A 55,862-nucleotide genomic window follows, 5' to 3' on the forward strand; every position below is an offset into this window, starting at 1 on the left:
CGACCGGGGCACACCCAACTGGGTAAGTTGGCACTTGAGCAAAGCCTGGCTTGGTAGCGCTTCACGCCAGGATAATTTTGCGCCCGACAATACTCTGCCCACCGGCTGGTTTCGGGCTACCAGCGCCAGCTACACCGGCTCGGGCTTCGACCGGGGCCACAACTGCCCCTCCGCCGACCGCACCGGCTCGGTAGCCGATAACGCAGCTACTTTCCTGATGACCAACATTATACCGCAGGCGCCTAATAACAACCAGCGTACCTGGGCCGACCTCGAAAACTACTGCCGCACCTTGGTAAACGGGGGCAATGAGCTTTACATCATCTGTGGAAGCTACGGCAGGGGAGGTACTGGCTCTGAAGGCCAGGCGAATACCATAGCAGACGGTAAAATAACGGTGCCCAACCGCATATGGAAGGTAATCGTGGTACTGCCCGCTGGCACCAACGATGTAAGCCGCGTCACGGCTGATACGCGCGTTATTTCTGTGAATACGCCTAATACCAGCAGTCTGAACCCTGAGTGGGCTACCTATCGCACCTCCGTAGATGCTATTGAAAAAGCAACCGGCTACGACCTGCTATCGGCCGTGCCCGCATCAGTGCAGAGCGCCGTGGAAGCCAGGGTGGACGATGGTCCGGTAAACTGAAGCACTGCCCTCAGTAGCAGCCGAGAGCAGCTAAGAATACTGTTCCTAGTAATGAAGTCAAGCTAAATAAATATTGGAATTATTATATAATAAATTAAGGCACTACTTTTGTGCTGAGTGTCCCGAGTGAGTATGGAAGGGAATAGAAAGCCGCGCTGCAACGCGGCTTTCTGCATTTTACAGCCAAGCTATAATGAGCTGATAAATGGAAATGCAGGAGCTGATAAAAGCCCCCTGATCTGGGAGCAGTCTAACTTTGGCTGGTAACAGCAATTGAGTTTACGAACCCGCTTTTGCCGCGGCACTAACGGTTGAAAGCACCTCTATGCCAGGTATGCGCTTTAGGTGGCTGCCGCTTGGCTAGCTTTTTTACTGGGGGGCTTTCTAGGCTTTTAACAACAGCTTTACCTGCTACTCCTCACCATCAGTGGGTAAGCCCACTTCCCCGTCTTTTACTACCGGCTGGCTGTTCATGTAAGAGCGGAAGGCCGACGCTACGTCGCTGGCAACGGCATTGGCCTGGGCCGTTACGCGTCGGTCGTTGCGCGTGCGTGCATTGGTGCGCTCCTCGCTGAGCTGCTTTATGTAGTCCTCAAGAGGCACCGTAACGGCGGGCTCCTTCTCGTCCGGAACCACGCGAAAAGTGCCTACAGTATAGCTATAGCCCTGCTCGGTGATGCCAAACCGGAAGTTGAAGTGCAGAATTCGTGCCTGCTCAGGACCCGAGGCTTTGGCCGCTGCCATCTTTATTTTGCTCGTGCCCGTCAAGCTGATTTCCTTCGCTTCCGGGTTCGCCTGGACATTGCTTTTAGGATTATATGGAAACTTCTCTTGGGTCCACGATAACGCGTGCTGATACAGGGTAACCGAGTTGCTATCCTCTACGTGTACCTTCTCGCTGTATTCTATGGGGGCCGTTGGAGCAATGCCCTGTGCCTGCGTAGCTGAGGAAAATAAGCTTAAGCCACTCACAAGCAGGGCCACGATTATTTTTTTCATACTCAAAGAATAAAAATAGGGAAGGTCAGGTGACTGAAGCGCAAATATAGGTCCCAACTGATTGCACATTGCTGAGAGTATTTGCAATATGTAATGATATGGGTTCTGCGCTCCGCCCGTACCAATTGGATGAATAACAGTTCAGGTGGTAGATGGCAACTCAGCTTTTTGCGCCTTATACCGTATAAGCAATGCAAGAAGTAACGGTTAAATATAGAAATTTGTACTATATTCATAAGATGTCTATTCGCTATAAGCAACGCCTTAATAACAAAAGGGAGTAAAGAGCTAAAGACAGAGGGTGATCAATATTCCTAAAATTAAATGCTACTGTGTGATAAAATTTTATTTTTCAGGCAGTTAACTAATCGTATTGCCAAAAAGGGAATGATCCCCGAAAGTGGAGTAAGGCTGGTTTGTAACATTGCGGTAACATTAAATTAATTCCCCTTCTCTTGGAGGTATGGAAAGTATTAGTACTTTTGCGACGTGCTTCACCCAAAGACCAAACATCTAATGAAGCGCAGAACGCCCAATAGCGTTGTTCTGCGAGAAGACCGGAAGGCCTTTTCCCCCGTTGGTTTTTCCGTCTTTCCTGTTTTTTTCCGTTCGCCGCTCCGGTCTCCGAAGCGGTTTTTTTATGTTCGGCTGAGTCGGTGGGCAGCGATCATGCTTCGTATTCAACCCTCCACTCATACCTATTTCAAGCTTCACGTCAACATGCAAGACAACCTCGTCCCTCAAGCCGCGGCCTTCGTTGCCACCCGCAACGTGAAGCTAAATGCCGGTGCTGGTGCAGGTATGGCCCGCATAGCCCGGTTCATCCTCGGCCAGAAGGACATCCGCAACTGCGTACCCTTCTTGATGAACCGCGACAACGTAATCTAACTAGTTGACCAACAAAGCGCCCGGTGATGAACCGGGCGCTTTGCTTTTGGGGTTATTATAGTTGAGGCTTCAATAAGAGTCAATAGTTTAAAGCAAAATCAATCATGCAGTTAGGCGCAGTTACACTTCAAAATCCTATCTGCCTGGCCGCGGCCTCTTGGCATCTGGATGGGCCGGGCTACGAGCGACTGGGGGCCATTTTTACCCGCACCGTTACCATGGAGCCCAAACCAGGGCTGTATGAGCAGGGTATCTGGCAGGTAGCCGATCAAACACTGCTCAACGCCACCAACATGCGCACTGAAAACGCGGAGATTCTGGTGCAGGAGCATCTGCCGAATCTGTTGCGCTACGGGGTGCCGGTATTGGTAAGTATCACGGCCCCAGGCATTCCGGGCTTCCGTAAAATTGCCCGCTTCCTTAAGCGCGAAGCTGGGGGGCAAATTGCGGGCGTCGAGGTCTACATCACCTGCACTGATACCGCTAAGGGCGCCGAAATTACGCCCAAGTTTGTGCGCGACGCTACCGAGGCCGTGCGCAATGAACTGGGTCCTGAGGCCATCATCGTAGTGAAGCTGCCCCCGTGGCCCGACTTCATTCGGGGCCTGGCGCTGGGCGCGCAAGAAGGTGGCGCTTCGGCACTAGCTGCGTGTAACACACTTAAAGGCTTGCACTTACCCGATGATGCCAGCGCCGCGCCGCTCATTGGCGGGTTGTCGGGCGAGGCGTTGCGGCCGGTGGCTTTGCGCTGCGTGTATGAGCTGGCCCAGGATGCCCGCATCAAGCTGCCGATTTTCGGTACGGGGGGCATTTTTACCAGCAACCACGTCACCGATTATTTGCGAGTAGGCGCCAACGCCGTGCAAATTGCCAGCGGCGAGTGGCTGGAGCCGGGCTTAACAGCTCGTCTGGCCGAAGAATGTGCAAATGACTCTCAAAATGCAGCGCGGGAGTTGTCCCGTGCTAACTTGGTCAGTCGTCGATAGTAAGCAAGAAGCCTTTTCCACCCATTATAACACCTTACCGCAGGCCTCATGAACAAACTCACCACCCGCGTTCAACAAGCCAATTCCTTACTCTGCGTCGGCCTCGACCCCACCGGCGACGACGCTTTCGTAGCAGCGCGCTTGCGCGAAGTCATAGCACAGACCGCTGAGTTTGCTGCCGCCTTCAAGCCGAACCTGGCCTTCTTTCTCTCCCGCGAAAACGGCGTAGCGCTCCTGCGCGATACTGTGGCACTGATTCCCAAGGATATTCCCGTCATCCTCGACGGCAAGTTTGGCGACATCGCCAATACCGCTGAGCACTACGCCCAATTCGCCTACGACCGCATCGGCGCCGACGCCGTGACGGTAAATCCTTACATGGGCGACGACGCCATCGTGCCCTTCGCCCGCCCTGATAAAATGGTGTTTGTGTTGGCCAAAACGTCAAATAAACCCGCTCACTCCCTGCAAGATGTCGCCCTGACTCGTGGTGGCTACGTGAGTGACTTGGCCGCTCGCGTATCGTGCGAGCTAGATGAGCATCACCATAATATCGGTTTGGTAGTCGGCGCGACTGATGCCGCTGCCATAGCCCGCGTGCGTGAAAGCTGCCCGACGCAATGGTTTCTGGTACCAGGCATCGGCGCCCAAGGCGGCGACTTAGCTGCCACGCTTCATGCTGGCCTACGCGTCGATGGCCTCGGGTTACTTATTAATACCTCCCGCGCCATCTGGCAAGCGGCTGATGCCGGCATTGCTGCCCGCACATTGTTCCAACAAATAAATGACCTCCGTCCCGTTGCCGCTCATGCCTGACTCTACTGCTGAAATGACTTCTGAAACCCGTTTTGACGCCCCGCTTCTTGAGCAGCAACTGATGCAGGAAGATGCCTTGCTCAGGGGGCATTTTCGCCTCTCCTCGGGCTTGCATTCCGATACGTATGTGCAGTGCGCCCGCTTTTTGCGCCGCCCGGAGCTGGCTGCTCCGGCCATGGCCGAGCTGGCCCAGCGCATTCGCGAAGCGGGTTTACAGCCCGATGTAATAGTTGGTCCGGCCATGGGCGGTGTGGTGGTGAGCTACGAACTAGGCCGACAGCTCGGCGTGCCTGCCATCTTCACCGAACGCGACGATACGGGTCAAATGACCTTGCGCCGTGGCTTCACCTTGCAGCCCGGCGAGCGAATTATTATTGCCGAAGATGTGGTGACTACGGGCAAGAGTACCAAAGAAGTAGCGCGGATTTTGGAAGGGCTGGGGGGCAAAATTTTGGGTGTCGCAAGTTTAATTGACCGCACGGGTGGCAAAGCAGAGCTTTCTTTTCCGACCTTTGCACTGCTGCCGGTCACGGCGGCTACCCACGCACCCGATGATTGCCCGCTGTGTCGGGCAGGTATTCCGGTAGTAAAACCTGGCAGTCGGCCGGAGAAAGCGTTTTCTTAAACCTACCTGCTGGCTTCGGCCCGTAGGCAAGGCATTTTCGGTGTCCCGATTGTCGGGGCGCTTTTCCATGGCCGGTGGTCGGCAGTGGGAAGTCGAAAAATAGCAAACCTACCCTGTTCCTTTTGGAAACTCATCTTTATTCCATTCAGCTGCTGCCCAAGCCCGGCATTCACGACGGCGACGGGCAGCGCGTAGCGGAAGCCGCGCAGCGCCACCTCGGCCTGCGCACGGGCCGGGTGCAAAGCACGGCCGTTTACTCGGTGCGCTACCCGCTCACCGCCCAGCAACTCCAAGATTTCGCCGAGCAGTGCCTCCAGGATCCGGTATTGCATGAGGTAGCCCTGAACGAGTTTCGCCGCGACCCGCAATTCCAGTCGTATATATTGGTGGCCAAAGGCCCCGGCGTAACCGACGACGAAGGCACCTCCGCCCAAAACGCCCTCGGCGACTTCCTCAACCAGCCGCTCGACACGCGCACCCAGCATATTTTCAGCAAGCGCCTGTTTCTGCTGGAAGAAAATTTGCCCCCCACCGACCTGCGTCGCCTGGCCGAAGAGTTGCTCGGCAACAAGCTCATCAGCCGCTTCGAAGTAGGCCCCGCCGATCAGATCCGCGACTTCACGCCCCGCCCCGGCACCTCCGTTGATAACACCACGCACACCATCGACTTAAATGTGTCGGATGAGGCATTGGTACAGCTATCTAAGGACAATCTTTATGCCCTGAACCTGGCCGAAATGCAGGCCGTGCGAGCGTATTATCAGTTGCCCGAAACTCAGCAGGAGCGCCAGGCCAGTGGCTTACCCGCTGAGCCAACCGACTGCGAGCTGGAAATCATTGCCCAAACCTGGTCGGAGCACTGCAAGCACAAGGAATTCAGTGCCTTAATCAACTACCGCGACGCCGAAACGGGCGAGGAGTATCAGGTTGATTCCCTGTTCAAAACCTACATCAAAGACGCCACCGCCGAGGTAGACCGCCAACTGCGCGCCAACGGCAACGACTGGCTCATTAAGGTATTCTCCGACAACGCCGGCGCCGTGCGCATCAACGACGAGTCGCTGTTTGTCTGGAAGGTAGAAACCCATAATTCGCCCTCGGCCATCGACCCTTACGGCGGCGCTATTACCGGCATTTTGGGCAACAACCGCGACCCGCTGGCCACTGGCATCGGTGGGGCTCGCTTGCTATTCAATACCAACGTGTTGTGCTTCGGTAACCCCGACTACGACGGTCCTCTGCTGACCAACCAGCTGCACCCGCGCCGCATATTTGAAGGCGTGCGCAAAGGCATTGAAGATGGCGGCAACAAGTCAGGTGTGCCCACGGTAAACGGGAGCATCGTTTTCGATGACCGCTACGCTGGCAAGCCGCTAGTGTACTGCGGCACCGGCGCCGTGATGCCTATGCAGCTCGCCGGCCTCGATTCCTGGGAAAAGAAGATCGACGATGGCGACCGTATCATCATGGCCGGTGGCCGCGTGGGTAAAGACGGGATCCACGGCGCTACCTTCAGCAGCATTGAGCTCGATGAATCGTCGCCGGCCACGGCCGTGCAGATTGGCTCGCCCATCACCCAGAAGCTGGCCATGGATTTTCTCATCCTCGCCACCCGCCGCGGCCTCATCAAGTGCAGCACCGACAACGGCGCTGGGGGGCTTTCTTCGTCAGTTGGCGAGCTGGCTGGCATCAGCGGCGGTGCCGTTGTGGACCTGGAAAAAGTGCCGCTGAAGTATCCTGGCTTGCGCCCTTGGGAGATTTTCGTAAGTGAATCGCAGGAGCGGTTTACGCTGGTAGTGGAGCCCGGCAAGCTGGCGGAAGTGCTGGCCTTGGGTCAGGAAATGGAAGTGGAGCTAACCGACATCGGCTACTTTACCGCCGATGGCTACCTTGATGTGCGCTTCGCTGGCGCCCCAGTAGCGCAGCTAAATATGCATTTCCTGCACGAAGGCGTGCCGCGCAAAATCATGGAGGCCGAGTGGCAGAAGCCTGCGGCTCAGGAGCCCAAAGTCGAAATCCGTCAGAATGGTGTAGAGACACATATTTGTGTCTCCCCATCGAACGACCCGGCTGCTAATCGTTCAGCGACATCGTTCGATGAGGAGACACAAATATGTGTCTCTACAACTGACGTGTTGTTTCGGCTACTCGGCTCGCTCAATATCTGCTCGCGTGAGTCCGTCATTCGTCAGTACGACCATGAGGTGAAGGGCCGCACTATTATTAAGCCGCTGATGGGCGCCACCGGCCAGGCTCCGCAGGATGCCGCCGTGGTGCGCTTCAACTTCGAGAGTTGGGAAGGCGTGGCCGTGAGCAACGGCATCCAGCCCCGCTTTGGCGACTTGGACGCCTATCATATGTCGGCCGGTGCCTTCGATGAGGCCGTGCGCCAGATTATCGCCGTGGGAGGCAAATTGCCCAACCTCACGCCTGGCGATAATATCTTCTGGTCTGTGAACGACAACTTCTGCGTGCCAGACTCCGATTTTCACCCCGTCACGAACCCCGACGGCAAGCAGAAGCTGGCCAAACTCGTGCACATGTGCCAGGCCCTGCGCGACGCCACCGCGGCTTACTGCATCCCGCTCACCAGCGGCAAGGACAGCATGAAAAACGATTTCAAGGCCGACGGCGTGAAGATTTCGGTGCCGCCGACGGTTTTGTATTCGATGACGGCCAAAATCGAGGACGTGCGCCGCACTGTCACCAGCGACTTCAAGCAGGCCGGCGACGTGGTGTACCTGCTGGGCCGCACCTACGACGAGCTCGGCGGCTCTGAGTTTTACCAGCTATATAAGGAGTTGGGCGCCAATGTGCCGCAGGTACGCTTCGCGGAAGCCAAAGAACTCTACACCCTCATCGGCCAAGCCAACGATCAGCAGCTCATCCAGTCCTGCCACGACCTGAGCGACGGCGGCTTGGCTGTAGCGCTGGCCGAGGCAACTTTCGGCGATGGGCTAGGGGCCAAAATTGAGCTGACCGGCGAACTGCCGCTGTCCGCCCAGCTGTTCTCCGAATCGCACTCCCGCTTCGTGGCCACGGTGGCGCCGGAAGACGTAGTGGCGTTTGAGCAGATTCTGGGCGATAAAGCCACCCGTTTAGGTGTTGTTACCAACGACAACTTCTTGCTAGTAGGCCACCAAGGCCAGCTCGTGATAGAAGCCGATACGGAAGAGTTGCGTCAGATCTGGACCAACGGACCAGTGAATCAGACCATCGGTTTTGGCGAACACGTAATGGGGGAGGGGAAATGAAAGAGAACATGAATCAGTCCGCTGCTGTCCAGGCGCTTATCCTGACGGGTTTCGGGATTAATTGCGAAGAGGAAATGGCCGCCGCCTACCGCTTGGCCGGCGCCGAAGCCACCATCGTCCACCTCAACCAAGTGCTGCACGGCCAGGTCAGCATTCACGACTACGACATCCTGAACTTTCCGGGGGGCTTTTCCTTCGGCGATGATCTGGGCTCGGGCGTGGTGCTGGCAAAAAAGCTGCGCTACCGCCAAACGCCCGGCGGCTTCACCCTGCTCGACGATCTGCGCGAGTTCATTTCCCGGGGCAAGTTCGTGCTGGGTATCTGCAACGGCTTCCAGGTATTAGTAAAGCTGGGCCTGCTGCCCAATCTGGGGGGCAATTTTGAGCCGGAAGTAACCCTGACGCATAACGTCTCGGGCCGCTACGAAGATCGTTGGGTACGACTGAAAGTAAATGCGAATAATCGGAGCCCTTTCTTACAAGGTCTTGATTCCTTTGAAGTACCCGTGCGCCACGGCGAAGGCCGCCTGCTTATCCCTGATGAAGCTACGCGCCAGCGCATCCTCGACCAAAACCTGAACTGCCTGACCTACTGCGACGCCACGGGCTGCGAGGTAACGCAGTACCCGCATAACCCTAACGGCGCCGACCTAAACTGCGCCGGCCTGACCGATACTACCGGCCAAGTTTTCGGGCTGATGCCTCACCCGGAAGCCTTCTTGTCGCTCTACAATCACCCCGATTGGGCGCGCCGCAAGCGCGTGAATAAGGAGTTGAGTGAGGAAGGCGATGGGTTGAAGCTGTTCCGAAACATTGTAAAGCATGTCGCCTCGTTGCCGCACCGCTCAGCTTCTTCAGCTTCACTAGAATCTGTAGAAACACCACTTCGCTAATCCGCCCTTTCCACACCAAAACATTAGCCAGCAGAACGGCTTTCTGACCCTGGAATGAACACTCTGAACCACTTCGACACGCCCCAACTCGAGCTCCTGCACCGCGGTAAAGTCCGCGATTCATACCGCGCTCCTTCCGGCGAGCGGCTCATTGTGGTTACTGACCGTTTGTCGGCGTTCGACTCGGTGTTGGAGACGCCCGTGGCCCACAAAGGCGCGGTGCTGAACGGGTTGGCGGCTTTCTGGTTTGAGAAAACCCAGCACATCATTCCTAACCACGTCATTGCCCTGCTCGACCCCAACGTGACGCTGGCTAAGGAAGCCGAGCCGATTCGGGTGGAAATGGTGGTGCGCAACTATCTCACCGGTTCTATGTTGCGTGGCTATCAGCAAGGGCAGCGTACCTTCTCGGGCGTGACGGTACCTGATGGCCTGACCAAGCACCAGCAGTTTCCTGGGCCCATCGTGACGCCGACCACCAAGGAAGAGTCGGACCGCGAAATCACGCCGGAGAACCTAGTGTCGGAAGGCTGGGTTTCGCCTGAGCTGTACGAGCGGATGCGGGTGAAGTCGTTGGAGCTGTTTAATTTTGCCTCCCAGTGGATGGCCGAGCGGGGCATCATCCTGGTAGATACCAAGTATGAGTTTGGCTTGCTGAATGGCGAGCTGATTCTGATTGACGAAATACACACGCCCGATTCGTCGCGGTTTTGGAGCGCCGAGGATTACGCCCGGAACCCGGAAACGGCCGAGCAGATGGACAAGGAGTACGTGCGTCAGTGGCTCATCGCCAACAAAGTAGATGGACAGTACCCCCGCGCCCTCACCCCCGAAGTTTCCGCCGAAGCTACCCGCCGCTACCTTGATATCTACGAGCGCATCACCGGCAGTCCGCTGCCCATCGGCAACGAAACCACTCCCGGCGGCGACGTACAAGCTCGTCTCGTGGGCAACCTGGTGCGCGCTGGCATCATTCAAGAAGCCTGAGTTCGTCGGTGATTATGTCTTTAGCTACCATCAAACGAAATGCAAGCCTCCGATCCTAAACACCTCGTGCAAGCTTATATCGAAGCGTACAACCGCTTTGATGTAGACGGGATGGTGCGCCATCTGCACAAGGATGTGGTGTTCAGAAACGTTGCCAACGGCGAGGTCAATCTGACCACAAACGGTAAGGAGAGCTTCCGTCAACAGGCAGCGCAAGCCAAGCAATACTTCTCTCAACGGGAACAGCGCGTTACGGAGTGGCAAGTAGCTGACAACCGCGTGGAAGTGCTGATTAACTACACTGCAATAACCGCCATGGAATTTCCTAACGGATTGAAGCCGGGCGATACGCTACAACTACAGGGTAAGTCGGTGTTTCAGATTGCTGACGGCCAGATAGTTTCCATTGAAGATATCAGCTAGAAGCGATGGAGGAATTACTAGCGACATATGCTCTGAGCGATGGGAAAATTCGCTCTCTGCAACTAGGGCTTGAATATACTTCAGCTAGCAATTCTCCGCTTCGGCAAGCTTCAATTGCTCTACAGGTTCGCAAGAAAACAGCAAACGGAAAGCTGAAACCTTGCTTATTACAGCTTAAACTGATTGGCATTCGAAAACTAGTTTTCAATGAAGAGTTTGATTCCTGCTATTACTCTGATGTGATCTTCAAAAAGTTAGAAAATGGCCTATGGTATCTTTCATTAGATCCATCTGGAAATTCTGGAGAGCCTGATGAAGAAGACAACATGGTAGTAGTGGCCGAATCGGTAGAGGTGGAAGAAGGAGCACAGGATAAATTCTTAAGTATACACGACCTTGACAACTCCTAAATCCATAGTACTTCTCGGCGGCGGGGCCCGTGAACACGCTATGGCGTGGAAGCTGACCCTCGATGGCGCTACCGTGCACGTGCTACCTGGCAACGGCGGTATCCCGAATAGTCACCCCGAAATTAGCCCCCTAGACTTCCCAGCAGTAGAGAATTTCTGCCGGGAACATGATATCAAGCTTATCGTGGTGGGCCCCGAGGCTCCGCTGGCGGCGGGCGTAACAGACTACTTCGCCAAAACCGATATTCGGGTGTTTGGGCCAACGCGGCAGGGAGCAGTACTGGAGAGCTCTAAGGTGTGGAGCAAAAAATTCATGCGCCGCCACGGCGTAGCAACGGGCTTATCCTGGACGTTTCGCAGCGACGAGATGCAGGCCGCCCGCGCCAAAGCGGCCGAGCTGGGGGCAATTTGGTAATCAAATACGACGGCCTGGCTGCTGGCAAAGGCGTGTATGTATGTAGCTCTGTGGAGGAAGCCAACGAAGCCCTGACCGAACTGCAAGCCCAACACCCCGAATGGTTTTCGTTTCTGCTGGAAGAAAAACTGAGCGGCCCCGAAATCAGCATTATCGGCATCACCGATGGCAACCGCATCCGGCTGCTGGCTCCGTCGCAGGATCATAAGCAGCTGTTGGCCGGCGACAAAGGCCCCAACACGGGCGGCATGGGCGCTTACTGCCCGGTGCCTTTCGCCGATGACAACATTCTGGCCGCCATTCGCCGCGACATCGTGGACCCGACCATGCGCGGTCTGCAAGCCGAACCGTTTGAGTTTAAGGGTTTCATCTACTTCGGCATCATGCTCACCCCGCAAGGTCCGAAGCTGCTGGAATACAACGCCCGCCTCGGCGACCCTGAGGCTCAGGTGCTACTGCCGGCTCTGAAAAGCAGCTTGTTGGAACTCATAGAAGCAACGCTCGACGGCAACCTGGCCCAGACGACAGTGTGGCAGCGCAATGGCACCTTTATAGGGGTGGTGCTGGCCTCGGGTGGCTACCCGGCCGCCACTTTTCCAACTGGTTTTCCCATCACTGGCTTGGACGACAAAGCCAATTTTGCCCCCCAGACCCTGATTTTCCACGGGGCTACGCGCCGCCAACCCGACGGGCAGCTCACTACAAGCGGCGGCCGGGTCCTGACGGTGGTTTCGCGGGGCCACGATTTGGAAGAGGCTGTGCAACAGGTGTATGCCGAGTGCAAAAAGGTTACCTTTGAGGACGCTTACTATCGCTCCGATATCGGCCAGCGTCCTGTTCCGGAGCTGACAGCCGCTAAATTTTAGTCCCTTACTAAAATGAGCCACTCCTCTTCCCCCAGCGAAAACCAGCCGCCGTCTTTCCTCCCCGAGGGAGCGCGCGCTCAGCAGGTGCGGAGCTCCGGGAAAGAAGGCGAGCGAACCACCACGAAACGCAAGCAGCGGCTGGCCATTTTGCTATCCGGTCGCGGCTCCAACATGGTGGCGCTGGTAGATTCTGTACAAATGGGGGCCCTGAGCGAACTTGCGGAGGTAGCAGTGGTGTTCAGCAACCATCCGGACGCGCCGGGCTTAGCTACGGCCGCCGCGCTGGGCTGCCAAACGGCTAGCCTGGGTTCGGTGGGCTACAAGCGGGCCGATTATGATGCAGCCGTGGTGCAGGTACTACGCGAGTATGAGCCTGACTATCTGGTGCTAGCCGGCTATATGCGTATCCTTTCGCCGGTATTGGTGCGCGCCTATGCCGGACGCATTCTCAACATTCACCCCGCCGATACTCACCTCCACCAGGGCCTGCACGCTTACGAGTGGGCCTTTGAAAACAAGCTTCCCGAAACAAAAATCACCGTCCACCTCGTGGATGAGGGCCTCGACACCGGCCCCGTCCTGGCGCAGCGCCCCGTCGATCTGCGGGGGCAAATACGCTGTCGGAGGTAGAGCGCCGCGGCTTGCTCGTAGAGCATGAGCTGTACGCCGACACGCTGGTACGCTTGTTTCGAGGCCAGATTTCCCCTTCCACCCCGCCAGCTGCCCGGCTACCCCGCCTGACAACCGGCAACTGACAACAGAGAATTGATATGTGCGGAATAGTTGGTTTTTATGGTCCGGAGCCAGTAGCGGCGGACATTGTAGTTGGCCTGACAGCCCTACAACACCGCGGCCAGGACGCGGCCGGCATCGTCACCTTCGACGATAATTTCCATCTCTGCAAGGGCAACGGTCTCGTCAATGACGTGTTCAAGCCCAAGCACGTGAAGAAGCTAAAAGGCAACATCGGCATCGGCCATGTGCGCTACACCACCCAGGGCTCCAACGATTCGGAGCTGGCCCAACCGTTCACCACCAGCTACCCTTTCGGCTTGGGCATGGTGCACAATGGCAACGTGATCAACTTTCGGGAAGTCGCTCAGCGCCTGCACGATAAATACCACGTGCTGCCCAAAACCAGCAACGACTTGGAACTGATCATGTACACCTTCGCCTCGGAGCTGCGCATCAAAGACCTAGACCGCCTCTCAGTAGTGGATATTTTCGACGCCGTTGAGACCACGCAGGAGTTGGTCAAGGGCGCTTATGCTACCATCACCGTTATTGCCGGTCACGGCCTGCTGGCCTTCAACGACCCATTGGGTATTCGCCCTTTGGTGCTCGGCTGCCGCCAAACGCCCGAGGGCCCGGTGTATGCCTTTGCTTCTGAGAGCACCTGCTTCGATTATCTGGGCTTTGACTTCGTGAAAAACGTAGGGCCAGGGCAGGCGGTGTTCATTGATAAAAACCTCAAGATTCATTACAAGAACCCCTACAATGTGCCCAAAGCGTTCTGCGTATTTGAGCACATTTACTTCGCCCGTGAAGACTCCGTTATTCATGGCCGTCTGGTAGCGCGGGAGCGTGTACGCTTAGGTAAGATACTGGCCCGCAAGGTGATGGCAGCCGGGATTGAGCCTGATATGGTAATCGATGTGCCCTCGTCGGGCTACTTTGCTGCTTCCGGCTTGGCCGAAGCCATTGGCGTGCCCTACCGGCGCGGACTGGTGAAAAACAACCACATGGGCCGCAGCTTCATCGTGAGCAGTCAGGCGGGTCGCGAGGATGTGGTGAAGAAAAAGCTCAACCCCATCCGCGAGTTTGTGGAAGGCAAAAAAGTGGCTGTGGTCGATGACAGCATCGTGCGCGGCACTACCTCGCGGCGCATCGTGCGCATTCTGCGCGAAGCGGGTGCGCTTGAAGTATACTTCATCTCCTCCGCGCCGCCCATTGTCAGCCCCTGTATCTACGGCATTGATATGGCCATGAGCACCGAGCTGATTGCCGCTAACTACACGGAGGAAGAAATCTGCCGCTACATCGAAGCTGATAAAGTTATTTATCAGGATTTGAGCGACTTGCAGGAGCTTTTCGCCGAGGAGCGCGGCCACGGCGGCTGCTTCGCCTGCTTCTCCGGCCGCTACCCCACCGGCGACGTGACCAAGTACCTGCGTCACATTCAGGAGGAGCGCGAAAGCCACCGCACCAAGAAAGACCGTCAGCAAGTAGTGTCCTCCGTAAGCGCAAAAGCCCCCGAGCCGACAGAGCATTAGAACAACCAACTCCCTTCCTTAGATGAGGTTGCGCATCAAGCAAGGAGGGGACGCGGCGGCGCAGCCGACGCTGGGGTGGTTGACCGGCGTTGCTGATGTTGATTTAGTAAACAGGTATATAGAACGTCATGCAGAGCAGAGCGAAGCATCTCGCGTGCTGACATTGGATTACTAATCTTACTAAACACGCGAGATGCTTCGCTCTGCTCTGCATGACAGACTAAACAATTAATACAACGACCTCAACTACCCCAGTCTCCGCTACGCGGGGACGTCCCCTCCTTGCTTGATGCGCAACCTCATCTGAGGAGGGGAGCTTGCTAAGTACTATTCCAACGATTACCTCACGCTCTATGTCCACTGCTTCCCCCAAACCTGCCGGCTACGACATCGACCTCGGCAACGCCTGCTCCCGCAACGCCTACGCCTGGGCCAAGAAAACCTTCCCCAACCGCGCCGGTGAGCCCGGCGAGCCAGCGCAGGATCTGGACGGCGGTTTCTCCAACGAAATTCGCTTCGGGCAGGAGCGCCTGGGCATCAGCTCCGACGGCATTGGTACCAAGATAGAAGTAGCCGAGCGCGTTGGGCGGTTTGATACCCTGGGCTACGACCTCATTGCCATGGTGGCCGACGACCTGATTGCCGGCGGCTTCGTGCCCAGCAATCTGTCGAACATCATCGACGTGAACACCCTGGATTACGACGTAATAGATGAGCTGATGCGCGGCTTGCACGACGCGGCCAACTTCAGCCGGATTGCCGTGACTGGGGGCGAAATTGCCGAGCTAGGCAACCGCATTGGCGGCTGGCCCGGTGCCCGCATGAATTTCAACTGGTGCTCTACGGCTGTGGGCGCTTTGCACCCATCGCTAAAAAGCCCCTGAGCGGTGCCACCGCCCAAGCCGGCCACGCGGTCGTATCGCTCCACTCGCCCAGCTTCCGTTCCAACGGCTTTTCCCTGGCCCGCCGTACCCTGCAAAGCCTCTACGGCGACAACTGGCACACGGCACCCTACACCGGCACCGACGCCTCCGAGCTTGGTAATACCTGGGGCGAAGTGCTCCTAGCGCCTTCCCTCATCTACGCGCCCGCCGTAGCCCGCCTTCTCGACGCAGGCTTGACTTTGCACGGTATCGCCCACATCACCGGCGGCGGCATTGCCGACAACTTCCAGCGCGTACTCAAAAACAACGGCGTTGGTGCCGAGTTGGATAATCTGTTTGAGCCCCTGCCCGCCATGCAAAAGCTCACCAAGCTAGCCGGCATCTCGCCCGCCGACGCTTACCTCTACTGGAACATGGGCAACGGCATGCTGCTCATAACTGACGAAGCCCAAGCCGCCGCCGTCGTAAGCCAGCTGCAAGCCGATGGCTACCAGGCCCAAGTGGCAGGCCGCATCACTGCCGCGCCTGGCATTAAGCTGAAAGTGGCGGCTGGTGAGCTGACGTATTAAGCACTGTTAAGCAATAGTATATAAAAAAGCCCCCAACTGATATTGGGGGCTTTTTTATGAAATGAACATTATAATATTCTGTTCAAAATCGCCCGTCATGCAGAGCAGCGCGAAGCATCTCGCGTGCTGATGCTGGATTACTAACCCTACTACCGCTGGCGAGATGCTTCGCGCTGCTCTGCATGACGGGCGATTATTTACGTCTACTCGGAACAGCTTTAGTAGCCAAAAAAGCCCCCCAGACATATGTTGGGGGCTTTTTTATGCTGGCATAGCTAACCTAAGCGGCGTGCCGGGGCTCGATATCGAAGCCTGCTTGCGATACGGCTTTCATCACCTGCTCGGGAATGACGTTTTCGCCCTCCACGGTCAGGATTTTGTCGGGGTTGTTGGTGTCCACGCTCCACTTCTGCACGGTAGGTTCGGCATCAAGGAAAGGCGTGACGGCGCGCAGGCAGTTGGCGCAGTTGATCGAGGTTTTGAATTGTAGGGTAGGCATAGGAACAAGAGTTGAGCCGCTTCGGCAACTGAGTAGTTTCAGCGGCGGGTGAGATGCTGAGGTAACAGCGGATGTGCTACAAAAGTACCAACGTGAATAAAGCCAAGAGGTATAGGCTTTGGCTGGGGAAGTGTAGAGTTTTGGCGTAATTCCGGCTGTCAGTTAATCTCCTGTGTCAAGCTATACGCTCTTTCTATGTCACAACTTATAAAGCAGCTTCAATTGTTAGAAGCAGACAGATTCGTGTCTGAAGATGATGAAGAATATCAGGTCCAATTACTACCAGGTCTGACAGATGAGCAGGTAAGAGCATTTGCCGAAAGTATGCCCCAAGGGCGACTTTCTGCTGATATTCAGGAGTTGTTACTTTTTACGCGAGGTTTCGAGTTTTCTCCTCTCGAGGAAATCCTTTTCGATGCGTTTAATCAGTTTGGCCTAGAAGAACTGTTTCCGAACTCTATACAACTCGCTGGTGATGGTTTCGGAAACTTCTGGATCTTAGATATAAACCAAACAGGGCAGTGGGGAAGCGTCTTTTATGTCTGCCACGATCCAGCAGTGATAATTAGACAATCAACCGATTTATGCGAATTCCTACGCCACATTCAGGAATTTGGAAAGCTGGGAGCCGATTCCTGGTTAGATCAAGTTCACGGGCAGATCAGTTCTAGTATTTGGCTGGAGAGAAAAACTTCAAAAGGAATGACCAGAGCACAAGTAGCTAAGGTGTCAAGTGATGCAGTGGTAAGACAATTTTCTTCAACAGTCCCAGCCGATTATCTCATTGCCGACTTACGGGTAGACTCCCCAATACTGGGATTTGCTTGGGATACAATTTCGGCTGACGGCACTAGCAAAGTGCGTAAGCATACAACAGAGCCAATATGGGCTTTTGAGCCAGCACTCAAGCGAAGCTGGCTAAGTCGCTGGTTCAAAAAATAAATGATTTTGACTACGCCGGCCGTACCGCCCGCTTCTCCAGAATAAGCTGCATGCGGAAGTTGTTCAGGCTTTCTTCCAGTCCCACCGGATACACGTGCGGGTTGAGGAAGCGCCGGATGCTGGGGTCGAGGGCTGCTACTTCGCGCTGGGCTTTGGTGCGGCTTTCCTCTAAGGTGGGCAGCTCGGCCACCAGCTTGCCAGCCCGGAAAACAGGCTCCAGCAGTTCCCGAAACTGAGTGGAGCGAATGGGGCGGCGGCGCGTAGGGTCGAGCGGGTCGACGATGGTGAGCTGGTCGGGGAGAGGCTCGGCCGTGTTGTAAAGCATATCGGCGCGGGGCTGGCCCTTTTCTGTTTCGTAGCGCCGCACCTGCAGGATGCCGGGAATACTGGTTTTGGCGAGCTGCTCGGAAAGCTTGATGGTGTAGTCCCAATCGGCATCGGCCGTCTGGCGCAGGGCGGCCAGCTTATAAACGCCCCCCAGAGCCGGCTGGTCGTGAGCCGTGACGAGCTTGGTGCCGATGCCCCAGGTGTCGATGCGGGCGCCTTGCTGCTTGAGGCTGGTGATGAGGTGCTCGTCGAGGTCGTTGCTGGCTACGATGCGCGTTTTCTGAAAGCCGGCTTCGTTGAGCAGGGCGCGGGCTTCGCGGCTGAGGTAAGCCAGGTCGCCGGAGTCGAGACGAATGCCCCCCAACTCGTGGCCGTTGGCGCGCATCTGCCGGGCTACGCTGATGGCGTGGCGCACGCCTTCCAGGGTATCGTAGGTATCCACCAAAAACACGGAATCGTCGGGGAAAGCGTCGCCGTAGGCCGTGAATGCAGCTTCTTCTTCCCCAAATGACTGCACCCAGCTGTGGGCGTGGGTGCCGCGCACCGGAATACCAAAGCGCTGCCCGGCCATCAGGTTTGATGTGCCATCGACGCCACCCAGATAGGCCGCCCGGCTGGCGCTCAGGCCGCCATCGAAACCCTGTGCCCGCCGCAAGCCAAACTCAAACACCTGATCGGAGCCGGCGGCTTCCCGGATTCGGGCGGCTTTGGTGGCAATCAGCGTCTGGAAGTTGACCAGCGTGAGCAAGGCCGTTTCCAGCAGCTGCGCTTGCAGCAGGGGGCCTTTTATGCGCAGCAGGGGCTCATTGGCAAACACTACCGTACCCTCGGCAATGGCGTCTATATCACAGGTGAGGCGTAAGGTGCGCAGGTATTCGAGAAAAGCCGGCTCAAACAGGACCGTGTCGCGGGTACCGCGCAGGCTGCCCAAGTAAGCCAGGTCATCTTCCGAGAAGTGAAAGTTCTCCAGCCAATCCACGGCATACGCCAAGCCAGCAGCTACGGCGTAACCGCCACCAAACGGCGGCTTGCGAAAATAGAGGTGGAAAACAGCTTCCTGATCTTGCTTGCCCTGCTTCCAATAGCCGTAAGCCATGGTAAGCTGATACAGGTCGGTGAGCAGGCTGAGGGAGGGGCCGTACAGGCCGGAGAGGGGCGCGGAGTTCATGTGCCCAAAGTACGAGGAACCCGGCAGTGAGTTGTGGTCTGGAAAGTACGATGCTGGTTGACTACAAAGAACAAACAGAGCCATCAAACCGCCGCGTGGGTGGCTCAATGGCTCTGCTTTCTATCAATGCTAAGTATGTCAGATAATTATAGCGCGTAATCCTAATTCAACGTAGCTTATAATATAAGTTATTGATATATAAATATTTATGATAAAGCTACACCCCAGCCGGCCGTCGTGGTAGTAGGGGCTGGTTTTTCTGACTGATGGGCTGCATGGCAATAAAGCTCTGCATCAAGGAGAGTAGGAACGATGGGCGGGCAGGCTGTCGAAGGCGTTGTTTTAAGGCTTTCCTGTACGTCATCCGTAAGGTGGCAAAGCACCAGCTGCGTGTTGCGCCGCCGCAGGCGCTGGCAATAGCTGGTCAGCAAGGCCAGCGCACGGCCTGATATATGGCGTAATGAGCTACAATCGACCCAAATACTGGGCTTGCCGCTGCGAGCGGCCTGTTGTAGGGCACGGGCTAATCCGTATTCTTCAGGATGGCTTGGGTCTTCAGCTAGGATAAGCAGGTAGCTTTCAGGCAGGATTTCGCGGTAAATCTCCATTAGGAGTAGATAACTTCAGTCGTTTTCAGGCTGTGCAGCCGAGCTACACAGAAGGCGGGAGCAGCAGGAAGGGGCCGCGCGAAGCGGCAACGGGGAGCCAAGGGGGCCAGACCAGTTAGTCTGGTACCATTACTTACCTAATATGGTCCGCCAACCTGGGTCGAGGCAGTGCTAATGAGAAGCTGCCCGAAGCGGAAAAAGAAAGAGCTATCTGGCTAAAGAGCCATGACACTAATGACACATCATCAACGAGGATAGATGCGTAGTCGTACAAATTTAGGAATAGGAATTAACTATAACCTCAGGCAATATACTGGTTTTCAGTGTAGTTGCTCCTACCAGGTTCTAGGTATTTGTAGTATACGTATCTATACTTAGGGCTCAGTATTATAAAAAAGGAGTGGCAACATCGCTGCGCCACTCCTTTGTACTCTTATTATTTTAAGCCGATGCCAGATCCTGATTCGCTGGCCCTATGAGGAGTTTGCCCAGCGCATCGAACCGGGAGCCGTGGCAGGGACAGTCCCAACTGCTTTCCAAGCCGTTCCAATGCACTACGCACCCTAGATGCGGGCAGATGGCGGAACACTCGTGCGTCTGGCCTTTGGGGTCGCGGTACACAGCTACTTTCGTGAGGCCGCGCCGCATAACGGCCCCGGAGCCGGGCTCTATTTCGTCGATGCTTGAAACGTCGCCGCCGGTGAGTAGCTCGGTGTATTCGGTAGCGACATTCAGGTTTTCCTTTACAAACTCATACGCCGACGCCGGACGCAGGGTCACGCGGCCGGGATCGTAGAGGTCGGCCCAGGGATTAGGGCGGCCCTGAATAAGATCGGTGACAATAATGCCCCCCAGCGTGCTGTGGGTCATGCCGTGGCCCGAGTCGCCGGTGATGATGTACACATTGTCTTTGTCCAGCGGGTTGCGGCCGGCGTAGCCCAGACTGTCGCTGGGTTCCTGCACCTGCCCCGACCACGCGTAGTCGATCTGCTGCACCATCGGGAACCGTTGGCGGGTCCAGTCTTCGAGGCGCTGCAAGCTAAGTTCGGGGTCGCCCTGGCCTACTTTATGGTCTTCGCCGCCTACTAGCAGTAGGTCGTAGCGGGGCGCGCCGCCGCGTGGGCCTTCCGTTATTTCCTGCAAGCGAATGTAGTGGTATGGGTCGGGCGTATCCCAGTACAGTGCCCGCGTCACGGAGCCTTTCGGAATGCGTGCCGCGATAGTATACGTGCGGTAAGGCGACTGCTTGGTGTGCATCACTACGCGGTCGTTTACGGGCGTATTAGTAGCCATTACCACGGCTTTGGCGCGCACCGTGTGGCCGTCGGCCGTTGTCACGCTGGCTTCGGAGCCGCCCTGCACCTCCGCTACGTGGGTATTGGTGAAAATTTGCCCCCCACGGCCCTTAAAGCGGCCAATAGCTTCGGCTAGGCCATAGAGGTATTTCAGAATATGAAACTGGCCTTGGTCAGGAAACAGCAGGCACTCACCGGTGCGAAAGCCCTGAGTGGGAGAATCGGAGAGGCGCTCAACGCCAGTAAGACCGGCGCGGTGGGCGGCTTTCAGCTCTTTATCCAGCTCTTTGGGGCTGCCATCTTCAGGCAGAAACAGGTAGCCGTTGAGGCGCGTAAAGTCGCAGTCGATCTTCTCTTCCTGTATAATGTGCTCAATCCGGTCGATGGCAGCGCTATGACTTTCGGCGGCCAGCCGGGCACCTTTTTCCCCAAATAAATGCTCCAGCCGGGTGTAGCGGTCGTCGAGGGCGTTGGAGAGGTGGGCCGTGGTGCGCCCCGATTCGCCGCTGGCCAGCTTCCCGCTTTCCAGCACAATTACTTTCTTGCCTTCGCGCAGCAGCAGGTAAGCCGTGGTAAGCCCCGCAATGCCGGCACCGACCACCACCACATCGGCAGTCATATCCTGGGTAAGGGAGGGAAATTCGGGCGCGGCGGCAACGGTGCCAAACCACGAGGATTGGGTAGCGGCGGAAGTCTGTTTCATAGAAATAGATTGGCGTGGGAAATGGTATTCAGGTTGTACGCCAAGCGGATAGGTCGAGTTTGGGCATAATGCCTCCTCACAGGGCGGGGCAAGGCAGCGGTAGGCTACAAATGCATCTCGGGCGGAACGGGTAGCTGGTATTTTTCGCCGGCACTCAGAAAATGCAGACGCAGGTCGCGGATGGTGAAGGGTGTATTGGGGCTGATTTCGTAGATATTGTTACTGGTGCATTCATTCGCTTCCAGAACGGTAACCAAACCGCTGCCAATTACTTCCAGATCGTAGCCGTTGCGTACTAATATCGCGGTGTCTTCTTCCAGGCCGAGCCCCAAACAGCCAGGGTTAGTAGCAATAATCTGGGCCATGCGGGCAATACGGCCCCGCGCAATAAAGTGGGTATCAATGGCTACGTCGTGCATAAACTGTAGCCCGGTAGTAATGGAAATTTCGCCTTTGCGAAAACCTGCATCGTTGAGGCCCTGATAAATCATGGGCGTAGACAAGGCCGCGGCCCCGGCACTGGTGCCCCCAACAAGAATTTCATCGTAGGTATAACGCTCTTTTAGCCGCACCAGCATTTTGGTGCCACCCAGCAGGCCCGTCAGGCGAAGCTGGTCGCCGCCTGTAAAGTAGAAGCCAGTAGCCTCATTGATCAAATTGAGCGTCGCCTCGCTGTTGGCATCGTCCCGCTCGCGTACATCCAATACCTGGACCCGTTTGATACCTAACCGGGAAAATATTTCCAGGTAGTCTTCCGCCGCCTCCTTGGGTTCACTAGAGGCAATGGGTAACACCAGAATCAGCGGGTCGTTGCCTTTGAGCTCCTCGCAGAAACGCTTCAGAATACCTTCCGGCGCAAAGTTGAGGTTTTCAGCTTGGTTGGAGCCCTTTTCGGGATCTTCACCTTTGTTTTCGTGGCCCCCTACGGCCAGCAACATGCCTTTTGGCGTGGGACAGGTGTTTCGGTGGCCGCTTGCTAAAGCCCGGGTGGGGTGAGTAGGGGCGGTTTTCTTCTTTTGGGTAGGCATAATAAGCAGGAGTAGGGGAGGATGATGCTAGACAGCATGCTCATCCTGCATGCGTAAATCAGCCGCTTTGAGTTGCGCGCCTTTCTGGCCCTGCCGGCAGCCTCACAAAAACGTGGTTGGGGGCTTTTTTTAATTGCTTTTCAATTAAAGGCTGTCAGCCAAACGATTAGACAGATGATTGGTCTTCAGGATTATAAAGGCCAACTCAACAGTCATTGGTATTTACTCAGCAAAAAATACGTACTACTCTCATGTAAAATAGGTATGTATTCGGTGGCCCCTCCGGGCTTATTCCCGTTTATTCACTACTACTAAAAAAGCCCCCCAGCGCGTGCCAACGCGCGCGGTGGGTGTAGTATCCACTCCCGCCACCGCAGACTCTAGATAATAGAGGCCTTTCTGCGCTATGAAAACAACCAGAATTACCGGAAACAGCAGCGGCCGCCAGATATCTGGCGGCCGCTGCTGTTTCCGGCGAGCTATCTGCTCTGCCTCTATTCGATGAGCCCTTCGCTGACGGCGAACTTGATGAGGGCGGCGGTGTTTTTGGCCTGGGTTTTCTCGATGATGTTCTGGCGGTGGGTTTCGATGGTGCGCTTGCTGGTAAAGAGCTTGTCGGCAATCTCGGCGTTGGTCAGGCCCTCGGCAATGAGGGTGAGCACCTCCAGCTCCCGCTTCGATAGGTCGTTGGCTTTGCGGGTTGCGGTGTCCGGGATCGGGCCGCTTGCAGTTACCTGCTGAAGCAGATTTAACCCTATCTCGGTGCACAGATACTGCCGGCCCGACGCTACCGTGCGGATGGCGTGGGAAATTTCGGCTACGTCGGCATTTTTGAGCACGTACCCGGAGGCGCCGGCATTCAGCATCCGTACCACGTAGTTGGGGTGGTCGAGCATAGAGAGAACAAGCACTTTTACATCCGGGAAATCACGGCGCAGGTGCGGCATTGCCCCAAAACCGTCCATAACGGGCATATTCACATCCATCAGCACTACGTCGCAGGGAGTGGTGGCCAGCTTATCCAGCAGCTCCTGACCATTGTTGGCCTCAGCCGTAATTTCCAATCCAGCATCTTCGGTAAGCAGCGCACGAATACCATCACGAATGATAGCGTGGTCGTCGGCCAGAATTAATCTAATCATAATACAATAGCATAGTTGGCAAAAAAGGCCAGTGAGGGAGAACTATTCAGGCACAACGTCAACTATGGTAAAATCGGTCCTTTGCAAAGGAAATGAACTCGATGAACAGGAACTTAAATGTAGCGTTTCAGTTCCAAAAAATGAGGTAGAGGCAGCTACTTATAAAGCAGGGTGGAGCTCCGAAAATGGCCCCCAATGGCTTGTGCTCCCTTGGGTATTTGCTTACTCACTAATCAGTTTCGGCGTTGTCTTTGGCAGTGCCTTTTTAGCTGGGATGAAGCGTTTTAAGGCATTAAATGTTTTGGATCATAGGCCGAATAGCCTGCTTATAAGCCCATAAAAGCCCCCAGCGGCGAACAAGCCGTATGCGGCCGTGCCCGCCCCGATTGCTGGGCAAACGGAGCAGGAACAGCCCCAATTATTTATGCGGGTGTATTATGAGCTAATAAGCTGCACTAAACTGATTAGCTTGCGGCAACTACAGGCTTTGGCAACCGAAATTGCTTGCTGAAGTTGGGGTGCTTATTTTGTGAAAATTCGCTGCCAACACTTGGCATCAAAGCTCAAACAACAGCGCCTCATTTCGGTTAATATTCGCACTCCCGTTATTCTATCTACTATTCATGATCCGCATCATTCTTATAGATGATCATGCCATTATCCGCGACGGCATCCGCTCCCTACTCCGCGAAGAACCCGGATTAGAGGTAGTAGGGGAGGCTGGCAGCGGCGAAGAATTGCTAACTACCTTGGCTACCACCCCTGCGATGTGGTGGTGCTTGACCTGAACATGCCCGGCACCGATGGCTTTGCCACGATTCCGCAGCTGCGCGAGCAATACCCCGAAGTGCGGATTCTGGTGCTGTCGATGCTGGATAATGAGCGCTACGTGGCCCAGGCCATTGGTTTGGGCGCTTCGGGCTACGCTCTAAAGAGTACCGGCCGCGCCGAGCTGCTTTACGCCATCAAGACCGTAGCAGCGGGGCGGCCTTATCTGTGCACCGTTATTGGGCTGGCACTGCTGCGGAAGATGCACTCGCTGGAGTCGCCTAGTAGTGCTGTTGCTCGAGCTGCCAGCGGTCTATCGAAGCGGGAGCTGGAGGTGCTCACCCTCATTGCCGAGGGCCTGACCAACGCCGAGATTGCCGACAAGCTCTTCACCAGCAAGCGCACGATCGAAACCCACCGCCAGAACATCATCGAGAAAACCCAGGCCAAAAACACCGCCGCCCTCATCAAATACGCTGTGAGTCAGGGCATGCTCACTGATTAAAAAGCCCCCCAGCGGCAGAATTCAGAACAGAGTAAACCGAAAAGACCTTTCCAGCGGAAAGGTCTTTTCGGTTTGTAAATCTCGAAGAACCACCGATTTGTTGACAAACACGTCGGGCGCCGGCCCCGCAAAACGCCTTCGTGCCATAGGTGACATCTGATGAGAAAACCTGCAAGGGGTGCTTACAGCTTATCCTGCCGGATAAGGCCCCGATATACCTGCAGCAGCCGCGGCTGCGGCACTCCCAGCCAATAAAGCAGCGTCAGGAATGAAAACACGGCCTGTAGCCGAAAAACGCCGTTCTGCAGGTATTTGCGGGCAGATGTGGTAACCGTGCCGGGCAGCACCCGAAACAACCCATGCCGCCGCAGCCGCCCCACTATTTCCTGGTCTTCCAGCATGATCAGGTGCGTGCGGTAGCCCCCGGCTCGCTCAAATACCGCTCGGCGCACAAATAGGCTCTGGTCGCCGAACCGCACGGCATCGACATTGAAGCGCGTAAACCAGCCGCTCAGCCGCAGAAACCAGTGCGGGTGATTGAAGGCCAGGCGGTAGCAGCCGCTGCTGTAGCCATGCGGCCCCAGCGCGTGCCGGATATCGGCTAGAAAACCAGGCGGCGGATATGTATCGGCGTGCAGGAAATAAAGAATTTGCCCCCCAGCCGCAGCCGCCCCATAGTTAAGCTGGGCCGCGCGCCCCTTCTGTGGACAAAGAACCACGCGTGCACCGGCTTGCCGCGCCAGAGCGGCCGTATCATCAGTGCTGTGCCCATCCGCCACAATGATTTCTGCCCCCGCATCCGGCCCGCACACCGCGCTCAGATACGTGAGCAGCTCTCCTATGCAGTCCGCCTCGTTGAAGGTGGGAATGATAACGCTGATGGTATCCGGAGCAGATGAGCCGTGAATCATGGCGGGCCTGGGCACGGTTAGCTGGAAGATTATGCTTTAGAAAATAAGTGCTGAAATATACCTCATGCCTGACACTGGCCCGCTACGCCTACCTGAAGAGCAACCGGTCTGGTTTATAAGTAACCATGGTTAGGTAACATTTCGTTATAAATAATATTGAAATATTATAAATAAATGGTAGATTCATAAGTGCGTTGAAAACTTGATCCAAGTGTTTTGGCAGTAATTAATGGTAGCGCCTACTAATTGCACAGGAGGATGTTGGGAGGTAGCAGATAAACATGGGTATTGATTGCAAGTGATTAGTGAACAGTAGATTAAACGATTTATTTATCTACTCATATTCAACCTGTATTGCCGCCCTATTTGATACTCATTTATGGCTCCCTTTGTCCTCTATATCCAGCGAACTATCAAATGCCTGGCGGCTCTCCGCCTCTCATTAGCCCGGCGCTATAAACCAGCACAGATGGTTCTGGGCAGTATTGTACTGCTCCTGCCTGTTTATACTTCCTCAGCTCAAAACCTCTCGGGCTCAGGCAATAAGCTGGCCTTTAATGGCCTGAATACCTACATAAATTGTGGGACCAGCAACCGCGGCATCACCCAGCGCGTGACGGTGGAAGCCTGGATTCGCACCACTAGCAGCGGCAATCAGTGGGTTGCCAGCAAATACCTGAATTCCTTGACAGAAAAGAAAGGCTTTCACCTGTATATAAGTAATGGCCAGCTCTACTTTAATGGGTACACCAGCGGGGGAATATCGGTATCGTCGGGGGCCTCGGGTACGCGGGTCAATGATGGTCGTTGGCATCATGTAGCCGGGGTCTGCAATCTGAATACCTGGCAGGTGTATGTAGATGGCGTACTGGAAAACAATGCGACTTATCCGTTCCTGACGGCAGATTTGGCCACGAGCTCAGCCCTGGCTATTGGCGTATACATCGCTCAATCCGAAAACCTGTTTCAGGGTGATATTGATGAAGTCCGGGTGTGGCGCACGGCGCTTACTCAGGACCAGATTAGGGCGAATATGTGCCGCAAGGTTTCGCCCGTGCCCGACGAATTAGTGGCCTATTATTCCTTTGATCAAAGGGCAGGCGCTGTTGCTATTGACAAAGGCAGCGACCCAACCAACGGCAGACTTATCAACTTCAATAACGACGCCTGGCAACCCTCCGGGGCCGCCATCGGTGATGCCAGCACGTACGCCTACGGCCCTGATCTGGGTGCCACGCGCCTGCGACTGGCAGCAAACAATGGGGACTCGGCTATTGTGACCAACATCACAACCCAAACGGATGGGGTGCAGCTTTATGCCGTAAATGAAAAGCCAAGCGAAGAACCAACCGAGGGCACTAGCGCCGACGTGTACTTTGGCGTATTTAGCCGGGGCAATTCCGGTACCTATGACTTCCGGCTTCGTCCGGCCGCTGGCTTGAGCGGCTCCACTATCTACACGCGGCCCGCTAATGATGGTATATGGACAACCACCGCCGCCGTACCAACGCCCAACTCTCTGCTGCTTGTCCAGCAGCGTTACCGCGCCGAATACATGCAGGCCAATGTGCCGCTGCCGGTGGAGCTGACGGCCTTCTCCGCTCGTCGTGCCGGCCCCCTGACGGTCGCCCTCACCTGGCAAACGGCCTCGGAGCAGAACAGCGCCGACTTCACCGTGGAGCAAGCCCCTGACGGCTATACCTTCACCCCACTGGGCAGCGTAGCCGGACAGGGTACCAGCAGCCGGCCCCACGCTTATAAATTCACTGCCTATCCCGCGCCGCATGCAGCCTACTACCGGCTGGTACAGCGCGACCTGGATGGTACGCTGGCTTACTCGCCCGTCGTATTTGTTGGGGCGGCCGATGACACTCCCGCCGTGGCTTTGCAGCTCGTGCCCAACCCGGCCCACGACCAGGTGCGGCTGCCTGAGCTAGGTCCTGAGGCGACGCTTCAACTGGTGGATGGGTTGGGCCGGCTGGTGCGTACGGGTACGGGTGCGTTGCTTTCCCTGCGGGGGATAACGCCGGGGCTTTATATACTGCAAGCTGCCACACCTGGTCGGGCCCCACGCACGGCTCGCCTGCTGGTAGAGTAAGATTGTAGGCGGTATTCCCTCATTTTCCCGATTGTCTTCACAAAACGAATAATGCTTTCAGGCCAAGGCCGTGCGAGGAAGCGACGCAAGGTCGTCCGGCAGATTTATTACAAAAGCCTAATCCTCAGCGTTATGATATGAAAAGCCAAAACCCGTTTTCTACCTTAGAAAACGGGTTTTTATGTGGCCCCGGCGAGAATCGAACTCACATCTAAAGTTTAGGAAACCCTTATTCTATCCGTTGAACTACGGGGCCAGATGCGCGTGGGGAGTAAAGGTAGCCCCAAACCATCGGCTCAGCCAAACCCGGCGCCGGGGTGCCTGCGTATAGGCGGCAGGCGCGGCGGGTGTTGCGCCGTTCGTTTTAAGGTTTTTGGGTATAGTATGGGCTTACTGGAGGATTTGCACGCGTCGCGACGGGCAGCAGGTAGCGGGCGAAAATTGCCCCCCGGTGCCGACGACGATGGGATGCAGCCGGCCCTGCTGTTTATTCCGGATATCAGCGGCTTTACGCGCTTCATTGAAGCTTCGGAAAGCCCCCTGGCCCCTTTTCTGATTGCCGACCTGCTCGAAATCCTGATCGAAGCGAATACGCTGGATATGGAGGTGTCGGAGATTCAGGGTGATGCTATTCTGTTCTATCGGTTGGGGCCGCCGCCGCCGGTGCAGGAGCTGGTGGCGCAGTGTCGCCGCATCTTCCTCGATTTTCAGAATTACCTCCGCTTGGTGGAGCGCGACAACGCCTCCGAACTAGGCGCTGCGCTGCGCGACAACGATCTGACCCTCAAAATAGTAGTGCACTATGGCCGGGTGAACGTGGCGCACATTCGGGAATTTACCAAGCTAATGGGCCGCGACGTTATTGTGGTGCATCGCCTGCTCAAGAACAATATCAGCGGCGGCGAATACCTGCTGCTGTCGGAGGGCTACCTGAAAACGCAGAGCCTTACTGACTTGACGCGTAGCTTTTCCTGGACGCGCCTGCTAGGGGCAAAACCAACTACGAATATCTCGGCGACATCAACTACCGCTACGCCCACCTCACGCCCCTGCGCCTGTTGCTCAACGGGCATCACTCGCCCGATGGAGCGCCCAGTGGCCGCGGCAACTCACTGAAAGTGCGCCACACCGTGCGTGTGCCCGCGGCTTACGCCCTGCGGCTGGTGCGCAATCTGCGCTTGCGCTACAGGTGGCTGGAAGGCGGCACCGCAGTATACTACGACCTCAGCAAAGCCGACCGCCTGGGTACCAGCTACAAGGTGGATATCAACAAGGGGCAGATCGACTTTCAGACGGTGCAGAGCTTCCAGGGCGAGGAGCGCATCGAGTACGTGGAGAAAATCTCGCACTTCCGGCTTTTTCCGAATTCCCTGCTATTCTTCTTTATCGAAGCCGTGGACGAGCGTTCCTGCCTCATTACCCTCGATTTTCGCTACGGCTACGTAGCCAGCCCGCACTCTCTGATTCGCTTCGGCCAACTGCGCCGCGTGCACCGCTTCTGGGGTCGCTCTCTTCGTAATCTGGTTGCTCTGGGCGAGCGAATGGCTAAGGTGTCAGTAAAATAGCTATGTTTTTAGGTTCATTACCAACAAAAAAGCCCCCGATTGAGTCTGGAGGGCTTTTTTGTTGATGAATAAAGCATCGGCGCTACGCTTTATATAATAGCACAATACCGAATGACAACGCCGTCAGAATCAGACCCACCATGAAGATGGTGTAGCTGATGCGCAGCAGTCGATATTTACGGCTGAGCACCTCGCCCAGATAGTAAATATCGGTTATCATGTTGGTGTACATCAGGTCTTTATCGCGCATCAGCTCGTACATGCCGCCCTGAAAAGCATCGAGGCTGAGCTTGGTGAAGTTGCCGAAAAACAGGATGTTGATGCGGCGGTTGGTGGCAATGGCCGGGCTTTTCTTCAGCCACTTAAAGGTCGTTACGTCGGGTTGGGCCGAGAGAATAGCCGATACCACCGAGCCCAGCGCCGTGGCTACCAGCAAGCCCATAGGCACCGTCAGGATAGGATTGCGGGTGAAAGCCGGCCCGATGGACGACGTTTTGGCCCCCAGATAAGTAATCAGGATAGACAGGATAACCGCGTTCAGGCTGATCATCATGTTGGCCTTATTATCAGCCATTTGCGAGAGCGACACGTGGTTGTCGTACGTCGTTCGAAACATGGTTTCTACGCCGCGCTTGCCCTCGGCGAAGTTGCCTTGTACCTCCTCTTTCTTCTTCTTTTCCTTTTTCTCGATCTTCTTGAGACGATCCTTCTGATCCTTAATGTTCTGCTTGTATTGCTCGCCGTAGCGCTCCTTGGCCGCTTGCGACCGGAACTTGGACGCCACCAGGAAATCAAGCTGAATTTCTGCCCACTCAGTGTTCGAATAGCTGCGGCCTAATATGGTTTCCCACTCCGCGCGCATGAGCTCACCGGAAGCGGAAAAGTCTTCCCGACCCAGGCTGCACAGGTCTGCATCTACGAGTATTTGCTGCATCTCCGTTTCGCGGGGCTCGTCGCGGTGGGTTGCCCTGATCAGATCCTGAACTACCGCAATGCGGTCGGCGGGGTAGCCCTGCGCCTGTAGCCATTCCCCGGCCCGCTCCATGCTGCGGTACTCGTGGCCGTCATACGTATCTATATAGCCTGTATCATGAAACCAAGCGGCCAGCTCCAGTGCTTCCTGGTCGCTTTCGTCCAACTCAGACGCTGCCCCGAGCGCCCGGACCTCCTTTACCGTGAGATTGGTATGTTTGAGGGAATGATAAACAAGCTGCTTAGGCAACTTTTCCTCGAAAAGTGTCGTGATATAAGCCTTAGCCTGCCGCAGAATTTCTGCTTTAGCCTTTTTTATAACTGGGGTTGTCTCCATGAGGGAAGTTGAGATGCCGGGCTGACGGGAGGGATGCACCCATAGCTCCTAATTGGCTTAAAACGCGAATTGGTTCCTGAGGTTTTTTGCAATAGCTCAACCGCACAGCGTCTGCCTGCGTAGGGCATGCCATTGCAGCGTCTCATGATGAGCTAATTCTGTAGTCAGCCACTTGAATTTTAAGTTTACCAATTTTTAATTAAACTTTTAGTAGGTTTTTTTAACTTCGGTAAACCTCCGATTACAAGCTATTTTTGCTTTCAAAATCTTTACAATAGCTGTTTATACTTCCTTATGAGAAGGTTTACTCTGTCTTGTTATCTGCTGCTTATGAGCTCGTTTGGCTTGCCCACGACCATGGCGCAGACTACTCAAGCTCCCCATCCCGAACGCCCCAACTACAATCATGGAGGGGAAAACTGGAAAACAAAAACGCCCCCCCATAGCAGTACCCTGCGCTACTCTGTATTTCTGATTGGTGACGTTGGCGCCCCGGAACTAAAAGAGCCAGGTGAGCCCTCGCTCAACTTTATGCGCCGCGAGATGCTCGTTGCCGGCCCGAAAAGCACGGCCATCTTCCTCGGCGACAACATTTACGAGTACGGTCTGCCCGAGGAAGGCGCCTACGACCGCAAGGTTTCGGAGCAGCGTATCACCGCCCAACTCGATATTCTGCGCGACTACGAAGGCGAAAAATACATGGTTCCGGGCAATCATGACTGGAAACAGGGAAACAAGGGCAGCTTAGAGCAGGTAAACCGGCAGCAGCGCTTCGTGGAAGACTACATGATGCGCGACTCGACGGCCTTTTCCTACACCGGCGACTTTTTCATTCCCCGCGATGGCTGCCCCGGCCCTTTCGAGGTCCGATTGCAGGACGACCTGGTAATGATTGCCATCAACTCGCAGTGGTTTTTACAGACTAAGGAGCGGCCTTACGGCTCTAATAGCGGCTGTGGTGTAGCCAACGAAACGGACTTTTACACCCAGCTCGAAGACATTATTCAGCGCCACAAAGACAAGAATGTGATGGTAATTGCCCACCATCCACTATTCTCCGATGGTATTCACGGGGCTTTTTCACCCTTGCCGACCATATTTTTCCGCTGTCTATTGTCTATAAATACGCGTTTGTACCCTTCCCCGTCATTGGCTCGGTTTATCCATTCGCCCGCAAGTACGGCGGCATAAGCCAGGATATTCCGCACCCTCTGTATCAGGCCTACAAAAAGGGCCTGATGGATATCTTTCAGAAATATCCGAACGTGGTGTATGCCAACGGCCACGAGCATAACCTGCAGTATTTTAAGGTAGATGCTACCCACTTTATTACTAGTGGCTCGGGCTGCAAAACCCAGCACGTGCGCACCGGCCGCGATGCCGGCGCCATGTTCTCCGACAAGGAGAAAGGGTTTTCCCGGGTTAATTACTACGACAACGGCGAAGTCTGGACGGAGTTCTGGGTGCCCAATGGCAATGGTGAAAATGGCCGGTTGGTGTTTCGGTACCCTATGTATGCTAAGCAGTTGCCTCAAGCGCTGGCGCAGGCCCAGACCGATTCGACCAACGCCTCCAACGCCCTCGGCCCTCGCCGCGACTTCCGCGACAGTACCGTAACCCTGGCCGTCAACCCGCGCTACGCTCAGCGCAGCCGGTTTTTTCGTACCTTCTTCGGCGACCACTATCGCGCCGAATGGGCCACGCCCGTTCGCTTCCCCATCCTCGACTTAGCTACTGAAAAAGGCGGCCTGACGCCCTACCAGATTGGGGGCGGCAAACAGACCGCTTCGTTGAAAGTGCGCAACGAGGAAGGCCGCAACTACACGCTGCGGGGCATTAATAAAGATCCTTCGGCAGTTTTGCCGGAGTCGCTGCGCGACGGCGCGGCGAAGGACATCTTGCAGGACCAGATTTCAGCCCAGCATCCCTATGCCTCCTTTGTGCTGCCGCCCCTGGCCTCGGCTGCTGGCATTCTGCACACTAACCCGGAGATGCGCTATATCCCGCAGGACCCGCTGCTGGGCCAGTACTACGAGCGATTTTCAAACACGCCAGCAGCCCTTGAAGAAGACCCCAAGGATGACCAGAGTGACGTAGCCTCGTTGGGTAATGCTACCAACTTAGTGGGCAGCGACCGGGTGCTGGAGCGCCTCATTGACGACAACGATAATAAGGTGAAGGAAAAAGCCTTCGCCCGCTCGCGCCTCTTCGATATGTGGATCGGCGACTGGGACCGGCACGAAGACCAATGGCGCTGGGCCGAAAAGAAGGATGAAGAGGGCGACCGAACCTTCACGGCTGTACCTGAGGACCGCGACGTGGCCTTCTTTAAAGGTGATGGCATTTTGCCTTACCTGATCAGCCGGGGATGGGGCATTCGTAACTTCCAGAATTTCGGCTACGACTACGCTGACTATAAGGGTCTTAACCTGACTGCTTTGGCCAATGACCGGGTGTTTCTGGCCTCGGTAACCAAGGAAGATTGGGTGAAGCACGCGCAGGAAATGAAAGCGGGTCTCACCGATGAGGTGATTGAAAATGCTTTCCGTGAGCGTTGGCCGGAGCAGATCTATAAGCTGCACGGTCCCGAAATTATTGCCAAGCTGAAAAGCCGGCGGGAGCTGTTGCCGGAGTTGGCAGCCAACTACTACGAGGTAGTTTCCAAGATTACGGAGGTGAAGGGCAGCAGCAAGCGCGAAAAATTCGTGGTAGATCGTCTGCCTAACGACAAAACCCGCGTGACGGTGCAGAAGATAAACAAGGACGGTGAGTTCACTAAAATCCTCTACGACCGCACCTTTGATAATAAAGTCACGCAGGAAGTGCGCTTGTATGGTTTCGCCGGCAACGATATTTATAACATCAACGGCGATGTGAGGGATGGCCTCAAGCTGCGCATTATTGCCGGCACCGACCGCGACTCGATTGTAGACAAATCGAACGTGCGCGGCATTGAGCACCAAACACATATCTACGATGCCGATACCGGCAACGTCATCATTAAGGGCCGCGACACCCGCCTGCGCCTGGAGCCCGGTATCGATGTGAGCCGCTACGATAACCCGAACCGTGCCGACCGTAAAGATTACCGTCTCGATTATCTGGGGCCGGCGCTGTACTTCGGCTATAACGTGGACGACCGGCTATTCTTTGGCGGTGGTATTACCTACCGCAACTATGCTTTCCGGAAGGAGCCTTTCGCTTCGGATCAGTCGTTGGTAGCCAACTATTCGCCTTCGCAGAAAGCGTATAACGTGCGTTATAAAGGCCAGTTTACGGATATGTTCGGTAAGTACGACCTGAACGTGACCAGTCAGCTTTATGGGCCGCAGCTGCTTTACAACTACTTCGGTGAGGGCAACGACACGGACAATATTCTGGAAGACCGGGAAGGCCGCGTCCGCAACCGCGACATCAACGAAACCTACCGCATCCGCTTTTCGCGCTTCTACTTCTCGCCAGTGCTGGAAAAGGATGTGTTTAGCTTCCTCAAAATCGGATTTGGCCCCCAGTACGACCAGTTCCACGTTGAACGTAACCCCATTGGCAGCGAGATTGACAAAGGCCTCGTTGAAGACAACGGCGTAAGTGGGGCCGCTGTCGGCATCCGCTCCTCCGACTTTGGTATGAATCGCTATGCTGGGGGCGTTTTTATCTGAACATCGATGCCGCCAGCTCCCCCAAAAACCCGCGCATTGGTCTGCGCTGGTACAACTCGGCCGAGTATAACTTCCAGATGAACGGGGAGCGACTCAACTTCGGGCGCCTAGCCTCGGAGTTCCGGTTTTACCTCACTCCCAACTTTCCTTTCCAGCTCACCTGGGCCGGCCGAATTGGCGGGGCGCGCAACCTCGGCGACTATCGGTTTTATCAGGCCAATACGCTGGGGGCACCACCAACCTGCGCGGCTACCGCCGTACACGTTTTGCAGGTCGCAGTACTGTATATGCCAACGCCGAGGTGCGCCTTCAGCTCTTTACGTTCAACGCTTACCTCTTCCCGGCCAAAATCGGGGTGATGGGACTTGCGGACGCCGCCCGAGTGTATAGCCAATACGATGAGCGCACTGGCTTGGGGGCCTTTCATACCGGAGTAGGCGGTGGCGTGTGGGCCGATATTCTAAAGCAGGTGGTAATTAATGCTACTTATTCAGTAGGTGAAGAGAACCTGGTTTTTGTGGGCTTCGACTTTCTATTCTGACGGAATAGCAACGTAAAGAATGGCCAGGTGATAGGGGTATAATTGCCCTACGCTTGGCCATTTTTCATTAAAAGACGTTAATCCCAAAACCGAGTATTTGTGGGTTTTTGGAAGAAGAAATTTTCACGTTCATATGACATCGATTTCTGCCTTTTTGCGCCGTGGGGGGCAAATTTTGGGTCTTGTAGCCTTATTCTTGCCTGTTCTGGACGCGCAGGCGCAAGTAAGGCCTCCCCGCACGCGCGTGTACCCGCGCCCCGCCCCGCCCACCGACTCGCTCACGGATGAGCTGGTAGGCAAGGAAAAGGAATTTGCTAACCCCTCCGTCTTGGGTCAGGGCCCCAGTAAAGGCCTGATTTTTCACTACGAGCGCACCACCGGCTTCGATATCACTTCCAACTCGCGCAGTAGCGACTTCACAGATCGGTCAGGGCGCGTAAGCAACAACGACCGCTTCATCGTGAAAGGCTACATTCCGGTCTGGAATCGGCCGCACCTTAAGATGGTGGTGGGCGTGAATTATGAGCGGGAAGAGTTTGAGTTCGAAAACCGCCCCACTGGCTACACGCTCTATGACGAGCTGGAGGAAAAAGGCCTCAAAACGCTTGGTACTCAGCTGGTGGTGCTGCGGCCCATTGATGAGCGCAACTTCATATTGGGCCGGGTAAAAGGCGAGCTGAACGGCGACTATACGTCCTCTGAGCTAAGGCTCAAGGACTATCTGCGCATGTCATACGAGCTGGTGTATGGCTGGAAAAAGTCGCCCACGTTTTCCTGGGGCATTGGTGCGCAGCTGGGCTACACCTTCGGCCGGCGCAGCATCTATCCAGCCATCATGTACAACCGCACCTGGAGCGACCATTGGGGCGTAGAAGCGTTGTTTCCGGCGCGCGTGCTGGTGCGGCATAACGCCTCGGCCAAGTCGCTGCTGTTTGCCGGCTACGACGTGAATGGTCTGAGCTATATCCTCAAATTCCGGGAAACCTTACCCATCGACCCCACCCTTACCACCGTGGAGCTGCGCGAAACCGAGCTGAAGGTGCGTGGCCGTTGGGAGCGGGAAATCTATGATTTCCTGTGGTTTGGGGCTGAAGGCGGCTACCGCTATAACAACTCGTTTGATGTGTTCGACCGGCGCAACGGCCGCACGAAGGTCATCGACAACAAGCTGGCTGGTACGCCTTATTTCAGCCTGGAATTATTCATTGTGCCGCCGCGCCGCTTCCTGAAGCAATAATGTAGCAACAATAAAAAAGCCCCCAGCTACGTAGCTGGGGGCTTTTTTGTTCCTGTCCTTCCTGTCCGTTAAGCGGCCGGCTTCTTCCGGGGGCTTTTTTGCCTGCTGGTTTGGCCCCGGCTTTTTCCGTTGGGCGGGCTTTGCTTAGCTTTTTCAGGTATTCGTAGGTGGCTAGCTGGGCGCGTACCTGAGGGGCATTTTTGTCGTCCTGGCCGATAAAGTTGTTGTGAAAATCTCTGGACTTTACGTTGTCCTGGCGTTGCAGGTCGAGCAGGTGGCGGACTTCAGCGCGGATTTTAGGGTCGAGAATCGGAAAGCCGACCTCCACCCGGCGATCCAGGTTGCGGGCCATCCAGTCGGACGACGCTACAAACACCTTTTCATCGCCATCGTTGCCAAATACATACACGCGGGCGTGCTCCAGGTAGCGGTCCACGATGCCGCGCTGCTCGATGTTCTCGCTTTGGCCGGGCACTTGCGGAATAAGGCACGAAATACCGCGCACCAAAAGCTCGACGCGGACGCCGGCTGCGCTGGCTTCATACAGCTTATGAATCATGCGCTCATCCTGCAAGGCATTTACTTTCAGAATGATATAAGCGTCTTTGCCGGCTTTGGCCAATTCTATCTCCCGGTCTACCAGCTCGTTGAGCCGGTCGCGCAGCTCAAAGGGAGCCACCAGCAGATACTCGAAGCCATCTTTGGCCTGACGATCCAGGAAGTAGTCGAACACCCGGCTTACCTCGTTGGTCAGCCGCTCATCAGCGGTAAACAGGCCGTGGTCGGCGTAAATCTGGCTGGTTACTTCGTTGAAGTTGCCCGTGCTCAGGTAGGCGTAGTGCTTGGCCTTCTCATTCTCGGTACGCGTCACCAAAGCGAGCTTGCTATGCACTTTTAAGTCAGGAATGCCAAAAATGACATTGGCGCCGGCATCTTGCAGCTTCTCCGCCCAATACATATTCGACTCCTCGTCGAAGCGGGCCTTAAGCTCTACTACTACAGTCACTTGCTTGCCCTGCTTGGCTGCCTTCACCAGCGCTTTGGCCACCTCGCTTTTAGCCGACACCCGATACAAGGTCACGCCAATGCTGGTAACGGCCGGATCGAGGGCCGCTTCAGTCAGAAAGCGCGTGACGTACTCGAAGGACTGGTAGGGGAGGTGAAGCAGGTGGTCTCGCTCGGCAATGGCGGCCAGCATACTGCCCGCACCGCGCGGCAACGTAGGATGAGGCAGCGGCGGCTGGGGCGGAAAAGTAAGATCGGGGCGGCCGACGTCCGGGAAGCCGAAAAAGTCGCGGAAGTTGTGGTAGCGGCTGCCCGCCACCAGCTCGCCTTTGCCGATGCCGGTTTTCTGCATCACGGCCCGCAATACCTCATTTGGCATGGCTGGGTCGTAGAGCAGGCGGGCCGGGTAGCCCGTTTCGCGTTTCTGCAAACTGCTCTTAATCTTGGCCATCAGGTTGCCGGATACTTCTTCCTGAATATCCAGTTCCGCATCGCGCGAAATTTTGATGGCATGCACCTGCACGCGCTTGTACTGCGGAAACAGCTCGGTTGCGCAGCACCGAATCACGTCGTCCAGGAACAGAACGTAGCGCTCTTCGCCCTCCGCTGGGAGCTGCACAAAACGCCCCCCGTGCCGTTTGGTAGGGAGTTCCATGACTAATATCCGCTCGTCGGGCTGATGCTTTTTCTCCTTCACCGGCTCGGTGAGCAGAAAGGTAAGGTACACGCTTTGGTCCTTAAGAAACAGGTGGTGCAGGTTGTCGTCGAGGCTGACGGGCGAGAGCAGATCGCGCACCTTTTCGCGGAAATACTCCTCCACCCACTCCCGCTGCGTTTCGCTCAAATCGTGGTCGGAGAGCAGATGAATGTGCTGGCGATGCAGCTCCGGCAGAATACTGCCCCGAAAGGTGTCGCCAAAAGCTTCCTGCTGTTTATTTACCTCGGCCAGCAGGTTTTTGAGCTGTTCGGCCGGGTCTTCGCCCAGCTTGGCGCGGGTTTTTTTCTTAAGCTTCACTAGGCGGCGCAGCGTGGCCACGCGCACCTTGAAATATTCGTCCAGATTCGACGAAAAGATGGCCATAAACTTCAGCCGCTCCAGCAGGGGCACTTCCGGGCTCTGCGCCTCTTGCAGCACACGGGCATTGAACGCCAGCCAGCTCAACTCCCGGTTCAGCAATGTGGGGTGGGTCTTGGGGGCATTTCCATGTGTTTTAAGGGTATTACGTTAATGATCAGGGCAAAGCGCTACGCCCGCCGACTGCCTTATACGGCAAGCCGCCGCAACTTGAGGCTTTCGTGTGGTATTTACTGACGAGGTAAGTCTATTCCTTGTCCCGGGGATGGTCGTAGAAATAATACTCAGAGTTGGTTCGATCCACGTGGGCCCAGTGGTCGGTATTGAAGCGCAGGCACACGATAGCGGCCGTCGTCATTTCAGGTATCTGACTGGGAGAGAGTAAGTTGGCGAAATCAGTAATGGTGTTGTTGTGGCCCACCAGCAACACCGAAGTAGCCTCATTGGGCAGCTCGTGTACTACCCGCATCAGGTCGTTTACATCGGCCTGATATATTTTCTCCACCACTTGAATCTTCTCGTGCGGGTACTTCAGCACGCTGGCCACCAGCGCCGCCGTGCTGAGCGCGCGCACCGCCGGCGAGCTAACTAGCAAATCCAGCTGTATGTGGCGTTTCGCCAGCGCCTCGCCCATAGCCGGAGCATCTGTACGCCCTCGGCCATTCAGGGGCCGCTCCCGGTCGCTCAGGTCGTCAAAGTTCCAGCTCGACTTTGCATGGCGCATCAGATACAAGGTTTTCATAAACAAAAAGTTGGAATGGGGATTCTATACTACAAACGTTATGCGGGTTTCGGCTAAATACCAATCCGGGTCCACGAATTTAAACGATTCGATCTTTTAGGCTAAAGCAGGTAATATAAAAGCACATATTCACGTCTAATCGCTGAACTGAAAGTCAGCGCAGCTAACAACCGAAACCAAGCCGGCCTTAACAAAAAAGCCCCCAGAAGTATTCTGGGGGCTTTTTTGTCGTTGTCAAATGCAGGTTACTCCTCTTCAACTATGGGTTGCTGGTTAGGATAGCGTTGGTAGTGCAGCTTGGCTACGTGCCGAGCCAGTAGGTCTCGCAGCTCATCGATATTGGTGCGCTCCTGCGCCGAAATAAAGATTACCGGGTCGTGCATTTTGGCCATGTACGTAGCTTTCAGCTGCTCCAATGACGGCCGCTCGGGGGCGTCTTCGTCCGCATTCATGCCTTCAAACTGCTGCTCCGAGGCGTTAGCGGTATCGGTGCTGTATTGGTCTATCTTGTTAAACACCAGCAGCATCGGCTTGTCGGCAGCGTTGATGTCCTTGAGCGTGTCGTTCACCACCGCAATCTGCTCCTCAAACGACGGGTGCGAAATATCAACCACGTGCACCAGCAAGTCGGCCTCGCGAATCTCGTCCAGCGTGGATTTAAAGCTCTCGATCAGGCGCGTGGGCAGCTTGCGGATAAACCCTACCGTGTCGGAAAGCAGAAACGGCATGTTTTCCAGCACCACCTTCCGCACCGTCGAGTCGACGGTAGCGAACAGCTTGTTTTCGGCAAACACATCGGAGCGCGACAGCATGTTCATAATGGTGCTTTTGCCCACGTTGGTGTATCCCACCAGCGCCACGCGTACCACGCCCGTCCGCGACTTGCGCTGGGTGTTGCTCTGCTTATCAAACGTTTCCAGCTTTTCCTTCAGAAAGTCGATCCGGTCGCGTACTACGCGGCGGTCAGTTTCAATCTCGGTCTCACCCGGTCCGCGCTGACTTACGCCACCACCACGCTGCTTGTCCAAGTGAGTCCAAAGACCCGTCAGGCGCGGCAACAGGTATTGATACTGAGCCAGTTCTACCTGGGTGCGCGCCGTGGCCGACTTCGCCCGCCGGGCAAAGATGTCGATGATCAGCAGAGAGCGGTCCACGATTTTAACCTTCAGTTCCGCCTCCAGGTTGCGCAGCTGCGACGGCGAAAGCTCATCATCAAAAATGACCATGCTCGCCTTCGTATGGTTCACGTAGGCCTTGATTTCGGCCAGCTTGCCCTCGCCCACGAAGGTGCGCGTATCCGGCTTTTCAAGGCGCTGCACAAAGCGCTTCGTGACCTGTGCGCCCGCCGTTTCGGCCAGAAAAGCCAGTTCGTCGAGGTATTCCTGGGTGGTGGCGTCGGGCTGGCGTTTGTCAGGTACAGCCACCAGAACGGCCGTTTCGGCCATCACGGCGGTATTATACGTGCCCGTGGCGGGGTCGCGGGTGGGCTGGCTGCTGTCGGCGCTATCGGTGGTATTGTGCCGGTTGCTGGTGGTTGGGTTCCAGCTATGTGAATTTGTCTTTTTTGCCATGTCAGTTAGAGTAATGTTCAGGCGCTGTCGCAGCCGCTCAGGAGCGGCGGCTAGCGCAAGGTGAGGGAATACGCGGCGACCTGCTCAATTTCCTCTTCGGTGAGCGAATCCTTGAACGCCGGCATCTTGCCCATGCCCTTGGTAACTATGTACACGCGGCCGTTGGTATTTAGGTTGCTTTTGGTGAGGTCGCGGGCACCATTATTTCCCAGCTTTCCATCGGGGCCGTGGCAAACCACGCAGCGTTCCGCAAAAATGGCCTGCCCAGCGGCCAGCGCATCCGTTTCCAGAGTGCCCAGAATAGCAGCCGGCGCGGCCGGATCAGGCTCGGGCAGGGCCGCGGGGGCCGACTGTATCGGATCAGCAGATTGGCAGGCCGCTACGCTCAAAAAAAAGCCCCCCAAGGCTAGCTGGCGCATTAAATAAGCAGTTGTTAACTTCATTTCTGGATCTATAACACACAAACGCGGCGCAAAGTACCATTGGTAAGGTGCTTGGTTGCAATCTTTTCGGGGCAGGCCTTCTACCTTTGCGCCAAATTTTGCCTGCCTGATGCGCGTTGCTATCGTTATTAATACCTCCTGGAATATCTGGAATTTTCGCCGCAGCCTGGTGAAAGCCTTACAGGCCGCCGGCCACGAAGTGCTGGCCATAGCGCCCCCCGATGATTACTCCGCCCGCCTCGAAACCGAATTAGGCTGCCGCTTTGTGCCCATTCGTATGGAAAACAAGGGCACTAATCCGTTGAAGGATGCTCAGCTCACGCGGCGCTTCTACAAGATTTACCGCCGCGAGCGGCCCGATGTGGTGCTTCACTACACCATCAAGCCCAATATCTACGGCACGCTGGCTGCCAAAATTGCCGGTATTCCGAGCGTGAATAACGTGTCGGGGCTGGGCACGGTGTTCATCATTCGCAACATGGTGAGCCGGGTGGCGCTGGGCCTGTACCGGTTTGCGTTTCGGTTTCCAAAGCGGGTGTTTTTCCAAAACGACGATGACCGCCAGCTTTTTCTGCAGCACGGTTTGGTGCAGCCGCATATCACAGACCTGCTGCCCGGCTCCGGCGTGGACGTTCAGCGCTTCCGGCCGGCCGCTGAGTTTAGCCGGCAGCAGCCCTTTACGTTTCTGATGGTGGCCCGGGTGCTGTACGAAAAAGGCGTGGAAGAGTATTTTGAGGCGGCCCGCCTGGTACGCGCAGCCGTGCCCGGCACCCGCGTGCAGCTGCTGGGCGGTGTGGATGAGTCGGGAAACATTGGGGTGAAGCGCGCGGTGCTGGACGAATGGCTCCGCGCCGGCCATATCGAGTATCTGGGCACTTCCGATAACGTGGCCGAACACCTGGCCCAGGCCGATGCGGTGGTGCTGCCCTCGTACCGCGAAGGCACCCCCAAAACCCTGTTGGAAGCCGCCGCTATGGCCAAGCCCATCGTCACGACCGATGTGCCGGGTTGCCGCGAAACCGTAGAGAACGGCGTGAACGGCCTGCTCTGCCAGGTTCGCGACGCCCCCGACCTGGCCGCTAAAATGCTCCAGGTTCTGCGCCTCAGCGACGCGGAGCTGGCTACCATGGGCCGCGCCAGTCGCCGCTTGGCCGAGCAGAAATTTGATGAGCAGCTGGTGTTGGATAAGTATCTGCGCGTAGTAGCCGAGGTGGAGAAACAGCGTACGTAAGCTGCACTAAGGGCCAACGTGCCGCCGCATAGTCTTTAGATTTAGAATTGAATTAGATAGAAGAAATGGAAATTAAGGAGCATGCCATCAGCGGCGTTTTTGAATTCACGCCGCGCGTATTTACCGATGCCCGAGGGGCTTTTTTTGAGTCGTTCAGTGCTCGAGAGTTGGCCAAAATTGGCATTACGGACGAGTGGGTACAGGACAATCAATCGTCGTCGGCGCGGGGCGTATTGCGGGGCCTGCATTTTCAAAAGCCGCCTTATGCCCAAGCCAAGCTGGTGCGCGTAGCGGCCGGTCGCGCCCTCGATATTATCGTGGATATACGGCCTGGTTCGGCCACCTATGGTCGGTCCCTGAGTGTGGAACTGGATGCCCAGCGCTGCAATGTGCTGTACGTGCCTATCGGCTTTGCCCATGGCTTCGTGGCGCTCGAAGACGACACCTTGTTTCTGTATAAGTGCTCCAACTACTACCACCCCGGCTCCGAGGGTGGCCTGCACTGGAACGACCCGACCCTCAACATCGACTGGCAAATTACCGACCCCAATGTGTCAGATAAAGACCTTATACTGCCGTTTTTCGCTGACTTTAAGAGTCCTTTTTAGAAACAAGAATTACAAGGCGACTACTCACTAACTAGCCGGTCATGCAGCGGCAAAGCCGACGCAGCTCGCGCGCTGATGTTGGGTTACCAATCCAGCTAAACACGCGAGCTACGTCGGCTTTGCCGCTGCATGACCGGCTTTTTGTTGTTCCGGGTTATCAGATTTACAATAACTCCACCAGCGTTTCCAGGCCCATTCCTCTGGACCCTTTTACCAGAATCTGGGAGCCGACTGGGGGCTTTTTTGCAGCCACGCGGCGGCTTCGGCTTTAGTGGGGAAATAATGAAAGGCTGCGTTAGCGGCGGCGGCGTGGCGCATGTCGGGGCCGCAGAGCACGATGGTATCAAGGTTTTGCTTCGCCAGCAATTGGCCTAAGGCCCGGTGCTCGGCCTCGCTTTCGTTGCCTAGCTCAAACATATCACCCAGAATCGCCACTTTTTGCCCCCCGCCGGGCCGGGCGGCAAAACTGCCGATAGCCGCCGCCATCGACGACGGATTGGCATTGTAAGCGTCCAGAATAATTTCGTTGCGGGTGGTGCGCACCAGCTGCGAGCGGTTGTTGGTGGGCGCGTAGCTGGCCAGCGCCTCGGCTATGTCGGTGGCCGGTACGCCAAAAAAGCCCCCCACGGCCGCCGCCGCCGCCAGATTGGGGAAGTTGTAGCCGCCCGTGATTTGGGCTTCCACCTTCGTGCCATCGAAGAGGCGAATAACCACTTGTGGATCAGTGCTGATCAGCTCAGCGGGATACGTGTCAACGGGGTTGGGGTAAGTAACGACGTGGCTGATATTCGCCGCCAAGGCCGGCAGCTTCGGGTCGGCGGTATTGATGAAGCCCGTGCCGCCCGTAGCGGCCAGAAACGCGAACAGCTCGCCTTTGCCTTTTGCCACGCCGGCCTCGCCCCCAAACCCTTCCAAGTGCGCTTTCCCGATGTTGGTAATCAGGCCGTGGGTGGGCTCGGCCAGCTCGCTCAGCAGCGCTATTTCGCCCTGATGGTTGGCCCCCATTTCCACGATGGCCAGCTCGTGCTCCTGAGGTCGAATGCTTAGCAGCGTCAAGGGCACCCCGATATGATTGTTGAGGTTGCCGCGCGTGTACTGCACCCGATAGCGCTTGCTTAACACGCTGTTTATAAGCTCCTTAGTAGTGGTTTTGCCGTTGGAGCCCGTAATAGCCAGCACCGGAATACTGAGTTGCCGCCGATGGTGCTGGGCTAACTGCTGAAGCGCCAGCAGCGGGTCGGTGGCGTAGGTGTAGCGCTCAGGATCGGTGGCCGCCAGGTCGGCATCATCAACTACGGCGTAGCGGGCGCCTTTGGTCAGGGCCTGGGGGGCAAAATCGCGGCCCCGAAAGCTGGGGCCGTTCAGGGCAAAAAACAGCGTGCCCTCCTGCGCCTGCCGCGAATCGGTGCTGACGGCCGCGCACTGCTGAAACCGGGAATAAAGGGCCGCTATATTTTTCATGGGGTTGTCGGAAACTTAGGGACTAAATCTGGGTTCTTAATCGTTACTTGTCCAGTATGCTGCTGCCTGTTTGCTCCCGTTGGTTTATTGTGCTATTCCTATTGCTTCCGGCGCTGCGAGCGGCAGCCCAATCGGGGGTGCCGTTTGGCTTTGAGCAGCGGGCGGTGGCAAAAGTAACGCACGGCTCCCAGACGCTGGCTAACCCGTGGGTAGGGGGGCTAAATTCGCCGCAATTCTCCGCTATCGACCTCAATAACGATGGCCAATCCGATCTGTACATCTTCGATCGGCAAACCAGTCGCTCGCTTACTTACCTCAATGTAGCCGCTGCGGGTGGGGGCCGCGCCTGGCAATACGCGCCCGAGTACGAAGCTTCATTCCCCACCGACCTGCTGAATTGGGTGCTGCTGCGCGACTACGATTGCGACAATCGCCCCGACATCTTCACCTTCGCCAATGGCGGCGACATTCGCGTATTCCGCAATGTGGCGGGCGCGTCGGGGCGGCCTTCTTTTGAGCTGGTCAGCAATCAGCTGATGTTTTTTAATAACGCCACCAACAACGGCAACATCGTAACGGGCAGCTCCAACCTGCCCGCCATTCAGGATGTTAACGGCGACGGGCGGCTGGATATTCTCAGCTTCGACTTTGCCAGCAGCACCCGCGTGGAGCTTTATCTGAACACGGCTGCCGGCAACTGTGGCAATCTGCAGTTCCGGCAGGAAGCCGACCGCTGGGGAAATTTTTCGGTGTGTCTGCCGGGGTGCAGCACGTTCGCGTTTGGCAGCGAAGCCTGCGCGGGGGCAAACCTACCCACACCACGGGCTCCAACCTGCTGACGCTGGACCTCGACGGCGACGGCGACCAGGATATTCTTACGGCCCGCGATGCCTGCCCCGAGCTGGTTAGCCTAACCAACCAGGGCACGGCTGCCGTGGCCAGCATGACCAGCGCCAGCCTCAATACCAACTTCCCTTCGGCAGCGGCGCCAGTGCGGGTAATCAACTTTCCGGCGGGCTACTACCTGGATGTGACCTTCGATGGCCGTCCCGATTTAATCGCCGCGCCAGCTCTTTTCGACAACCACGACCAGGTGAGCACGAGCCAATCGGTGCGGCTGTATGAGAATGGCAGCCCCACCGCTGTGCCCAGCTTTACGCTGCGACAGCCCGACTTTTTGCAGGGCGAGATGATAGATGTGAGCGAAGCCGCCGCCCCTGCTTTCGGCGACCTTAGCGGCGACGGCCTGCCGGATATGGTGGTAGCCGGCACCGACCGGCGCGCCGCCGGCTATGCTGCCTATCTGCACTATTACCGCAACATCGGCACCGCTACGGAGCCCAATTTTCAGCGCGTCAGCGACGATTATCTGGCGCTGGGGGCAAAAAATACGCGGGTGTCAAGCCCGTGCTGGTTGATTTGAACCGCGATGGTGCCCTCGATATGGCCTTTTCGGCTACCACCGGCACTACCAGCCAAGTGTTCTATATACTCAATCAGGCTGCGGCCGGGCAGCCCGCCGTTTTCGATATAAATCAAGCCACAGCCATTGCCAATCTGCCCAACCGGGCCCACGATGCGCCCTGCTTCACCGATGTAGACGGCGACGGCAACCTCGACTTACTCATTGGCACGAACGTCAACACCGCTACCACTGGCACGGCGCGCTACGGCATTCAGTATTTTCGCCACAACGGCAGCACCACTCCGGCCCAGACTTATACGCTGAGCACTACTACGTTCGGGCAAATTCAGAGCGCGGCCGGCAACCTGCATCCCACCGTCGCGGACTTCGATGGCGACGGCAAGCCCGATCTGCTGACGGCCGATGCCAGCGGTGAGCTGCGCTTCTACGCCGATTTCCGGACTCAGCTTCTCACGCCCACCGCTCCATTTGTCGGTCGGGCCGATATTATCTATAATGGGCTGCTGAACGCGTATCGATCAGCTCAGCTGGGCGTTCAGCGGAGCGCGGAAGGCAAAAACCGCCCGGCACCCGTCGCTGCTGATCTTAATGGCGACGGCGCTCCGGAGCTGCTGGTGGGCATGGAAACTGGCGGCATCACGGCTTTTGCTGCTCGCGGCCGCGTGCTCAGCACCAATCCGGCCGCCGAAGCCGCGCTGGAGCTTCGGCTGTTTCCCAATCCGGCCACCGGCACCGCTAGCCTCGAAGCAGCCCAGCCCGTTCGCCTGACGGTATTGGACCTCACCGGCCGCCGCATCCGCACGGTTGCCGAGTCCGCCCGCCTCCATACCCTCGACCTGACCAACGTAGCCGCTGGGGTGTATTTGGTGCGCGCCGAAAGCACAAACGGCGAAATAGCTGCCGTCCGCCGCCTCTTGGTGCGTTAAAAAAGCCCCCCAGCTCTTGACTGGGGGGCTTTTTTACTTGCTATTACTTAACCGCCACTGGCTGCCCGATCATGAATTCGTCGGCGTCGAGCAGGGCGGGGAAACGCTCCCGAAAGGCCTCCAGATCTTTGCGGCGCAGCGTGCGGGTGATGCCGGTTTCCTGATTGCCCACTTCCACCAGATACTCGCCGCACATATCAATCAGGGCCGAGTCGCCGGCGTAGGCGTGGTCGTTGCCATCGGTACCAACCCGGTTTACGCCCATGGTATACGCCACGTTTTCAATAGCCCGGGCGCGCAGCAAAGTCATCCAGGCCATGCGCCGGACAGCCGGCCAGTTGGCTACATACAGCAGCAGGTCGTAGGGCGCCGCAGCCGGGTTTCGGCTCCAGACCGGGAAGCGCAAATCATAGCACACCAGGGGGCAAATTCGCCAGCCGCGCCACTCTTCTATCAGCAATGTGCTGCCGGCCGCGTACACGTTGTGCTCGCCCGCCATCCGAAACAAATGCCGCTTGTCGTAATGGCTGAGGGTTCCATCGGGTCGCGCCCAGATCAGGCGGTTATAATACTGGCCGTCCTCACGGATAATCAGGCTGCCCGTCACCACGGCATTCCGGCTTTCGGCGGCGGCCAAAAGCCACGCCACGCTAGGCCCATCCATGGTTTCAGCCAGCTCAGGCGCCTTCATGGAAAAGCCCGTCGTGAACATCTCCGGCAGCACAATCAGATCAGTTGCTACCGGCAAATCCTGAATATAGCGCAGCAGCCCGCTTCTATTTGCTTCTGGGTCATGCCATTGCAAGCTGGCTTGTATGAAGGAAACAGTTAGATCAGCCACGGCAAGAGTAGTATAAGTAGGTGGTTATGATAACGTAAAAAGTACGCTTAAGTACGCGCCAATATCGTGCCTTTTATAATAATGTATATATATTTTTAAATTATTTAATGACACTTACCACGCATGTAACCGTTTTGCGGCCGCAGTAAGGGTTTCGGGCTGTTTAGCAAAGCAAAACCGCACAAGCCCATGATCGGTGCCGTCGTGGTAGAAGGCCGAAACGGGCACTACCGCTACGCCGGCCTCGCGGGTAAGGCGGCGGGCAAAGCTGACATCATCTTCACCGGGCGCAATAGCATCGTAGCGCGCCAGCTGGAAGTAAGCGCCCTGCGTCTGCAATAATTCAAAGCGGGTAGGAGCCATCAGCTCCACAAACAGGTCGCGCTTTTGCTGGTAGAAATCCGGCAGCGCCTCGTAGTGCGCAGCATCGGCCAGCACATCAGCCAGCGCATGTTGGGTAGGCGTGCTCACACTAAACGTCAGAAACTGGTGCACCCGCCGCAGCTCTGCCGTGAGCAGGGCCGGTGCAATGCAGTAACCCACTTTCCAACCCGTAGCATGATAGGTTTTGCCAAATGATGACAGCACAAAGCTGCGCTCAGCCAGGGCCGGATACTGTAAGGCGCTGCGGTGGGCCTGCCCGTCAAAGGTCATGTGCTCATACACTTCGTCGCTGAGCAGCAGCGTGGGCGTGTCGGCGAGCAATGCGGCTAATTGCTGCCAATCGGCATCGGTGAGTACGGCGCCGCTCGGGTTATGCGGCGTATTAACAAGCATCAGTCGGGTGCGCGGCGTGAGGGCGGCTGCTACTCGTTCCCAGTCGGGCCGAAAATCGGGGAGCAGCAGCGACACGTACACGGGCACGCCGCCCTGCAAGCGAATAGCTGGCCCGTACAGATCATAAGCCGGTTCGAGCACCAGCACCTCATCGCCGGGCCGCACTACGGCCGCCAGTACCGCATACAGCGCCTCCGTAGCCCCGCTCGTAATCGTGATGTCGGTATCGGGGCTGGGGGGCAAAATGCCGTAGAGCTGGGCGGTTTTCTGGCTGATCTGCTCGCGCAGGCGCGGCAAACCGGGCATCGGGGCGTACTGGTGGTGCCCACTGGTTTGCGCATGGCGGGCCAGCGCCTGCGTAAGCACCTGCGGCGGATCATAATCGGGGAAGCCCTGAGCCAGATTGATGGCGCCGCATTCGGCGGCCAGCTGCGACATGACGGTGAAAATACTGGTGCCTACATCGGGCAGCTTGGACGCAAAGGCAGGTAAAGCCATACAATCAATGAATCAATGGATAATCTTTAATAAAAAAGTCTTGCCAGAATGCCGCGAGCTGCATTCAGCAAGAGGCAAAGCAGAGCGACAAACAGCGCCTAAGTTTACGCAGCCCAGCCCACATTATCAGAAACAAGGCGCTTACTTCAACTCCCACAAAAAAGCCCCCCACATCCGGCGTGGGGGGCTTTTTTGCTGTGATACTCAACTAAGCGCTTACAGCGGCGACTTGAGCAGCTTCGGAAACATTTTGCGGAACTTCTCCACTTTAGGAGTAGATACCGACCGCACGTATGGCTCGTCGGGGTGCAGACGATAGTAGCCTTGGTGGTAATCTTCGGCGGGCCAGAACTCCGTGAAGGCCGTCATCTGCGTCACGATGGGGTTAGGATATTGCTTCGCCGCATTTACGCGCTGAATAGCAGCCGTAATCTGCTCTTTCTCCTGCGGTGTGCGGTAAAAAGCAACCGACCGATACTGCGTGCCCGCGTCGGGACCCTGGCGGTTCAGCGTGGTTGGGTCATGGGCAGCGCGGAAGAAGACGTCGAGCAGAGTCGCGTAGCTCACCTGCTTAGGGTCGTAATAGATTTGAATCGCCTCCGCATGACCTGTGCGCCCGCTGCCTACCTGCTCATACGTGGGCTTTTTCTCAGGTCCGCCCGCGTAGCCCGATACCACCTCGCGTACGCCTTTTATTTCCTCAAACACTTCTTCAGTGCACCAAAAACAGCCCCCCGCCAGCGTAGCAACGGCTAGTCCCTGCATGTTAGTGGGTGCTTTGCCGGCCGTAGAGCGGGTAGGCTGGGCATCCGAGCGATTCTGCGAACAGGCGGCCACTCCCAGCAGCAAACCCAATAAGTAAAGTTTCAAATGACGTATCATACCTCAATGTACGCAGCACACCCTTGACTGGACGCGCTACCAATACCGGTGAAAACAAAAATCCTTTATAAAGCTAAGCCCAATGATAAGCCGCACACGCTAAGCAGTTTGAGTGTGGCATTTGTTTCGGCTGTGCCACAGTAATCAGGTCTGCCGCCGCTAGTGCAACTAGTAATAATTCAAAATGTTCATTCGCAAGTCAAAGAAGCATATGTTGTGCGGAAAGCATAGTATAGGCAGCGATATCCGTATGCCTCCAATTGACTTTTTCCTTCTATAGCGCAATAGCTTGTGATATAAATAATTGAATTTATCTGGTTCAGCTGAGAGCTGGCATCAGATAGCCGCATAGATTTTGTCTTGTCCTGTATATCCTTAATAATACTGATTATGTAGCTTGTAAACGAAATTCTATTAATCCGCAACTTGGGTTTTCTGTGGTTATGAATAGTATGATTAAAACGTAATAAAAAATATTTCATGCGTATTTCGCTATGCTAAATTATTGTCCAAAAGCCTATTCCAATCCCTTGCACAATGCTGACAATCGTCTCATTTGCCAGTCACAAGAATGGGCATTGTTATTGTTTTCTATATATTACTATTGTTCAATAAAGATAAAATGGGTTTGCTCACGCTGCTCGACGAGCCGCATCTTACCATCTCTTATGATAACCGCAATCAGTGGCTGTACACCGATTGGGTTGGTGCGCAGAATCTGCGGACGCTTCAGCTAGGGTGCGAGCAAATAGTAATGTATCTGCAAGCGGAGCATTGCACCAAGATTCTGAACGATAATACTCGCCTAAGCAGCATTCATGCGCAAGCCAGAAGCTGGATAGAGAAAGGGTTTGTGCAACAGTTAGCCGCCGCCGGCCTGGAGTATATGGCTTGGGTCTACTCGCTCGACTTCGATAGCCGATTCTCCACCGACCTCACCTTATTGCGCAGTACGCAGCCGGTGGTAGTAGGCTTCAATGATTTGGTAGCCGCCTATGCTTGGCTCGAAAAATGCGAGACCCATCCGTCCTCACTTTATATCTGATCAACAGGCGTTGATATAGCATTACGTCCTGTTTCCTGACGATTAAATAGTAATACGGATTTGAAATTTCTATTGGTTAGTCCGCTATCTTACTAATTAGTTATACTATCCTGCTACGTATATGGCTATGCACTCCCTTTTCGATTCACCTCACCTGACGATCTGGCACGACTGTACCAACCACTGGCTGTATGTGGAATGGAAGGGGCAGCTGGATCTGGAAGTAATCAAGGAAAGCTGCAACTATGTGTTGCAGAATGTGCCCCTGACAGGCTTTAATAAGGTATTGAATGATAGCACACAGGCAGTTGGCAATTGGACTGCTGCTTCCGAATGGCTGGGACAGGAGCTGTTTCCCCTGCTTTCTACCGTAGGCTTCAAATACATGGCATGGGTGTATGCCACCGATTTCAATAGTCGGTTTTCCATCGACTCAACGTTGCGTTGCGCTACCAGCCTAGCTATTGTCACGTTCGATGATCTGGACGCGGCCTACACGTGGCTACAGCACGCTGATGAGTTGCACGCGGCCTAAACACAGTTTGCCAGGAGACTATAAGGCGCTAGTCGCGGCTCTGAAGGTAGCTAGCGGTGTGGCCTGATAGGCCGCATATAAGTGTAGCGTGTTGCCGCTGATTTCGAAACGTGTTGTTTGCTCCAGTGCGCTCAAATAGCGCATCTCTACCTCTATTGCTTGGTTGCTGCACCGCATCATGGTGCTGATAACGTGCGGAATAGTTTGTAAACGGATGCTTATCGAAGGCTTAAATGCCGCTCCATGAAGGTGCTCTTTCCCTTTAGCAGTTGTGCCTGGCAGAACTAACTCAGGACGCGTTGCTGGTTGAAGGTCAGGCAGCGACTTGCCATCTAGGGTGCTGAGCACCCAGCGGGTAGGAGGCTGCTGCGTGCCAGGTAGCTGATTACTAGTAGTGTAGCCGCCAAATCCTAGCCCTGCAACAACACACGCACAGGAGAAGAAGCGAATTAGCATAAGCACTGTTTACTTGTCATTTGAGTTCAGCAGCAGGAGTCTTAAAACCCACTACCTGGTTGCATAAGGCAGACGAGACGAAGGTGTGTTTTTCGTAAGTGCGTTACGTTAAGTTGCTTATATAGGAATAAATGTTTGCCGGGGCGAGCTTTATTGGCTGCAATCAGCCTTTTAGAGTAGGGAAATAAATGCTGTAGGCAGGATAACTTCCGGGCACGATGGACGCTTGCTTTCCGGTTACTGCTGAAGTTTATTGCAGTAGTCAAATCTCTATGATGCTGAAACAATTTCTGGCGGCGGCTCTTCTCCTGCTAACGACCTGCCTCGCGCCGGTGCAAGCCCAAATCTTGCCACTGCTGGACCAGAATCCGTCGTCTTTGCGCTGGTATCAGGTGCGCACTCCGCATTTTCAGGTGTTATATCCGGCGGGCTTTGCGGCTCAGGCCCAACTCACGGCTCAGCGGCTGGAACAGGTGTACAAGCCGGTAAGTGCGTCGCTGGAGCGCGAGCCCCGGCCCCTGACGGTTATTCTACAAACCCAGACTACGATTGGGAATGGCTTTGCCACGGTGCTGCCCCGGCGCTCCGAGTTTTATACCACGCCCCCGCAGGACCCGTTTCTGACCGGTACTCTCGACTGGCTCGATCAGCTGGCCATTCACGAGTTTCGGCACATTGTGCAGTACGACAAGGGGTTGCAGGGTATTACCAAGGTCGCTTACTCATTATTCGGCAACGGGGCGCTGAGCACCGCGACTATCGGTATGCCCGACTGGTTTTTTGAGGGCGATGCCGTGGGCACCGAAACCCTGCTGACGCGCAGTGGGCGGGGCCGCATTCCCAATTTTGATATCAGCCTGCGGGCTAATCTGCTGGCTGGGCGGCGCTTCAGCTACAGCAAGGCCGTGGGGGGCTCTTATCGGGATAATGTGCCTAATCATTATGTGCTGGGTTATTTTCTAACTACCAACCTCAAGCGTACCATTGGTCCTGCCGCCTGGAGCCAGGTGCTCAACCGTTATTATCGTTTTCCCATCTACCCGTTTTCCTTTTCCAACAGCCTACGCCGTACGGCGGGGGTGCGGGTAGAAGATCTGTATGCCCGTACCATGAGTGAGGTCGACTCTATGTGGCGGGCGCAGCAGCAGGGCTTGCAGCTCACAGCCGCTACTACTTTTTCCGTGGCTGCTGATCCCAAGATCTTTACGCAATACCGATACCCACAATACGTGACCGACAGCACAGTGCTGGCGGTGAAAACCGGCCTCGGCGATATTTCTCAGCTGGTGCTGCTGGATAAGCAGGGACGGGAAAAAAAGGTGTTTGTACAGGGCTTGGTGAACAACCCCGAAATGCTGTCGGTGGGTGGGGGGCGGGCCTGCTGGCTGGAGTTTCGTTACGATGCGCGCTGGGGACAGCGGGTTTACTCTGAAATAAGAGTGCTCGATCTGGCTTCCGGTGAGCTAACGCACCTTACCCGGCGCAGCCGCTACACTACCGCCGCTCTTTCCGGTGATGGCCAGCGCTTAGTGGCCGTGCGCAGCGACTCAGCCTACCAAAACCGTTTGGTGGTGCTCGATGCCCGGTCCGGTCAGGAGCAGCGCGTACTACCGAACCCCGACAACTACTTGTACATCCAGCCCCGCTGGCTGCCTGACCAGCGCACCGTAGCAGCCGTGTTGCTGAAGCCGGGGGGCAAAACGCTGGCGCTTATCGATACTGAAACCGGCCAGACCCGCGAGCTACTGCCCGTAGCCAACAACAACCTGAGCCATCCGCAGCCGGGGGGCAATTTTGTGTTCTACAACTCACCGCAGTCGGGCATCGACAATGTGTATGCCGTGGAAATCAGCACGGGTCAGGTGAAGCAGGTGACCTCGCGGCCGTTGGGCGCGTATCATGCCGCCATTTCCCCCGATGGGCAGCGCTTGGCTTTTCATGACTTTCGAGTGGAAGGCGCCCGCGTGGCCGAGATGCCGCTGGAGCCCGCGCGCTGGACGACGGCAGCGGCAGCGCCCGTCACGCCGCCCGCTTACACCGATCCTTTGCTCACGCAGGAGCCCGGTTTGGGCACCATCGGCGCCGTGGTGCCCGACTCGGGAACGGTGCTGCCGAGCTTAGCGGTAAGTCGCTATAATCGATTCAATCATCTGTTCAATGTGTTTAGCTGGGGGCTGGTGCAGTCGCCGGATGGGCAAGGCGTGAAATTAGGCGTCCGCTCCCAGGATTTGCTGAGCACCACGGTGGCCGTGGCCGGCGTGGGCTTCGACCAAACCGAACGCACGGGCAACGTCTTCGCTGACCTCAGCTACCAGGGTTTTTTGCCGGTGCTCGACCTCAGCGTGCAGCATGGCAGCCGCCGCACTACCGGATTTGTAGATAGGGGCGCCCCCTCGATAGCGCCAGCACCGACCGCTGGCGCTATACCCAGTTTACTACTGGCGTGCGCCTGCCGCTCAATTTTACGCGCTCCAAATACCTGGAGGGCCTGACCCTGGGTGCCCACTACAGTCAGCAGCAAGTGCGCGACTACGACCTAAGGTCCCGGCGCCTGTCGGAAGTTGGTTTCGGGGGCTCCCTGCACATCGTGCAGTACAGTCTGAGCTATTATCATCAGCTTCTGCAAAGCCGCCGCGATGTAGGTCCGCGCTGGGGCCAGAACCTGAGCGCGGTGTGGCGCACTACGCCTTTTGGGGTCGGCTTGCAGGGGCAGCAGTGGGCAGTGCAAGGCAATCTATACTTTCCGGGGGTGCTCAAGCATCATTCGTTGCGCCTGCGTGGCGGCTATCAGTACCACGATCAATCCCAGTATCAGTTTAGCTCCCTGATAGCGTATCCTCGTGGCCAGTCGTATGTGAGCTTCGATAAATTGCAGACGGGCAGCATAGAGTATCGCCTGCCCGTAGCCGATACGCACTGGACGCTGGGGCGCTGGCTGTACATTCAGCGCATCAAAGCGGGGGGCTTTTTGGACGTAGCCACCGGGCAGCGTCGCCTGGAAACCGACCAAGGACTCCGGAATTTCCGCAGTAACTACACCACGGCTGGCCTCGACGTCACCTTTGTGTTTAATCCTATGCGCCTGCGAACACCCCTTGAAGTGGGCGTTCGGTCTATCTATAATCTGCGCACGGGCCAATGGGAAGTGCAGCCGCTGGTACTCGACATTGGATTCTAGATCCGAAGGCCGTCCAGATTATCACAGCAAGTAGCACTTCCCACCTCCGGATTGTGAAAACAAACCGGGATATGTACAGCTTTTAGCGTTACTTTTCGCCTACCGACCCATCCCAGGTCTTATAAAATATTTTGATACCTGGGATTATCTGCCCTATTGCGTTCCTGGCCATGGCCCTTCGTGTACTGTTTGAAAGTGAGTATGTTACTGTTTCCTATGACTACTCGAACGAGTGGCTATATGTAGATTGGAAAAAAGACCAGGACCTGCACTCGGTGCAAACAGGCTGTGAGCGTATGCTCGAATGCTTGCAGCAGGAGAAATGTCATAAAGTGCTCAACGACAACCGCCAGGTGGAATCGATGTGGTCGGATGCGTCGGAATGGGTTGGTAAAGTTTGGTTACCAGCCATGGCTGAGGCCGGCTTACAGTACTTTGCCTGGGTGTATTCGCCCAACCTTTATAGCCGCCTGTCTACCGATCTGACGTTACAACATGCGCCAGCAGTAGGTCCCATTGCATTCACCTTCGATAACATTGATACGGCCAGCGCTTGGCTGCGGCAGATGTAGGCTTGGGAGGATTTCTAAAGTTAACAGCCTAAAAAAACGCCGAAAGCTGCTTTCCGGCGTTCTTTTAGGCTTGTAATGAAGTAAGCTTTAGTTAGTGGTGCCGCCAGCGCCGCCGGTTTTGCTGGCGGGCAGGGGAGCCTTCTTAATAGGCTGCTTGCTGTTTTTGTCCACCATTTCCTGGTTAGTAGAACCTGTGGGCTTGGTGGTGCCCGAAGCAGCGGGACGAGACTCCTTCAATATGCGCCGGCTCGACTCCGACATGGTACCGGTGGGGCTGGTACGATCTTCGGGCTTCAGAGTGCTGTTCTGAGTCTTTTTGCTCTGCTGACTTTGGGCCTTCGTTGGCGA

At 56.0% G+C, this 55,862-nt stretch carries 57 protein-coding genes, 1 tRNA gene and 1 pseudogene (2 of these 59 running past the window's edge); 39 read left to right on the top strand and 20 right to left on the bottom strand.

Annotated elements, in window-relative coordinates:
- Window positions 1–649, top strand: the 3' portion of a protein-coding gene (locus H9L05_RS09040) for a DNA/RNA non-specific endonuclease (RefSeq protein WP_187733875.1). The gene continues 200 nt to the left of window position 1, outside the view; 649 of the gene's 849 nt are visible here — the last part of the coding sequence; the start codon falls outside the window, past its left edge; the stop codon is at window positions 647–649.
- A 411-nt stretch (window positions 650–1,060) separates the two neighbouring features.
- Here the strand turns inward: H9L05_RS09040 and H9L05_RS09045 are convergent, their stop codons facing one another.
- Entirely contained in the window at window positions 1,061–1,648 is a 588-nt protein-coding gene (locus H9L05_RS09045; RefSeq protein ID WP_187733876.1) for a DUF4468 domain-containing protein, read from the bottom strand.
- A 669-nt stretch (window positions 1,649–2,317) separates the two neighbouring features.
- Between H9L05_RS09045 and H9L05_RS09050 the strand changes: the two genes are divergently transcribed.
- The 15 genes from H9L05_RS09050 (at window position 2,318) to H9L05_RS23460 (ending at window position 15,937) form a co-directional block, all read left to right on the top strand.
- A complete protein-coding gene (locus H9L05_RS09050; RefSeq protein WP_187733877.1) occupies window positions 2,318–2,536 on the top strand; it encodes a hypothetical protein in 219 nt (72 codons plus the stop codon).
- Between the two features lie 104 nt (window positions 2,537–2,640).
- Window positions 2,641–3,522, top strand: coding sequence for a dihydroorotate dehydrogenase (locus tag H9L05_RS09055; protein ID WP_187733878.1), 882 nt, complete (start codon window positions 2,641–2,643; stop codon window positions 3,520–3,522).
- Between the two features lie 48 nt (window positions 3,523–3,570).
- The gene (pyrF, locus tag H9L05_RS09060) at window positions 3,571–4,338 is read left to right on the top strand and encodes an orotidine-5'-phosphate decarboxylase (RefSeq protein ID WP_187733879.1); all 768 of its coding nucleotides are present in this window, start codon (window positions 3,571–3,573) and stop codon (window positions 4,336–4,338) included.
- On the top strand, window positions 4,331–4,963 hold the full coding sequence (gene pyrE, locus H9L05_RS09065; RefSeq protein WP_223284835.1) for an orotate phosphoribosyltransferase: 633 nt from the start codon (window positions 4,331–4,333) through the stop codon (window positions 4,961–4,963). The genes pyrF and pyrE overlap by 8 nt, the downstream gene beginning before the upstream one ends.
- A gap of 122 nt (window positions 4,964–5,085) precedes the next feature.
- Complete coding sequence (locus H9L05_RS09070) at window positions 5,086–8,217, top strand: phosphoribosylformylglycinamidine synthase subunit PurL (protein ID WP_187733880.1); 3,132 nt, start codon at window positions 5,086–5,088, stop codon at window positions 8,215–8,217.
- 8 nt (window positions 8,218–8,225) lie between these two features.
- Window positions 8,226–9,110 (top strand): phosphoribosylformylglycinamidine synthase subunit PurQ, encoded by an 885-nt coding sequence (locus H9L05_RS09075; RefSeq protein WP_187733881.1) that lies wholly within the window; start codon window positions 8,226–8,228, stop codon window positions 9,108–9,110.
- Window positions 9,111–9,164: 54 nt separating this feature from the next.
- A complete protein-coding gene (locus H9L05_RS09080; protein ID WP_187733882.1) occupies window positions 9,165–10,097 on the top strand; it encodes a phosphoribosylaminoimidazolesuccinocarboxamide synthase in 933 nt (310 codons plus the stop codon).
- Window positions 10,098–10,136: 39 nt separating this feature from the next.
- The gene (locus H9L05_RS09085; RefSeq protein ID WP_187733883.1) at window positions 10,137–10,520 is read left to right on the top strand and encodes a nuclear transport factor 2 family protein; all 384 of its coding nucleotides are present in this window, start codon (window positions 10,137–10,139) and stop codon (window positions 10,518–10,520) included.
- A 5-nt stretch (window positions 10,521–10,525) separates the two neighbouring features.
- Complete coding sequence (locus H9L05_RS09090; RefSeq protein WP_187733884.1) at window positions 10,526–10,930, top strand: hypothetical protein; 405 nt, start codon at window positions 10,526–10,528, stop codon at window positions 10,928–10,930.
- Window positions 10,917–11,345, top strand: coding sequence for a hypothetical protein (locus tag H9L05_RS09095; protein ID WP_223284836.1), 429 nt, complete (start codon window positions 10,917–10,919; stop codon window positions 11,343–11,345). The genes H9L05_RS09090 and H9L05_RS09095 overlap by 14 nt, the downstream gene beginning before the upstream one ends.
- Window positions 11,339–12,211: a phosphoribosylamine--glycine ligase gene (gene purD / locus H9L05_RS09100; RefSeq protein ID WP_187733886.1), complete on the top strand. Its 873-nt coding sequence runs from the start codon at window positions 11,339–11,341 to the stop codon at window positions 12,209–12,211. Before H9L05_RS09095 ends, purD begins: the two co-directional genes overlap by 7 nt.
- Window positions 12,212–12,223: 12 nt before the next feature.
- Window positions 12,224–12,841 carry a phosphoribosylglycinamide formyltransferase gene (gene purN / locus H9L05_RS09105; protein WP_223284838.1) on the top strand — a complete coding sequence of 206 codons (618 nt, stop codon included), beginning with the start codon at window positions 12,224–12,226 and terminating at the stop codon, window positions 12,839–12,841.
- A gap of 140 nt (window positions 12,842–12,981) precedes the next feature.
- Window positions 12,982–14,484, top strand: coding sequence for an amidophosphoribosyltransferase (gene purF, locus H9L05_RS09110; RefSeq protein ID WP_187733887.1), 1,503 nt, complete (start codon window positions 12,982–12,984; stop codon window positions 14,482–14,484).
- Between the two features lie 353 nt (window positions 14,485–14,837).
- On the top strand, window positions 14,838–15,368 hold the full coding sequence (locus H9L05_RS23455; protein WP_223284839.1) for an AIR synthase related protein: 531 nt from the start codon (window positions 14,838–14,840) through the stop codon (window positions 15,366–15,368).
- Entirely contained in the window at window positions 15,320–15,937 is a 618-nt protein-coding gene (locus tag H9L05_RS23460) for an AIR synthase-related protein (RefSeq protein ID WP_223284840.1), read from the top strand. The genes H9L05_RS23455 and H9L05_RS23460 overlap by 49 nt, the downstream gene beginning before the upstream one ends.
- 280 nt (window positions 15,938–16,217) lie before the next feature.
- On the opposite strand, the gene H9L05_RS09120 is transcribed toward H9L05_RS23460, so the two are convergent.
- Window positions 16,218–16,436: a heavy-metal-associated domain-containing protein gene (locus tag H9L05_RS09120; protein ID WP_187733888.1), complete on the bottom strand. Its 219-nt coding sequence runs from the start codon at window positions 16,434–16,436 to the stop codon at window positions 16,218–16,220.
- Window positions 16,437–16,631: 195 nt separating this feature from the next.
- On the opposite strand from H9L05_RS09120, the gene H9L05_RS09125 reads away from it, so the two are divergent.
- Window positions 16,632–17,378, top strand: coding sequence for an SMI1/KNR4 family protein (locus tag H9L05_RS09125; RefSeq protein ID WP_187733889.1), 747 nt, complete (start codon window positions 16,632–16,634; stop codon window positions 17,376–17,378).
- Window positions 17,379–17,388: 10 nt separating this feature from the next.
- Here the strand turns inward: H9L05_RS09125 and H9L05_RS09130 are convergent, their stop codons facing one another.
- From H9L05_RS09130 to H9L05_RS09145, 4 genes are all read right to left on the bottom strand, one after another.
- Entirely contained in the window at window positions 17,389–18,873 is a 1,485-nt protein-coding gene (locus H9L05_RS09130; RefSeq protein WP_187733890.1) for a nicotinate phosphoribosyltransferase, read from the bottom strand.
- A 206-nt stretch (window positions 18,874–19,079) separates the two neighbouring features.
- Complete coding sequence (locus H9L05_RS09135; protein WP_187733891.1) at window positions 19,080–19,481, bottom strand: STAS domain-containing protein; 402 nt, start codon at window positions 19,479–19,481, stop codon at window positions 19,080–19,082.
- Window positions 19,482–19,922: 441 nt separating this feature from the next.
- Window positions 19,923–21,479: an FAD-dependent oxidoreductase gene (locus H9L05_RS09140; protein ID WP_187733892.1), complete on the bottom strand. Its 1,557-nt coding sequence runs from the start codon at window positions 21,477–21,479 to the stop codon at window positions 19,923–19,925.
- Window positions 21,480–21,583: 104 nt separating this feature from the next.
- Complete coding sequence (locus H9L05_RS09145; RefSeq protein ID WP_187733893.1) at window positions 21,584–22,507, bottom strand: cyanophycinase; 924 nt, start codon at window positions 22,505–22,507, stop codon at window positions 21,584–21,586.
- Between the two features lie 72 nt (window positions 22,508–22,579).
- Here H9L05_RS09145 and H9L05_RS09150 point away from each other — a divergent pair, with 72 nt between their 5' ends.
- Window positions 22,580–22,822, top strand: coding sequence for a hypothetical protein (locus H9L05_RS09150; RefSeq protein ID WP_187733894.1), 243 nt, complete (start codon window positions 22,580–22,582; stop codon window positions 22,820–22,822).
- 179 nt (window positions 22,823–23,001) lie between these two features.
- On the opposite strand, the gene H9L05_RS09155 is transcribed toward H9L05_RS09150, so the two are convergent.
- Complete coding sequence (locus tag H9L05_RS09155; protein ID WP_187733895.1) at window positions 23,002–23,649, bottom strand: response regulator transcription factor; 648 nt, start codon at window positions 23,647–23,649, stop codon at window positions 23,002–23,004.
- A 64-nt stretch (window positions 23,650–23,713) separates the two neighbouring features.
- On the opposite strand from H9L05_RS09155, the gene H9L05_RS09160 reads away from it, so the two are divergent.
- From H9L05_RS09160 to H9L05_RS09165, 3 genes are all read left to right on the top strand, one after another.
- The gene (locus H9L05_RS09160; RefSeq protein WP_187733896.1) at window positions 23,714–23,989 is read left to right on the top strand and encodes a hypothetical protein; all 276 of its coding nucleotides are present in this window, start codon (window positions 23,714–23,716) and stop codon (window positions 23,987–23,989) included.
- Window positions 23,990–24,272: 283 nt separating this feature from the next.
- Entirely contained in the window at window positions 24,273–24,437 is a 165-nt protein-coding gene (locus H9L05_RS23465; protein ID WP_223284841.1) for a response regulator, read from the top strand.
- Window positions 24,419–24,922: a LuxR C-terminal-related transcriptional regulator gene (locus tag H9L05_RS09165; protein ID WP_262892658.1), complete on the top strand. Its 504-nt coding sequence runs from the start codon at window positions 24,419–24,421 to the stop codon at window positions 24,920–24,922. Before H9L05_RS23465 ends, H9L05_RS09165 begins: the two co-directional genes overlap by 19 nt.
- Window positions 24,923–25,104: 182 nt before the next feature.
- Here the strand turns inward: H9L05_RS09165 and H9L05_RS09170 are convergent, their stop codons facing one another.
- On the bottom strand, window positions 25,105–25,848 hold the full coding sequence (locus tag H9L05_RS09170) for a TIGR04283 family arsenosugar biosynthesis glycosyltransferase (protein ID WP_223284842.1): 744 nt from the start codon (window positions 25,846–25,848) through the stop codon (window positions 25,105–25,107).
- 364 nt (window positions 25,849–26,212) lie between these two features.
- Between H9L05_RS09170 and H9L05_RS09175 the strand changes: the two genes are divergently transcribed.
- Window positions 26,213–27,931, top strand: a complete 1,719-nt coding sequence (locus tag H9L05_RS09175) for a LamG domain-containing protein (RefSeq protein WP_187733897.1) — start codon at window positions 26,213–26,215, stop codon at window positions 27,929–27,931.
- A 184-nt stretch (window positions 27,932–28,115) separates the two neighbouring features.
- Here the strand turns inward: H9L05_RS09175 and H9L05_RS09180 are convergent.
- Window positions 28,116–28,187: transfer RNA gene (locus tag H9L05_RS09180), tRNA-Arg, on the bottom strand.
- A gap of 128 nt (window positions 28,188–28,315) precedes the next feature.
- Between H9L05_RS09180 and H9L05_RS09185 the strand changes: the two genes are divergently transcribed.
- Both H9L05_RS09185 and H9L05_RS09190 read left to right on the top strand, forming a co-directional pair.
- Complete coding sequence (locus H9L05_RS09185) at window positions 28,316–29,047, top strand: DUF2652 domain-containing protein (protein ID WP_187733898.1); 732 nt, start codon at window positions 28,316–28,318, stop codon at window positions 29,045–29,047.
- A 2-nt stretch (window positions 29,048–29,049) separates the two neighbouring features.
- Window positions 29,050–29,496 (top strand): hypothetical protein, encoded by a 447-nt coding sequence (locus tag H9L05_RS09190; protein ID WP_187733899.1) that lies wholly within the window; start codon window positions 29,050–29,052, stop codon window positions 29,494–29,496.
- 82 nt (window positions 29,497–29,578) lie between these two features.
- Here the strand turns inward: H9L05_RS09190 and H9L05_RS09195 are convergent, their stop codons facing one another.
- Window positions 29,579–30,805 (bottom strand): Pycsar system effector family protein, encoded by a 1,227-nt coding sequence (locus H9L05_RS09195; RefSeq protein ID WP_187733900.1) that lies wholly within the window; start codon window positions 30,803–30,805, stop codon window positions 29,579–29,581.
- A gap of 330 nt (window positions 30,806–31,135) precedes the next feature.
- Here H9L05_RS09195 and H9L05_RS09200 point away from each other — a divergent pair, with 330 nt between their 5' ends.
- The 5 genes from H9L05_RS09200 to H9L05_RS09220 all read left to right on the top strand — a co-directional run bounded on the left by H9L05_RS09200 (window position 31,136) and on the right by H9L05_RS09220 (window position 36,242).
- Entirely contained in the window at window positions 31,136–31,996 is an 861-nt protein-coding gene (locus tag H9L05_RS09200; protein ID WP_187733901.1) for a metallophosphoesterase, read from the top strand.
- A 47-nt stretch (window positions 31,997–32,043) separates the two neighbouring features.
- On the top strand, window positions 32,044–34,464 hold the full coding sequence (locus H9L05_RS09205) for a metallophosphoesterase family protein (protein ID WP_187733902.1): 2,421 nt from the start codon (window positions 32,044–32,046) through the stop codon (window positions 34,462–34,464).
- Between the two features lie 77 nt (window positions 34,465–34,541).
- A complete protein-coding gene (locus H9L05_RS09210; protein WP_187733903.1) occupies window positions 34,542–34,823 on the top strand; it encodes a hypothetical protein in 282 nt (93 codons plus the stop codon).
- Complete coding sequence (locus H9L05_RS09215; protein WP_187733904.1) at window positions 34,823–35,005, top strand: hypothetical protein; 183 nt, start codon at window positions 34,823–34,825, stop codon at window positions 35,003–35,005. Before H9L05_RS09210 ends, H9L05_RS09215 begins: the two co-directional genes overlap by 1 nt.
- A gap of 133 nt (window positions 35,006–35,138) precedes the next feature.
- Window positions 35,139–36,242 carry a DUF6268 family outer membrane beta-barrel protein gene (locus H9L05_RS09220; protein ID WP_187733905.1) on the top strand — a complete coding sequence of 368 codons (1,104 nt, stop codon included), beginning with the start codon at window positions 35,139–35,141 and terminating at the stop codon, window positions 36,240–36,242.
- Here the strand turns inward: H9L05_RS09220 and ppk1 are convergent.
- From ppk1 to H9L05_RS09240, 4 genes and pseudogenes are all read right to left on the bottom strand, one after another.
- Window positions 36,208–38,427 (bottom strand): annotated as a pseudogene (gene ppk1, locus H9L05_RS09225) (polyphosphate kinase 1); the annotation flags it as partial. The gene H9L05_RS09220 and the pseudogene ppk1 overlap by 35 nt on opposite strands.
- 142 nt (window positions 38,428–38,569) lie before the next feature.
- Window positions 38,570–39,064: a SixA phosphatase family protein gene (locus H9L05_RS09230; RefSeq protein WP_187733907.1), complete on the bottom strand. Its 495-nt coding sequence runs from the start codon at window positions 39,062–39,064 to the stop codon at window positions 38,570–38,572.
- A gap of 245 nt (window positions 39,065–39,309) precedes the next feature.
- Window positions 39,310–40,509, bottom strand: coding sequence for a GTPase HflX (hflX, locus tag H9L05_RS09235; protein ID WP_187734230.1), 1,200 nt, complete (start codon window positions 40,507–40,509; stop codon window positions 39,310–39,312).
- Window positions 40,510–40,685: 176 nt separating this feature from the next.
- Window positions 40,686–41,054 (bottom strand): c-type cytochrome, encoded by a 369-nt coding sequence (locus H9L05_RS09240; RefSeq protein WP_187733908.1) that lies wholly within the window; start codon window positions 41,052–41,054, stop codon window positions 40,686–40,688.
- 133 nt (window positions 41,055–41,187) lie between these two features.
- On the opposite strand from H9L05_RS09240, the gene H9L05_RS09245 reads away from it, so the two are divergent.
- Together H9L05_RS09245 and rfbC are read left to right on the top strand one after the other, a co-directional pair.
- Window positions 41,188–42,309, top strand: coding sequence for a glycosyltransferase family 4 protein (locus tag H9L05_RS09245; protein ID WP_187733909.1), 1,122 nt, complete (start codon window positions 41,188–41,190; stop codon window positions 42,307–42,309).
- Between the two features lie 65 nt (window positions 42,310–42,374).
- Window positions 42,375–42,917, top strand: coding sequence for a dTDP-4-dehydrorhamnose 3,5-epimerase (rfbC, locus tag H9L05_RS09250; protein WP_187733910.1), 543 nt, complete (start codon window positions 42,375–42,377; stop codon window positions 42,915–42,917).
- A gap of 210 nt (window positions 42,918–43,127) precedes the next feature.
- Here the strand turns inward: rfbC and H9L05_RS09255 are convergent, their stop codons facing one another.
- On the bottom strand, window positions 43,128–44,378 hold the full coding sequence (locus H9L05_RS09255) for a UDP-N-acetylmuramoyl-tripeptide--D-alanyl-D-alanine ligase (protein WP_317175164.1): 1,251 nt from the start codon (window positions 44,376–44,378) through the stop codon (window positions 43,128–43,130).
- A gap of 56 nt (window positions 44,379–44,434) precedes the next feature.
- Between H9L05_RS09255 and H9L05_RS09260 the strand changes: the two genes are divergently transcribed.
- The 3 genes from H9L05_RS09260 to H9L05_RS09270 are packed head-to-tail and all read left to right on the top strand — an operon-like array spanning window position 44,435 to window position 46,730.
- Complete coding sequence (locus H9L05_RS09260) at window positions 44,435–45,217, top strand: FG-GAP repeat domain-containing protein (protein WP_187733911.1); 783 nt, start codon at window positions 44,435–44,437, stop codon at window positions 45,215–45,217.
- Complete coding sequence (locus tag H9L05_RS09265) at window positions 45,142–45,801, top strand: FG-GAP repeat domain-containing protein (protein ID WP_187733912.1); 660 nt, start codon at window positions 45,142–45,144, stop codon at window positions 45,799–45,801. Before H9L05_RS09260 ends, H9L05_RS09265 begins: the two co-directional genes overlap by 76 nt.
- Window positions 45,786–46,730: a T9SS type A sorting domain-containing protein gene (locus tag H9L05_RS09270; RefSeq protein ID WP_187733913.1), complete on the top strand. Its 945-nt coding sequence runs from the start codon at window positions 45,786–45,788 to the stop codon at window positions 46,728–46,730. Before H9L05_RS09265 ends, H9L05_RS09270 begins: the two co-directional genes overlap by 16 nt.
- Before the next feature lie 43 nt (window positions 46,731–46,773).
- Here H9L05_RS09270 and H9L05_RS09275 read toward each other — a convergent pair whose 3' ends face one another.
- The 3 genes from H9L05_RS09275 to msrA all read right to left on the bottom strand — a co-directional run bounded on the left by H9L05_RS09275 (window position 46,774) and on the right by msrA (window position 49,716).
- Window positions 46,774–47,571, bottom strand: coding sequence for an amidohydrolase (locus H9L05_RS09275; RefSeq protein ID WP_187733914.1), 798 nt, complete (start codon window positions 47,569–47,571; stop codon window positions 46,774–46,776).
- A 114-nt stretch (window positions 47,572–47,685) separates the two neighbouring features.
- Entirely contained in the window at window positions 47,686–48,846 is a 1,161-nt protein-coding gene (locus H9L05_RS09280; RefSeq protein WP_187733915.1) for a methionine aminotransferase, read from the bottom strand.
- 216 nt (window positions 48,847–49,062) lie between these two features.
- Window positions 49,063–49,716, bottom strand: coding sequence for a peptide-methionine (S)-S-oxide reductase MsrA (gene msrA, locus H9L05_RS09285; protein WP_373285332.1), 654 nt, complete (start codon window positions 49,714–49,716; stop codon window positions 49,063–49,065).
- 616 nt (window positions 49,717–50,332) lie between these two features.
- Between msrA and H9L05_RS09290 the strand changes: the two genes are divergently transcribed.
- Both H9L05_RS09290 and H9L05_RS09295 read left to right on the top strand, forming a co-directional pair.
- Window positions 50,333–50,773: a hypothetical protein gene (locus tag H9L05_RS09290; RefSeq protein ID WP_187733917.1), complete on the top strand. Its 441-nt coding sequence runs from the start codon at window positions 50,333–50,335 to the stop codon at window positions 50,771–50,773.
- 121 nt (window positions 50,774–50,894) lie between these two features.
- Entirely contained in the window at window positions 50,895–51,308 is a 414-nt protein-coding gene (locus H9L05_RS09295; protein ID WP_187733918.1) for a hypothetical protein, read from the top strand.
- A gap of 18 nt (window positions 51,309–51,326) precedes the next feature.
- On the opposite strand, the gene H9L05_RS09300 is transcribed toward H9L05_RS09295, so the two are convergent.
- Window positions 51,327–51,764, bottom strand: a complete 438-nt coding sequence (locus tag H9L05_RS09300; RefSeq protein ID WP_187733919.1) for an META domain-containing protein — start codon at window positions 51,762–51,764, stop codon at window positions 51,327–51,329.
- 272 nt (window positions 51,765–52,036) lie between these two features.
- Here H9L05_RS09300 and H9L05_RS09305 point away from each other — a divergent pair, with 272 nt between their 5' ends.
- The 3 genes from H9L05_RS09305 to H9L05_RS09310 all read left to right on the top strand — a co-directional run bounded on the left by H9L05_RS09305 (window position 52,037) and on the right by H9L05_RS09310 (window position 55,514).
- Window positions 52,037–54,256 (top strand): TolB family protein, encoded by a 2,220-nt coding sequence (locus tag H9L05_RS09305; RefSeq protein ID WP_223284843.1) that lies wholly within the window; start codon window positions 52,037–52,039, stop codon window positions 54,254–54,256.
- Window positions 54,208–54,942 carry a BamA/TamA family outer membrane protein gene (locus tag H9L05_RS23470; protein WP_223284844.1) on the top strand — a complete coding sequence of 245 codons (735 nt, stop codon included), beginning with the start codon at window positions 54,208–54,210 and terminating at the stop codon, window positions 54,940–54,942. The genes H9L05_RS09305 and H9L05_RS23470 overlap by 49 nt, the downstream gene beginning before the upstream one ends.
- A 170-nt stretch (window positions 54,943–55,112) precedes the next feature.
- Window positions 55,113–55,514, top strand: coding sequence for a hypothetical protein (locus tag H9L05_RS09310; RefSeq protein ID WP_187733920.1), 402 nt, complete (start codon window positions 55,113–55,115; stop codon window positions 55,512–55,514).
- 87 nt (window positions 55,515–55,601) lie between these two features.
- Here H9L05_RS09310 and H9L05_RS09315 read toward each other — a convergent pair whose 3' ends face one another.
- Window positions 55,602–55,862, bottom strand: the 3' portion of a protein-coding gene (locus H9L05_RS09315; RefSeq protein ID WP_187733921.1) for a hypothetical protein. It continues 150 nt past the right edge of the window; only the last 261 of its 411 coding nucleotides appear in the window; its start codon lies off the right edge, out of view; its stop codon occupies window positions 55,602–55,604.

Origin of the sequence: Hymenobacter qilianensis (genome assembly GCF_014489555.1) — a bacterium.
In the GTDB taxonomy this organism is placed as follows: Bacteria; Bacteroidota; Bacteroidia; order Cytophagales; family Hymenobacteraceae; genus Hymenobacter; species Hymenobacter qilianensis.

Bases quoted from the DNA above. Each gene is read 5' to 3' on its own strand.
- H9L05_RS09045 (WP_187733876.1), bottom strand. From the start codon at position 1,648: ATGAAAAAAATAATCGTGGCCCTGCTTGTGAGTGGCTTAAGCTTATTT.
- H9L05_RS09050 (WP_187733877.1), top strand. From the start codon at position 2,318: ATGCTTCGTATTCAACCCTCCACTCATACCTATTTCAAGCTTCACGTC.
- H9L05_RS09055 (WP_187733878.1), top strand. From the start codon at position 2,641: ATGCAGTTAGGCGCAGTTACACTTCAAAATCCTATCTGCCTGGCCGCG.
- pyrF (WP_187733879.1), top strand. From the start codon at position 3,571: ATGAACAAACTCACCACCCGCGTTCAACAAGCCAATTCCTTACTCTGC.
- pyrE (WP_223284835.1), top strand. From the start codon at position 4,331: ATGCCTGACTCTACTGCTGAAATGACTTCTGAAACCCGTTTTGACGCC.
- H9L05_RS09075 (WP_187733881.1), top strand. From the start codon at position 8,226: ATGAATCAGTCCGCTGCTGTCCAGGCGCTTATCCTGACGGGTTTCGGG.
- H9L05_RS09080 (WP_187733882.1), top strand. From the start codon at position 9,165: ATGAACACTCTGAACCACTTCGACACGCCCCAACTCGAGCTCCTGCAC.
- H9L05_RS09085 (WP_187733883.1), top strand. From the start codon at position 10,137: ATGCAAGCCTCCGATCCTAAACACCTCGTGCAAGCTTATATCGAAGCG.
- H9L05_RS09090 (WP_187733884.1), top strand. From the start codon at position 10,526: ATGGAGGAATTACTAGCGACATATGCTCTGAGCGATGGGAAAATTCGC.
- purN (WP_223284838.1), top strand. From the start codon at position 12,224: ATGAGCCACTCCTCTTCCCCCAGCGAAAACCAGCCGCCGTCTTTCCTC.
- purF (WP_187733887.1), top strand. From the start codon at position 12,982: ATGTGCGGAATAGTTGGTTTTTATGGTCCGGAGCCAGTAGCGGCGGAC.
- H9L05_RS23455 (WP_223284839.1), top strand. From the start codon at position 14,838: ATGTCCACTGCTTCCCCCAAACCTGCCGGCTACGACATCGACCTCGGC.
- H9L05_RS09120 (WP_187733888.1), bottom strand. From the start codon at position 16,436: ATGCCTACCCTACAATTCAAAACCTCGATCAACTGCGCCAACTGCCTG.
- H9L05_RS09125 (WP_187733889.1), top strand. From the start codon at position 16,632: ATGTCACAACTTATAAAGCAGCTTCAATTGTTAGAAGCAGACAGATTC.
- H9L05_RS09130 (WP_187733890.1), bottom strand. From the start codon at position 18,873: ATGAACTCCGCGCCCCTCTCCGGCCTGTACGGCCCCTCCCTCAGCCTG.
- H9L05_RS09135 (WP_187733891.1), bottom strand. From the start codon at position 19,481: ATGGAGATTTACCGCGAAATCCTGCCTGAAAGCTACCTGCTTATCCTA.
- H9L05_RS09140 (WP_187733892.1), bottom strand. From the start codon at position 21,479: ATGAAACAGACTTCCGCCGCTACCCAATCCTCGTGGTTTGGCACCGTT.
- H9L05_RS09145 (WP_187733893.1), bottom strand. From the start codon at position 22,507: ATGCCTACCCAAAAGAAGAAAACCGCCCCTACTCACCCCACCCGGGCT.
- H9L05_RS09155 (WP_187733895.1), bottom strand. From the start codon at position 23,649: ATGATTAGATTAATTCTGGCCGACGACCACGCTATCATTCGTGATGGT.
- H9L05_RS09160 (WP_187733896.1), top strand. From the start codon at position 23,714: ATGGTAAAATCGGTCCTTTGCAAAGGAAATGAACTCGATGAACAGGAA.
- H9L05_RS23465 (WP_223284841.1), top strand. From the start codon at position 24,273: ATGATCCGCATCATTCTTATAGATGATCATGCCATTATCCGCGACGGC.
- H9L05_RS09175 (WP_187733897.1), top strand. From the start codon at position 26,213: ATGGCTCCCTTTGTCCTCTATATCCAGCGAACTATCAAATGCCTGGCG.
- H9L05_RS09185 (WP_187733898.1), top strand. From the start codon at position 28,316: ATGGGCTTACTGGAGGATTTGCACGCGTCGCGACGGGCAGCAGGTAGC.
- H9L05_RS09195 (WP_187733900.1), bottom strand. From the start codon at position 30,805: ATGGAGACAACCCCAGTTATAAAAAAGGCTAAAGCAGAAATTCTGCGG.
- H9L05_RS09200 (WP_187733901.1), top strand. From the start codon at position 31,136: ATGAGCTCGTTTGGCTTGCCCACGACCATGGCGCAGACTACTCAAGCT.
- H9L05_RS09205 (WP_187733902.1), top strand. From the start codon at position 32,044: ATGGATATCTTTCAGAAATATCCGAACGTGGTGTATGCCAACGGCCAC.
- H9L05_RS09210 (WP_187733903.1), top strand. From the start codon at position 34,542: ATGAACGGGGAGCGACTCAACTTCGGGCGCCTAGCCTCGGAGTTCCGG.
- H9L05_RS09215 (WP_187733904.1), top strand. From the start codon at position 34,823: ATGGGACTTGCGGACGCCGCCCGAGTGTATAGCCAATACGATGAGCGC.
- H9L05_RS09220 (WP_187733905.1), top strand. From the start codon at position 35,139: ATGACATCGATTTCTGCCTTTTTGCGCCGTGGGGGGCAAATTTTGGGT.
- H9L05_RS09230 (WP_187733907.1), bottom strand. From the start codon at position 39,064: ATGAAAACCTTGTATCTGATGCGCCATGCAAAGTCGAGCTGGAACTTT.
- hflX (WP_187734230.1), bottom strand. From the start codon at position 40,509: ATGGCCGAAACGGCCGTTCTGGTGGCTGTACCTGACAAACGCCAGCCC.
- H9L05_RS09240 (WP_187733908.1), bottom strand. From the start codon at position 41,054: ATGCGCCAGCTAGCCTTGGGGGGCTTTTTTTTGAGCGTAGCGGCCTGC.
- H9L05_RS09245 (WP_187733909.1), top strand. From the start codon at position 41,188: ATGCGCGTTGCTATCGTTATTAATACCTCCTGGAATATCTGGAATTTT.
- rfbC (WP_187733910.1), top strand. From the start codon at position 42,375: ATGGAAATTAAGGAGCATGCCATCAGCGGCGTTTTTGAATTCACGCCG.
- H9L05_RS09255 (WP_317175164.1), bottom strand. From the start codon at position 44,378: ATGAAAAATATAGCGGCCCTTTATTCCCGGTTTCAGCAGTGCGCGGCC.
- H9L05_RS09260 (WP_187733911.1), top strand. From the start codon at position 44,435: ATGCTGCTGCCTGTTTGCTCCCGTTGGTTTATTGTGCTATTCCTATTG.
- H9L05_RS09280 (WP_187733915.1), bottom strand. From the start codon at position 48,846: ATGGCTTTACCTGCCTTTGCGTCCAAGCTGCCCGATGTAGGCACCAGT.
- H9L05_RS09295 (WP_187733918.1), top strand. From the start codon at position 50,895: ATGGCTATGCACTCCCTTTTCGATTCACCTCACCTGACGATCTGGCAC.
- H9L05_RS09300 (WP_187733919.1), bottom strand. From the start codon at position 51,764: ATGCTAATTCGCTTCTTCTCCTGTGCGTGTGTTGTTGCAGGGCTAGGA.
- H9L05_RS09305 (WP_223284843.1), top strand. From the start codon at position 52,037: ATGATGCTGAAACAATTTCTGGCGGCGGCTCTTCTCCTGCTAACGACC.
- H9L05_RS09310 (WP_187733920.1), top strand. From the start codon at position 55,113: ATGGCCCTTCGTGTACTGTTTGAAAGTGAGTATGTTACTGTTTCCTAT.